Origin of the sequence: Microvirga arabica (assembly GCF_016811235.1) — a bacterium.
GTDB lineage: Bacteria > Pseudomonadota > Alphaproteobacteria > Rhizobiales > Beijerinckiaceae > Microvirga > Microvirga arabica.
In genome coordinates this window covers 1-48,361 of the sequence record NZ_JAFBID010000044.1, presented here as the reverse complement: position 1 = coordinate 48,361, position 48,361 = coordinate 1, and the positions used below count along the sequence as shown (strand labels likewise).

Sequence of the window (48,361 nt, the reverse complement as noted above, 5' to 3'; positions counted from 1 at the left end):
ATCGAGCCGGGCTGCCCTAAACGCCTCCCTCGACACCTTCAGGCTCGCAGCACCCGCTGCGGGCCCACAGGTGCTGGATCTTTGACAAGCCAACCAACAGCGTCATCCCGGACGGCAAAGCCGATCCGGGATCGCACAAACCAGCCCAGCACTGTCATCCGGGGCGGCTTCAGCCGAGCTCGGGATTCATGACCGCCGACGGTGCCGGACAAGGCGCAACGCTGATCGCCGTCCATGAGATGCGGCGGTTCTGGATCCCCGCCTGCGCGGGGATGACAGCCGTGGGGATTAAGTGCCCCATTCTGCACGCGATCCCGGACCTCCGCTGCGCTCCGTCCGGGATGACCCTCTATTTGCCGCCCTGCTTCAGCCTAGCCCTAGGATGCGCCGCATTGAATGCATCCATCAGCCGGGCCGCATCCACCTTCGTGTAGAGCTGCGTGGTCGAGAGCGAGGCGTGGCCCAGAAGCTCCTGAATGCCGCGCAGGTCGCCGCCCTTGGCGAGCAGATGCGTGGCAAAGGAATGGCGCAGAGCATGCGGCGTGGCACTGTCCGGAAGGCCGAGCGCGCCGCGCAGCTCTTCCACGGCGAGCTGGATAATCCGGGGTGAGAGCCGCCCGCCGCGGGCGCCGACGAAGAGCGGTCCCTCCGGCGGGATCGCATAGGGGCAGAGCGCGAGGTACTCCTCGACTGCCCGCTGGATCGGAGGGATCACCGGCACGCTGCGCATCTTAGCCCCCTTGCCGGTGACCGTGATGGCATCGAGCCCGTTCACGGGCGCATCCCGCCGCTGCAGGCCCAGCGCTTCGGAAATGCGCAGGCCTGCCCCGTAGAGCAGGGACAACACCGCCGCATCCCTGGCCAGGATCCAGGGCTTGCGGTTCTCGGACGCCCGGGTCTCCGCGTCCGTGACAGCGACGGCCGAGGAGGCGGAGAGCGGGCGCGGCAGGTTCTTCTCCACCTTCGGGGTGCGAATCGCCGCAAAGGCCGAGGCGGTGCCATGGCCCTCTCGCTCCAGGTGCCGGGCGAAGGAGCGAAGCGCCGCGAGCTGGCGCATGAGCGAGCGGCTACCCACCGAATCCATGCGCCGGGCAGCGAGGAATGCCCGGATGTCGAGGGGCTTCAGGCCCAAGATTCCTTCGACGGAAGGCGGCTCTCCGAGATGGTTTGTCAAAAAGCTAAGGAATTGGCGCAGATCCCGGGCATAGGCCTCGACGGTCTTTGCCGAAAGCCGCCGCTCCTTGGCCAGCGAGGCGAGCCACACCATCGCTTCGCGCCGGGTGTCGTCCGCGCCGGGCAGGACCAGATCGAGAACATTTTGTGTGGCGCTGCTTGACATGAGTCCCATTTATGCAAGGGCAGTACCCTAAACAGGCACAGGTTAACCTCTCCCGAATGACAAGCCGCATCGCCGATGTCCTTATCCCGCTGGCGCTGGACACGGCCTATTCCTATGCCGTGCCGGACGGCCTCGGCCTCGAGGAGGGCGACGTGGTGCAGGTGCCGCTTGCCAACCGCGAGGTGGCGGGCGTCGTCTGGTCCATGCGCGAAGGGCAGGGCGGCAACCTGAAGAAGGTGACGGGCGTCATCGACGCGCCGAACCTCTCGCCCAAGATGCGCAAGTTCCTGGACTGGATCGCCTGGTACACGCTCGCGCCCAAGGGCTCGGCGCTTGCCATGGGGCTCAAGATCCCGGACGCCGACCGGCAGGAGGTGGCGCGCGTCGGCGTGAGGCTGGCCGACGCCCTGCCCAAGCGCATGACCCCGGCGCGGCAGAAGGTGATCGAGATCGCCCAGGACGGGGCCGTGCGGCTCAAAAGCGAGCTCGCCCAAGCGGCGGGTGTCAGCGCCGGGGTCGTCAACGGATTGATCGACGAAGGGGCCCTGGAGACGGTGGTGCTTCTCGCCGAGCCCGTGGCCGAGATGCCCGATTCCGCCTTCGGCAGCACCGCTCTCTCGGACGGCCAGGACGAGGCGGCGCAACAGCTCGTCGCCGCCATGGGCGAGGAGCATCCGCCTGTGATCCTGCTGGAGGGCGTCACGGGCTCCGGCAAAACGGAAGTCTATTTCGAGGCGGTGGCCGAGGCCGTGCGCCAAGGTCGGCAGGCCCTGATCCTCATGCCGGAAATCGCGCTCACCGCCCAATTCCTCGATCGGTTCGCCGCCCGCTTCGGCGTGAAGCCCGCCACCTGGCATTCCGGCGTTACAGGCCGCAAACGCGAGCGGCTTTATACAGCCATTGCCTCGGGCGAGGTGAAGGTGGTGGCCGGGGCCCGCTCGGCCCTGTTCCTGCCTTATGCCGATCTCGGGCTCATCGTGGTCGATGAGGAGCACGAGACTGCCTACAAGCAGGACGACGGGGTGCATTACCATGCCCGCGACATGGCGGTGGTGCGCGGCAAGATTGAGAATGCCTCCGTGATCCTGGCCTCGGCCACGCCGTCCATCGAGAGCCGGGTCAATGTGGAGCGCGGGCGCTACCGCCATGTGCGCCTGCCCGAGCGCTTCGGCGGCCGCTCGATGCCGCAGATCCGGGCCGTGGACCTGCGCAAGGAGGCGATTCCGAAGGGCCGCTGGCTCTCGCCGACCCTCGTCGCCGCCGTGGAGGACACGGTGGCCAAAGGCGAGCAGGCGCTGCTCTTCCTCAACCGGCGCGGCTATGCTCCGCTGACCCTCTGCCGCAATTGCGCTCACCGCTATGAATGCCCGAACTGCTCCTCCTGGCTGGTGGAGCACCGGTTCCGGCGCTCCCTCGTGTGCCACCATTGCGGCCATGTGGAGCGGACGCCCCAGGCCTGCGTCGAATGCGGCAGCGTCGATTCGCTGGTGCCCTGCGGCCCCGGCGTCGAGCGGATCGCGGAAGAGGCGGCGGCGCTGTTTCCGGACAAGCGATGCATCGTGCTCTCCAGCGATTTTCCCGGCGGCACGGAGCGGCTGCGGATGGAGCTGGCCGGGATTGCTGCGGGCGAGTTCGACATCGTCATCGGCACGCAGCTCGTGGCCAAGGGGCACAACTTCCCGCTGATGACCCTGGTGGGCGTGCTCGATGCCGATATTGGTCTCACCTCGGGTGATCCCCGCGCCGCCGAGCGCACCTTCCAGATGCTGCAGCAGGTCACCGGCCGCGCCGGGCGCGGCGAGAAGCCGGGGCGCGCCCTGGTCCAGACCTGGCAGCCGGACCATCCGGTGATCGCAGCCCTGATTTCGGGCGATGCCGAGCGGTTCTACGAGGAGGAAACGCGTGTGCGCGAAATGGCCGGGCTGCCGCCCTTCGGGCGCCTGGCCTCCCTCATCGTCTCGGCCGCCGAGCGCGAGGCGGCGGAGGCCCATGCCCGGGCCATGGCCCTGGTGGCGGAGCCGCCGCCCGGCGTCACCGTGCTCGGGCCCGCCGAAGCCCCGCTCGCCCTGATCCGCGGCCGCTATCGCTTCCGCCTGCTGGTCAAAACCGAACGGGAGGTGGACCTCCAGGGTTACCTCCGCGGCTGGATGGCCCGCTGCCCCAAGATACGCGGCAACACGCGGGTCTCCATCGACGTGGATCCGCAGAGCTTTCTGTGACCAACCCGAGATCTTTACTAAGACAGGTACCATGCCCAAGATCGTCCATTGCATCCGCCACGGCCAATCCACCTTCAACGCCCATTGGGCCGAGCACGGCGAGGATCCTGGGCATGTCGATGCCCCTCTCACGGAACTCGGCCGGCAGCAGGTCGCCGAGCGGGCGCCGGAGCTGCGCCAGCATCCTTATGAACTTGTCGTGACCTCGCCCCTGACGCGTGCGATCCAGACCACCCTGGGCCTGTTCGGGACCCATCCCGCGTCCCCGACGATCCTGGTGGAGTGCCTGCACCGGGAGCACCTGGAGAGCAGCTGCGATGTGGGCCGGGCGGTCTCCCATCTGGCCCAGGACTTCCCCCACCTGCATTTCGGGCACCTGGACGAGGTCTGGTGGCACAACGAGGGCGAGGTGAACGAGCGCGGCTTCGTCTACGAGCCGGCGCATGTGTTCGAGGAGCGGGTCGAGCGGTTCCGGGGCTGGCTGGCGGAGCGGCCGGAGACGATGATCGCCGTGGTGGGGCACGGTACCTTCTTCAGCAGGCTCGTCGGGCGGTTCCTCACCAATTGCGAAGTCGCCACCCTGGAACTTTAGACCCTGCCTCGGCAGGCACCCGGTTTTTACCTGACGAACAGGGCTCAGCTCGCCTTGCGCCTCGGAAAAACCCATGCTAGTGCACCCTCGCCTGACGGGCGGAGAAGGCTCCCGTCCCGGGCTCATTTCCACACCTGACGGGTCTCCCGGATGCCGCGTTCGCAGGCTTTCCCGGTCCGAGGCCCGTTATGACAAGAGAGACGGTTACGTGGCGCAAAGCGGTTCCCAAGAAGGACCCCTCCTGTCGGGCGTAGCGTTGCGCTATGCTTCGGCGCTGTTCGAACTCGCCCGCGAAGCGAATGCGATGGACGCTGTCGCCGGCGATCTCGCCCGCTTCGACCAGCTGATCCGCGGCAGCAGCGACTTGCAGCGCCTGATCTCCAACCCCATTTTCACGGCTGAAGAGCAGTCGAACGCGATCGGTGCCATTCTTGACAAGGCCGGCCTCTCGGGCCTTGCGGGAAATTTCATCCGTCTCGTGGCGTCCAAGCGCCGGCTCTTCGCCCTGCCGGACATGATCCGCGCCTTCCAGAACCTGGTGTCCGATGCCAAGGGCATCGTCCGGGCGCAGGTCACCCTGGCGGAGGCGCCGTCCGACACGGTCCTGAACGAAATCAAGGCGGCGCTGCGCGACGTCGCCAAGGCTGACGTTGCTGTCGACGTCAAAATCGACCCGAGCCTCATCGGCGGTCTCATCGTGAAGATGGGCTCCCGCATGGTGGATGCCTCGGTGCGCACCAAACTCAATTCCATTCGTCTAGCGATGAAAGAGGTCCGCTGATGGACATTCGAGCCGCTGAGATCTCCGCGATCCTCAAAGAGCAGATCAAGAACTTCGGTACCGAAGCTGAAGTCACCGAAGTCGGGCAGGTTCTGTCCGTCGGTGACGGTATCGCCCGTTGCTACGGCCTCGACAAGGTTCAGGCCGGCGAGATGGTCGAATTCGAGAGCGGCGTGCGCGGCATGGCCCTCAACCTCGAGACCGACAATGTCGGCGTCGTGGTGTTCGGCTCCGACCGTGAAATCGCCGAAGGCCAAACCGTGAAGCGCACGGGCGCCATCGTGGACGTGCCGGTCGGCAAGGGCCTGCTCGGCCGCGTCGTCGACGCGCTCGGCAACCCGATCGACGGCAAGGGCCCGATCCAGTCCACCGAGCGCCGCCGCGTGGACGTGAAGGCTCCCGGCATCATTCCGCGCAAGTCGGTGCACGAGCCGATGGCCACGGGCCTCAAGGCCATCGACGCCCTGATCCCGGTCGGCCGCGGCCAGCGCGAGCTGATCATCGGCGACCGCCAGACCGGCAAGACCGCCGTCGTGCTCGACACGATCCTGAACCAGAAGCCGCTGAACCAGGGCAACGACGAGTCGCAGAAGCTCTACTGCGTCTACGTCGCGGTCGGTCAGAAGCGTTCCACGGTTGCCCAGTTCGTGAAGGTTCTCGAAGAGCAGGGCGCTCTTGAGTACTCGATCATCATCGCGGCCACCGCGTCGGACCCGGCTCCGATGCAGTTCCTGGCGCCGTTCTCGGGCTGCGCCATGGGCGAGTTCTTCCGCGACAACGGCATGCATGCCGTGATCGTGTACGACGACCTGTCCAAGCAGGCCGTCGCCTACCGTCAGATGTCGCTCCTTCTGCGCCGTCCGCCGGGCCGCGAGGCTTATCCGGGCGACGTGTTCTACCTGCACTCCCGCCTGCTCGAGCGTGCTGCGAAGCTCAATGACAGCCAGGGCGCGGGCTCGCTCACCGCTCTGCCGGTCATTGAGACGCAGGCCAACGACGTGTCGGCCTACATCCCGACCAACGTGATCTCGATCACCGACGGCCAGATCTTCCTTGAGACGGACCTGTTCTACCAGGGCATCCGCCCGGCGGTGAACGTCGGCCTCTCGGTGTCGCGCGTGGGCTCCTCGGCCCAGACGAAGGCGATGAAGAAGGTTGCGGGCAAGATCAAGGGCGAGCTGGCGCAGTACCGCGAGATGGCGGCCTTCGCTCAGTTCGGCTCCGACCTCGACGCCACCACCCAGCGCCTGCTGAACCGTGGTTCGCGCCTGACCGAGCTCCTGAAGCAGCCGCAGTTCTCGCCGCTGAAGATGGAAGAGCAGGTCGCCGTGATCTACGCCGGCGTGAACGGCTACCTCGACAACCTGCCCCTCAACCGGGTGCGGGCGTTCGAGGACGGGCTGCTCTCGCTCCTGCGCAGCAAGCACGCCGATATCCTCGATGCCATCCGCACGTCGAAGGACCTGTCGAGCGACTCCGAGGCGAAGCTGAAGGACGTCGTCCAGAACTTCGCCAAGTCGTTCTCGTAAGCGTCTTTCTCGTAAGATCCAGCCGGTTTTCCGGAGAGGGTAGGGCCGCTCGATGCCGAGCTTAAAAGACCTTCGTAACCGCATCGCCTCGGTCAAGGCGACGCAGAAGATCACCAAGGCCATGCAGATGGTGGCCGCCGCGAAGCTGCGCCGCGCGCAGACCGCGGCGGAGGCCGCGCGTCCCTATGCGGAGCGCATGTCCTCGGTGCTCGGCAATCTCGCGTCCGGCATCACGGTCGGACCCGAGACGCCGCGGCTTCTCGCCGGGACCGGTTCCGACCGCGTTCACCTGCTGATCGTCTGCACCGCCGAGCGTGGTCTCTGCGGTGCATTCAACTCCTCGATCGCGCGTCTGGCCCGCGACCATGCCACCCGGCTCATGGCCGAGGGCAAGACGGTCAAGATCATCTGCGTGGGCAAGAAGGGCTACGACATTCTGCGTCGCCAGTTCGCCCAGCAGATCATCGAGCTCATCGACCTGCGGTCCGTGCGCCAGCTCGGCTTCGAGCAGGGCGATATGATCGCCCAGAAGGTTCTCGCCCGCTTCGAGGCCGGCGAGTTCGATGTGGCGACCCTGTTCTACTCGCGCTTCCGCTCGGTGATCGCCCAGATCCCGACCGCGCAGCAGATCATCCCGGCTCAGATCGAGGCCACGGGCACGTCGTCCGACGCGGTCTACGACTACGAGCCTGAGGAAGGCGAGATTCTCACGACGCTCCTGCCGCGGAATCTCACCGTGCAGATCTTCCGCGCGCTGCTCGAGAACGCCGCTTCCGAACAGGGCGCCCGCATGAGCGCCATGGACAATGCAACCCGCAACGCGGGCGAGATGATCAAGAAGCAGACGATGACCTACAACCGGTCGCGTCAGGCGATGATCACCAAGGAACTGATCGAAATCATTTCGGGCGCCGAGGCGCTCTGACGAATCCGAGAGGAGCCAATCATGGCCAACACCGCTACCACCGGTAAAGCAACCGGTCACATCACGCAGGTCATCGGCGCCGTCGTCGACGTGCAGTTCGAAGGCCACCTGCCTGAGATCCTGAACGCGCTTGAGACCACGAACGGCGACACCCGCCTGGTGCTCGAAGTGGCCCAGCAGCTCGGCGAGAGCACCGTGCGCTGCATCGCCATGGACACCTCCGAGGGTCTGGTTCGCGGCCAGCCGGTCACTGACACTGGCGCCCCGATCTCGGTGCCGGTCGGCACCGCCACCCTCGGCCGCATCATGAACGTCATCGGCGAGCCGGTGGACGAGGCTGGCCCCATTGTCGGTGAAGGCACCCGCGCCATTCACCAGCCGGCTCCTTCCTATGCCGAGCAGTCCACCGAGGGTCAGATCCTCGTGACGGGCATCAAGGTCGTCGACCTGCTCGCTCCCTACGCCAAGGGCGGTAAGATCGGCCTCTTCGGCGGCGCCGGCGTCGGCAAGACCGTGCTGATCATGGAGCTCATCAACAACGTCGCGAAGGCCCACGGCGGCTACTCCGTGTTCGCCGGCGTCGGCGAGCGCACCCGTGAGGGCAACGACCTCTATCACGAGATGATCGAGTCCAAGGTGAACGTCGACCCGCGTGAGAGCGGCTCGGCTGCCGGCTCCAAGTGCGCCCTCGTCTACGGCCAGATGAACGAGCCCCCGGGCGCGCGCGCCCGCGTCGCGCTCACCGGCCTCACGGTCGCCGAGAACTTCCGCGATCAGGGCCAGGACGTGCTGTTCTTCGTGGACAACATCTTCCGCTTCACCCAGGCAGGCTCCGAGGTGTCGGCGCTTCTCGGCCGTATTCCTTCGGCCGTGGGCTATCAGCCGACCCTGTCCACCGACATGGGCGCCCTGCAGGAGCGCATCACCACCACCACCAAGGGCTCGATCACCTCGGTGCAGGCCATCTACGTGCCCGCCGACGACCTGACCGACCCGGCCCCGGCCACGTCCTTCGCCCACCTCGACGCCACGACCGTGCTGTCGCGCTCGATCGCCGAGAAGGGCATCTACCCGGCCGTGGACCCGCTCGACTCGACCTCGCGCATGCTGTCCGCCGCCATCGTGGGCGACGAGCACTACAACACTGCCCGTCAGGTCCAGCAGGTGCTGCAGCGCTACAAGGCGCTTCAGGACATCATCGCGATCCTGGGCATGGACGAGCTCTCCGAAGAGGACAAGCTCACCGTGGCCCGCGCCCGCAAGATTGAGCGCTTCCTGTCGCAGCCCTTCCACGTGGCCGAAGTGTTCACCGGCTCGCCCGGCAAGCTCGTCGCGCTTGAAGACACCATCAAAGGCTTCAAGGGTCTGGTCGAGGGCCAGTACGACCACCTCCCCGAGGCTGCCTTCTACATGGTCGGCACCATCGAGGAAGCCGTCGAAAAGGCCCAGCGCCTCGCGGCCGAAGCGGCTTAATTCAAGTCTCGTGTCATCCCGGAGCCGTGCCCGCACGCTCCGGGATGATCGTGTCTAAGCGTATCTCCCAAACGATGCCCGATCATGGATCGGGATGACGCGGAGCTCAGATGGCTACCTTCAATTTCGAACTCGTCTCTCCTGAGCGCGTGCTGTTCTCCGGCGACGTGGACGCCGTCGTGCTGCCGGCCACCGAGGGCGACATGACGGTTCTCGCCGGCCATGCGCCGACGATGACGGCTCTCAAGACCGGGTTCCTCGTCATCACCAACACGCCCGGCAACGGCCGTCGGATCCTGGTGCGCGGCGGCTTCGCCGACATCAACCAGAACGGCCTCACGGTGCTGGCCGAGCGCGCGCTTCCGGCCGAGGAGCTGACGCAGGAGATCCTCGACCACGAGATCCTCCAGGCGGAAATGGCCTACGACGCCACCAACGAACCGGCCGCCAAGCACGCGGCGGAATCGGCCGTCGCGCAGCTGCGCGAAGCCAAGGCGGCGCTGAACTTCTAAAGCGATTGTCAGCTTCAGATCTGAAACAACCCGGCCCCGAGCCGGGTTTTTCTTTTCATGGACACAGCAGCGCCTCTCATCCTCACGCTCCAATTCGACGAGCGCTCCTTCGCCTTCTTCGACGAGCAGAGACGGCGCTACTTTCCCGCTGAGCGGAACTTCATTCCGGCGCATCTGACCCTGTTTCACGCATTGCCGGGCGAGCACCTTCAGACAATCCAGCAGGACATCGAGGAATGTGCATCGAACCAAGAAGTTTTCGGTCTCGATGTAATCGGGGTGCGCTCTCTCGGGCGCGGAGTCGCGTACGCGCTTGCGTCTCCTGAACTGGCAGCGATGCGCCGTCAGCTCGCAAAAAAATGGAACGACTGGCTCAAGCCCCAGGACCGGCAGAACCACAACCCACACGTGACGGTGCAGAACAAGGTCGATCCGACACAGGCAAGAGCTCTTCTGGAGGACCTGAGTGAAGGATTTCAGCCATTCCAGGTTACAGGGATGGCGCTAGACCTGTGGTGGTATCGCGGCGGCCCCTGGGAGAAGGTTCACAGTTTCCCGTTCGCTTTGTGATTCCCGACGAAACGTCATGGCCGTGCTCGTCACGGCCATCCACGTCTTGAGCCGTGTTGAAGACGTGGATCCCCGGAACAAGTCCGGGGATGACGAATGAGGAAGACGATAGCGAACGGTCGGGCTTGTTGCCCTACTCCCCCATCGCAATCAGGTTCGCATTGCCGCCGGCGGCCGCCGTGTTGATCGTCACCGTCTGCTCAGCGGCGAAGCGCAGGAGGTAGTGCGGGCCGCCGGCCTTCGGGCCTGTGCCGGAGAGGCCATGCCCGCCGAAGGGCTGCACGCCGACCACCGCGCCGATCATATTGCGGTTCACATAGACGTTGCCCACCGCCAGCGCCTCCACCACACGCTCCACGGTGGAGTCGATGCGGGAATGGACGCCGAGCGTGAGACCGTAGCCGGTGCCCTCGATCGCCCGCAGCACATCCTCCAGCCGATCCGCCTTGTAGCGGACCACATGCAGCACCGGGCCGAACACCTCCTGGGCGAGATCGTGCGGCTTGTTGAGCTCAAAAATATGCGGCGCCACATAGGTGCCGCTCGCAGGCGCTTCGCCGGCGTAACGCACCTTCGCCTGACGCTTCATATCGGCGATATGAGCATCGAGCTTGTCCTTCGCCTCGCGGTCGATCACCGGACCCACCTGGGTCGAGATCTCGCGCGGATCGGCGATCTTCAGCTCCTGGGCATTGCCGGCGATCATCTCGATCATACGGTCGGCCACGTCCTCCTGCACGCAGAGCAGACGCAGAGCCGAGCAGCGCTGGCCGGCCGAGCGGAATGCCGAGGTCACCACATCGTCCGCCACCTGCTCCGGCAGAGCCGTGGCATCGACAATCATGGCATTGATGCCGCCCGTCTCGGCGATCAGCGGCACGATGGCCGCGTCCTTGTTCGCGAGCGTGCGGTTGATGATGCGCGCCACCTCCGTCGAGCCGGTGAAGACGACGCCGGCCACATCCCTGTGCTCGACGAGGCGAGCGCCGACGCGCCCATCACCCAGCACGCAATGAAGAGCGGTCTTCGGCACGCCGGCCTCATGCAGGATGCGCACGGCGAGATCCGCGATCAGCGGCGTCTGCTCGGCGGGCTTTGCCACAACCGCATTGCCCGCCATGAGCGCGGCGCTGACCTGGCCGAGGAAGATGGCGAGCGGGAAGTTCCAGGGCGAGATCGCCACGAACACGCCGCGCCCACGCAGGCGCAGCATGTTGCTCTCGCCGGTCGGCCCCGGCATGAGATCGCCTGCGCCGAGGAGAACACGGCCCTGAACGGCGTAGTAGCGCAGGAAGTCGACCGCCTCGCGCACCTCGGAGAGCGCATCGTCCAGGGTCTTGCCGGCTTCCACTTGCAGCAGGTGGAGCAACGCCCCGCGCCGCTCCTCCAGCAGATCGGCCGCACGCTGCAGCGCCTTGGCGCGGGTGTCCGCATCCATGCGGCTCCAGCTTGCGAAACCTTTGTGAGCCGCAGCCATGGCGCGATCCGCCACTTCAGGCGAGGCTTCCGTCACATGGCCCGCAACCGTGCTGCCGTCGATGGGACTCACGACCGGGCGGGATGTGCCAGACGCCGCCTTGCCATCAATCAGCGGCTCAGCCTTAAAACTCTGCTGCCCGCTCTTTTCGATCTCCACTAGTAGCGCATCGAGGGAAGCTTGATGGCCGAACTCCACGCCGCGTGAATTCGCGCGCTCGGAGCCATAGAGATCGCGCGGCAGCGGGAGCTTGGGATGACGCGCCTTGTCTGCGGACACGATGATGTCAGCTGGGCGCTTCAGAAGGTCTTGCACAGGTACGTTGGGATCCGCCGCGACGGATACGAAGGAGGAATTCGCGCCGTTCTCCAGAAGGCGGCGCACGAGATAGGCCAGAAGATCGCGGTGGCCCCCCACCGGCGCATAGGCGCGGCAGGCGAGGCCCGGCTTGTCTTCGAGCAAGCGCGCATAGAGCGCCTCGCCCATGCCGTGCAGGCGCTGGAACTCGTAGCCGTCCGTGCCGCCGGCGCGTTCGATGATGGACGCGACGGTGAGCGCGTTGTGGGTGGCGAATTGCGGGTAGATACGCGGGCGAAGCGACAGCATCTTCTCGGCGCAGGCCATGTAGTGCAGGTCCGTCATCGCCTTGCGGGTGAAGACCGGGTAATCGTCGAGCCCGCGCTCCTGAGCGCGCTTCACCTCCGTGTCCCAATAGGCGCCCTTCACGAGGCGCACCATGAGCTGGCGGTCGTATTTCTCGGCCATGGCCGCGATGGCATCGATCACCGAGCCGGCGCGCTTCTGGTAGGATTGAATGGCAAGGCCGAAACCCTTCCAGTCCGCGAGCGAGGGATCGGCCAGCACGGCCTCGATCACCTCGAGCGACAGTTCCAGCCGGTCGGCCTCCTCCGCGTCGACCGTGAAGTTGAGGTCATAGGACTTGGCCTTTTGCGCCAGCTCGATCACGAGCGGCACGAGCTCGCGCATGACGCGTTCCCGGCTCGTGGCCTCGTAGCGCGGGTGAAGCGCCGAGAGCTTCACCGAGATGCCGGGGCGGTTCGGCAGGGGCTCGTTGCCAGCCGAGCGCCCAATGGCATCGATGGCCGACTCATAGGAATCGAAATAGCGGCGGGCGTCGTCGGCGGTGCGGGCGCCTTCGCCCAACATGTCGAAGGAGTAGCGGTAGACGCGGCCCTTGGAGGATCCGGCCCGCTTCAGGGCCTCCTCGATGGTCTGGCCGAGGACGAAGTGATTGCCCATCACCCGCATGGCCTGGCGGGTCGCGGTGCGCACGGCCGGAAGGCCGAGGCGCTTGGTGAGCTGGCCCAGAATGCTCTCCGGGGTCTCCCCGGGCTGGATCACCCGCGCGGTGATGCCGAGCGCCCAGGCCGAGGCCGAGACGAGGAAGGCGTCGGACTTCGACTCATGGCCGGCGAAATCGGCCTGTCCAAGCTTGTCCTCGATCAGCCGGTCGGCGGTGGCGGCATCGGGCACCCGCAGCAGCGCCTCGGCCAGCACCATGAGGGCCAGCCCCTCCTTGGTGGAGAGCGCATATTCCCGCAGCATCTCCTCGACGCCGCCGAGCCCGCCGCCCTTGGCGCGGATCGCCTCGATCAGGCGGGTCGCCTGCTCGTCCACCCTCTTTTCCCGTTCCGGAGAACGCCGGGAGCTGGCGAGAAGGCGGGCCGCGAGGGCCTTGTCGTCCTCCGCATAAGGCGGGTTGAAGGGCAGGGCGGCGGCAGGGGCAGAACTCATGGCAGTTTCCTCTGGATGTTCCCCGGAATATATGAGGCCTGCGACCGCGTTTCGATGGCAAAATAGCCGATATCGCCTTATGAATTTCGGAGAAAGGCGCACGAAGCCGTGACAATGACGGATTTGGACAGAGCGGATCGCAAGATCCTCACAGCTCTTCAGGCCGATGGCCGCATCGCTAATGTGGACCTGGCCGAGAAGGTCGGGCTGTCGCCCACCTCCACGGGCGACCGGGTGAAGCGCCTGCAGCGGGAGGGCTTCATCGCTGGCTACGGGGCGAGGCTCGACCCGCACCGGCTCGGGTTGGGTCTCCTGGTCTTCGTGGAGGTATCCCTCGACAAGACGACGCCGGACGTCTTCGAGAAATTTGCCGACGCGGTGAAGCGAGCCCCCGAGGTGCTGGAATGCCACATGGTGGCGGGCGGCTTCGATTATTTGGTCAAGACCCGCGTGGCCGACATGGCCGCCTACCGCCGCTTCCTCGGCGAGATCCTGCTGGCCCTGCCGGGCGTGAAGGAGACCCGCACCTATGCGGTGATGGAGGAGGTCAAGAGCGACGGGATGCTGCCGGTTTAGACATGAAAAAGGCGGCTCGAAGCCGCCTTTTCCTTTTCAGGATCCCTTTGAGCCTCAGCCGGAGATGGCCGCCTGCTCGTTCTTCGTCTTCCAGAGAGAGAAGACGATGCCACCCACGATCAGCGCGAGGGTCACGCCCAGCGAGATGGTGGGATCGAGCTTGCCCACGATCTGGTTCCAGAAGATCTTGCCGCCGATGAACACAAGCACCAGAGCCAGGGCATACTTCAGGTAGTGGAACCTGTGCACCATGGCGGCGAGCGCGAAGTAGAGGGCGCGCAGGCCGAGGATCGCCATGATGTTGGCCGTGTAGACCACGAAGGTGTCCGTGGTGATGGCGAAGATCGCCGGCACCGAGTCCACCGCGAAGATCAGGTCGGCGACGTTGATCACCACGAGGGCCAGGAAGAGCGGCGTCGCCCAGGTGACGAGCTTGCCCGTTTTGGGATCAGGCTCGCGCACGAAGAAGTGCTGGTCGTGAAGCCGGTTCGTCACCCGCATGTGGTTGCGCAGGAAGCGCACGAGCGGGTTCTTCTCGATGTCGGGATCGCTCTCGGGCACGATCAGCATCTTGATGCCCGTCGCGATGAGGAAGGCACCGAAGATGTAGAGCATCCAGGCATATTCCTGCACCAGAGCGGCACCCAGAGCGATCATGATGCCGCGCAGGACGATGACGCCGATGATGCCCCAGACGAGAGCACGGTACTGGTAGGCTCTGGGAATCGTGAAGTAGCTGAAGATCAGCGAGATCACGAAGACATTGTCAATAGACAGAGACTTCTCGATGAAGAAGCCGGTGAAGTAGGAGATGCCCGCATGAGTACCGTCCTGGGTCACCAGGAGGCCAGTCTCATACGACCACCAGATATAGGCACCGAAGAGGATCGCGATGCCGATATAGAAGGCAGAGAGGAAAAGACTCTCCTTCACGCCGAGCTCCTTGTCCTTCCTGTTGAGGACGCCGAGATCGAAAGCGAGGAGAAAGACGACAAGGCTCAAGAAAGCCGTCCACATCCAGACGGGCTTTCCCAGCCATTCCATGAGCAGGAATTCTGGCATAACCGGACCTATGATTGCTTCTGTTCAAGCATCGGCTCCGACATCGCAGGCGTTTGCACACGTCCTGCCAGAGGGGCCCGGTCACCGATGGGACCAAGGTGGGGAGAGCTCTAAACGGCGTCAAGAGCCTTGGCCGCGAGAATTTCTGCTCAATTTTCTGTCAAATGCCTATCCCGGCGGCAGGGATGCTCTGGCAAGAGACTTGACCCGAAGCACCGATCTGATTGCATGGTCAAGAACAAGGCAGCTGGCGTAGAAGAGCGCCAGGAGGCCCAAGGCCATAAAGCAGAGGTGACGGTGATGTTTGCGGATCGTTCGACAAAGGCAGGGTGGATCAGGGGGCTGCTGGCGGGTGCCGCCGTGCTTCTCGGGGCTGGGGCAGCTCAGGCCCAGACACCGGTGCGGTTCTCCCTCGATTGGCGCTGGGAAGGCCCGGCGGCCCCCTTCGCGGTCGCCCTCGACAAAGGCTACTTCAAGGCCGAGGGCCTCGACGTCACGATCGATCCGGCAGCCGGATCCCGCGAGCCGATTTCCCGCGTGGCGTCGGGCACCTACGACGTGGGCTTCGGCGACGTGAACTCCCTCGTGCGCTTCCGTGACGAGAATCCCGGCACCGACATCAAGGCCGTGATGGTGATCTACGACCGGCCGCCTTTCGCCCTCATCGGCCGCAAGAGCCGGGGCATCAGCAAGGAGGTGTCGAGCCTCCAGGGCAAGAAGTTCGGCGCGCCGGCTGCCGACGGCGCTTACGCCCAATGGCCGATCTTCAAGGCCGTGAACAAGGTCGACGATTCCACCATGAAGTTCGAGAATGTGGGCTTTCCGGTCCGCGAGCCCATGCTGGCGCAAGGCGAGGTCGATGCGGTGTTCGGCTTCTCCATGTCGTCCTACATCAACCTGAAGTCCCGCGGCGTGCCGGCGGACGACATCGTCGTCCTGCAGATGAGTGATTACGGCGTGGATCTTTATGGCAATACCATCATCGTCTCGCAGAAATTCGCCCAGGAAAAGCCTGAGGCCGTGAAGGGACTGCTGCGCGCCATCATGAAGGGCGTACAGGACACGGTGAAGGATCCGTCGAGCGCCGTTGACGCGGTGATCAAGCGCAACGACGTGGCCAAGAAGGACGTCGAGCTCGAGCGCCTCAAGATGGTGCTGGAGCAGAACATGATCACCCCTTGGGTGAAGGAGAACGGCTTCGGGGGCATCGACAAGGCCCGTTTCGCCAAGGCTCTCGACCAGATCGGCCTGACCTTCACCTATAAGAACAAGCCCAGCGTGGAAGACGTGTTCACGGACCAGTTCCTCCCGGCCGCCGATCAGCGCAAGGTGAACTGATCATACGAGCCCGGCTGTCGACCAGCCGGGCTTTTTCTTTTCGCTCAACGGCTTCGTTTCATGAAACCCTTTGTCGATATCCACGACGTGACCCACGTCTATGCGCGGGCCGAGGACGGCCTGCCCGCCGTCCAGAACCTGAATCTCAAGGTGCACGAGGGTGAATTCGCCGCCATCGTCGGGCCCTCGGGCTGCGGCAAGTCCACCCTGATGAAGCTCGCCACCGGATTGCAGTTTCCCGTCGAGGGAACCGTGATCGTCGACGGCAAGCAGGTTGGCGCGCCGGTGAAGCTCGCCGGCATGGCGTTCCAGAACCCAACCATGCTGCCTTGGCGTACCACCCTCGACAACATCCTCCTGCCGCTCGAAATCGTGGAGCCGCACCGCTCGCGGCTGCGCCGGCACAAGGCGGAGTATGTGGCGAAGGCCGAGAGCCTGCTCGCCCAGGTGGGCCTGAAAGGGCAGGGTCACAAGTTTCCCTGGCAATTGTCCGGCGGCATGCAGCAGCGCGCCTCGCTGTGCCGTGCGCTCATCCACGAGCCCAAGCTCCTGATGCTCGACGAGCCCTTCGGGGCGCTGGACAGCTTCACCCGCGAGGAATTGTGGTGCGTGATGCGCGACCTGCATGCAGCCCAGAAGGTCACAATTATTCTCGTCACCCACGACCTGCGCGAGGCGGCCTTCCTGGCAGACCGCATCTTCTGCATGAGCGCACGGCCCGGCCGCATCGTCGCCGAGCGCGAGGTGGAGTTTCCGCGGCCGCGCGATCTCGAGATCACCTACACGCCGGAATTCTCCGCCCTCGTTCACGAGCTGCGCGGCCACATCGCGCAGGCGCGCCAGGCGGCGTGAGGAACCCATGAAAACCAAGAATAAGCTTGCCCTCGCGCCTTGGGTCTTCACCGTCGGTTTCTTCGCCCTGTGGGAGATCCTCTGCCACGTGCTGAAGATCTCGAGCTTCATCCTGCCGGCCCCCTCCACGATTCTCTGGGCCGTGTGGGAATACCGCAACCAGCTCACCTACCACGCCATGCACACCCTCTGGATGACGCTGGCGGGCTTTGGTCTCGCGGTCGGCTTCGGCCTCCTGCTCGGGATGGTGCTCGGCTCCTCGCGGCTCATCAATGCGGGCACCTATCCGCTGCTTGTGGGCTTCAACTCGATCCCCAAGGTGGCCGTGGTGCCGATCCTGGTGTTCTGGTTCGGCGTCGGCTGGGTGCCGCCGGTGATGACCGCCTTCCTGATCTCGTTCTTTCCCATCGTGGTGAATGTCGCGACCGGCATCGCCACGGTGGAGCCCGAGATGGAAGACGTGCTGCGGGCGCTCGGCGCCTCGAAGCGGGACATCGTGTTCAAGGTCGGCGTGCCGCGCGCCATGCCGTATTTCTTCGGCTCGTTGAAGGTTGCGATCACGCTCGCCTATGTGGGCTCCGTCATCGGCGAGCAGAACGCGTCGAATGTTGGCATCGGCAACCTGCTCACGCGCGCGTCCGCCGCCTTCGAGGTGCCCCTCGTCTGGGCCGCCCTCGTGGTGCTCGCGGTGCTCGGCGTCATCATGTACGCGATCACCGCCTATGCGGAGCGCTCCATGACCGGCTGGGCGCAGCGCTCGCAGATGGCGGCGTGATGTAAACACCTCACACCACTCAACCCTCATCCTGAGGAGCCGCTGAAAGCGGCGTCTCGAAGGAGCCTCCAGACTTCACTGGAAACGCCTCGTCCTTCGAGACGCGAGCAAGCTCGCTCCTCAGGATGAGGCTCTGGTTGGAGATCCGCGAGAGGCGCTCACCGCCTCAGCGACAGCGGATTATCCGACAGCGCCGTCGCGTCGGGCTGATCGACGGCGGGGCGGCCGAGGAAGGCGTCCCAGAGCTTCTCGACGGTCTCGCGTTCGAGATCGTCCACGATGAACACGATGCGGCTGCGCCGGTCCTCGCTCGGCCAGCGCGGCAGCACGGCCGGCACGTGGATCACGTGCTGCACCCCGTGGATGACGACCGGATGCTCCGGATCTTCGGCCAACGCCACGAGACCCTTCACGCGCAGCAGCTTCGCGCCCTGCGACGAGCGCAGAAGGTCGAGGAACATGTCGAGCGTGCCCTGACGGATCGGCTGCTCGCTCGTGAGGCAGAAGGCACGGATGCGCTCGTCGTGCCGGTTCACGTCATGATGATGGTGGGAATGGTCATGACCGTGATGGTGATGATGCCCATGCTGGTGTGCGTGGCTTTCGCGTTCGGCCGCTTCGACCGCTTCCGTCTTCAGCCACTCGGCCACATCGGCGATCTTGCCTTCGAGGTCGAACAGGCCGCCGGCGATGACGGCCTCGGCCGGTGCATCCGCGCTTAGGAGCGATGCTCCGGGATTGAGCTGATGCAGTCTCTGCCGCAGGTCCGTGAGCTTCGACTCATCGCTCATGAGATCGGTTTTCGAGAGGACGATGCGCTCGGCCACGGCGGCTTGCTTTAACGCCTCGCGGTGGGTGTCGAGGGTCGAAGCCCCGTTCACCGCATCCACCACCGTCACCACGCCCTCCACGGCATAGCGCATCGACAGGTATGGATGATACAGCACCGCATGCAGGATCGGGGCCGGATCGGCGAGGCCCGTGGTCTCGATGATTACGCGCTTGAATGGCATGATGCGGCCGTTGTCGCGCTTGCGCAGGAGATCCTCCAGGGTCGCGATGAGATCGCCACGCACGGTGCAGCAGAGGCAGCCGGCCGAGAGGAGCACCATGCCCTCATCAACCGTCTCCACCAGCAGGTGGTCGAGGCCGATCTCGCCGAACTCGTTGATGATCACCACGCTGTCCTGCAACGCGGGATCTTTCAGGAGCCGGTTGAGCAGGGTGGTTTTGCCCGAGCCGAGAAAGCCCGTGAGGATGGTGAGCGGAAGAGGAGCGGGTGGGGTCATCGGGCTGTTCGTCATCGGGTTCAATCCGCAATCGGCACCAGGGGCGCATCCTTCGAGCGGCGCTGCTCCAGCACTACGTTGGCCATGATGGCTCCCAGCACAAGGGTGCCGCCTGCAATCTGCAGGGGAGACAGAACCTCATCGAGGATGAGAGCCGACGAGACGGCGGCCACCACGGGCTCGGTGCAGTAGATGATGCCGGCGGCCACCGCGGTGATGCGCCCCAGCGCTAGGAACTGCAGCACGAAGCCGAAGATGTAGCCGCCGATCGTCATGGCCACTGCGAAGGGAGCGGCGGCCAGGGACGAGGGCGGTGCCAGCTGCCCGGCCGCCAGGCTGATGAGCGCTGCGGTCGGCAGGACGAGCACATGGATCCAGAAGGTCTTGGCCATGACGCCGGTCCTGCGGCAGCGCGCGGCGGCGAAGAACTGGATCGCCGTGGCGATGCTCGCCCCGAAGGCGAGCGCCAGGCCCCGCCAGTCGAGATCGCCGAAGGCCGGGCCGACCACCAGGGCCACGCCGAGGGTTGCCACCGCCACCACGCTCAACAAGGACGGCGTGAGCCTCGTGCCCTCCACGAAAGGGCTCGCCAGCACGATCAGGATCGGGAAGGTGTAGAACACCACGGCCGCCACGGTGACCGGGATATACGCCACGGACGAGAGATAGCAGATGCCCACGAAGGCCGTGGCGACGCCGAGCAGGAGCAGGGTGCTGCGCTCCTCTCTCGCCGCCTTCAGCGAACTCCGGGCCACGGCGGCAACGATGCCCACCAGCACCAGCATCAGGAACACCCGATACACCACGATGGCCGAGCCACTCGCGCCGGCGAAGGAGGCCATGCGGGCATAGACGATGTTGAAGCCGTAGAGGCTCGCCGAGACGAGGGCGAAGAGCAGGCCGCTGGTGGGGGAGGGGCGATTCATGTCGGTACTTGCATGGCAGGGCCGAAGGGTTCGCCCGGATGCACCGGAATTGCAAGGCTTAAGAAAAACGCCCGGTCGATGACCGGGCGCTGCAATAATGGGGCTTTTTGTTCCCGTCGGCTCAATTGGCGACGGATTTGGGCTTTCCGGCCGCATCGGCCTTCTGAGGCGCCTTGGTTTTGGTGTCCGTCTTGGTCTTGCTTTCCGCAGCGGGCTTGGAATCCGGCTTGGCACCCGTCACCGGCTTGACGGTGACGCTGACGCGCGGCTGGGCCTTGCCTTTGTCCGTGCTCTTGGCCGTAGCCTTTGCGGGCTCCTTCTCGGCAGCCTTGGCATCGTCCTGCGAAGTGTCGTCTTCCTGCTTGGCGGCCGCCTTGCCCTTCTTGGGAGCCGCCGCCTTCTTGGTCTTAGCCCGGCGAGCCTGCTCGGCTGCAGCTTCGGCTGCCGCCTGGGCAGCAATCTCGGCTTCGCTGGGCGGATTCAGTCCGACCCAGACCCGCTCCGGCTGCACGGCGGTGCGCGGCCCGAGCACGGTACGCACCGGCTTGTCCGCCGCAGTGCCGGCAAAGGCCATGACCTCCGAGGAGAACAGGTTCGGAATGTTGCTGTCCGTCTCGGCAACGGCCGGGGTGTCCTCTTCCTGCGGCATCGGCCCGCGGCGGTCGCAGATGACCGGGCGCATGTCCGGCGGGGTCGTGTTGGTCGAAGCCGGAAGGGCCGCCAGTTCCGGATTGGTGAAGTTCACCTTGCTGTTGAAGCCGCGGTCGAACAGCTCGGCCGCCTTGATGGTGCGCTCGTTGGACGAAGGGGCGCCGAGCACGACCGTGATCAGGTGGCGGCCGTCCCGATGGGCGCTGGCCACCACGTTGAAGCCGGACGAGCAGATGAAGCCGGTCTTCATGCCGTCCGCGCCGGGATAGCGGCCGATGAGACCGTTGGTGTTGCGCATGATGCGGCGGCCGAACTGGACGGCCCCGATGTCGAACAGGTCCCTGTGGTCCGGGAACTCCGTCAGCAGCGCGCGGGCGAGCAGCGCCATGTCGCGGGCGGTGGTCTGGTTGCGCTCGTCGGGCAGGCCATGGGGATTGGCGAAGCGGCTCGACACCATCCCGAGGCGCCGGGCGTGGGCGTTCATCAGCTCCGAGAAGCCGTCGATGGAGCCGCCGATATTCTCCGCAATGGTGGCGGCGACGTCGTTTGCCGACTTCACCATCATGATCTTGAGGGCGTTGTCGAGCCGGATCTCCGTGCCGGGCTTGAAGCCCATCTTCGACGGGGGCAGGGCGGCGGCGCCCTCGGACACGATCAGAAGCGTGTCCATGCTCATCTGGCCGGAGCGGATCTTGTCGAGGGCCACATAGGCCGTCATCAGCTTGGTGATCGAAGCCGGGAACCAGGGATCGGTTGCCCGCTCGGCGTGGAGTACGCGGCCGGATTCGAGTTCAACGACAAGCGCAGGGCCGCCGGCGGCCAGAGCCGAACCGCTCGTGAGGGCGGCAAGGGCAAAGGCTGTCACGCGGAGGACACGGCTAACGTTCATGCGGAACGACTCCTTGGCTTCGTTCGACGATAGGTGAGGATGGATCGGCCCCGCCTGTCAGCTGGGCTATTTCTAGTGCCAAACCTTGGCCTTGGCTAGGTTGGGCCGCTTGTTGATTGCTTAAACTCCCCTTCTTAACAAATTCCATGGCAAGAGAGTGGCAAGAGCCGCGCGGATTAAAGGTCGATATGAGCGCATCCCTTCTCTGGATCCCCGTGACCTTGGCGGCTGCGGCTGCCCAGACCGGTCGCAACGCCACCCAGCGCCGCCTCACCGAGACCATTGGGACCGTGGGGGCCACCCAGGTGCGGTTCCTGTACGGTTTTCCCTTTGCGCTCCTCGCCCTGACCGCCATGAGTCTTGCCACCCATGAGACGCCGCCTGCGCCCAATGCAGCCTTCCTGGCCTATGCGCTCATGGGGGCCCTGACGCAGATCCTCGCCACTGCGCTCATGCTCTCGGCCATGCGGGAGCGCGCCTTTTCCGTGGTCACCGCCTATACCAAGACCGAGCCGGTGCAGGTGGCGCTGTTCGGTCTGGTGCTCCTCGGGGACCCGCTCACCCCGGCCATGGCGCTCGCCATCGCGGTTGCCACGGGCGGCGTGCTGCTCATGTCGGTGAAGCCTGGCACGAGCCTGACCTCGTTCGGCCTGAGGCCCATTCTCTTCGGCCTCGCCTCGGGGGCCTTCTTCGCCCTGGCGGCCATCGGCTTTCGCGGCGCGATTCTGTCCCTCGACGGGGGCTCCCCGCTTATCCGGGCCTCCACGACACTGGTCTGGGGCCTTGGCCTGCAGACTGCTGTTCTGCTTGTCTGGCTCGTTCTCTTCGACCGCAGGGCGCTGGTGGCGAGTTTCGCCGCTTGGCGCCCCTCCCTGGGAGCAGGCTTCCTTGGAGCGCTGGCCTCCCAGTTCTGGTTCATCGGCTTTGCGCTCACCACGGCGGCCAATGTGCGCACCCTCGCCCTGGTGGAGGTGCTGATGGCCCAGGCCGTGTCCCACCACTTCCTGGGGCAGGCGACCACGAGGCGCGAGCTGTCCGGAATGCTGCTGATCCTCGGAGGGGTCGCCCTGCTGCTCATATCTCAAGGTTAGCTTGTCGCTGCGGCAGTCGCGTGATAACGAACAACGTTACAAAAAATGTGAACGTATTGCGGATCACCAATGACTGACGCTGCTGCTCCTGAATCCCTCCAACCCGCCTATCGCGTGCTCCAGGTGGGCGATCCGGTTCCGTGGTTCAAACAGAACTCCACCAGCAACCCGAACTTCAGCTTCGACACGGTGGCCGGCCGCTACATCGTCCTGTGCTTCTACGGCATGGGCTCGGACGAGGTCGGCCGTGCGACCCTGGCGTCGTTTCAGGAGGAGCACCGCTCCCTCTTCGACGACGACAAGATCGCCCTCTTCGGCGTGAGCGTCGATCCGTCGGATCAGTCGGAGGGCCGCGCGAAGCAGATCCTGCCCGGCATCCGCCACTTCTGGGATTTCGACGGCGTGGTCGGTCGCCTCTACGGCGCGCTGCCGCGCAACGTCCAGCCGGGGCAGGGTTCCGTTCCGATCCGCCGCTTCTGGATGGTGTTGAACCCGTCCCTGCGCGTGCGCGCGATCTTCCCGTTCGAGGAGAATGGCGGCGATCGCGCGAAGGTGATGGCCTATCTGCGCGACCTGCCGCCCGTCAGCCATTATGCCGGCTTTGAGCTGCCGGCCCCCGTCCTGGTCATCCCGGACGTGTTCGAGCCCGAGTTCTGCCGTCACCTGATCGGTCTTTACGAGGAGCATGGCGGTGAGGAATCGGGCTTCATGCGAGAGGTCAACGGCAAGACCGTGGCGGCGCACGATCCCAACCACAAGCGGCGCAAGGATTACACCATCGACGATCCCAACCTGATCCGGCAGGTGCAGCACCGCATCATCCGCCGCATCAATCCCGAGATCGAGCGGGTGCATTTCTTCAAGCCCTCCCGCATGGAGCGCTACATCGTCTCATGCTATGCGGCGGAGGACGGCGGGCATTTCCGGGCCCACCGCCGCTTCGCGGTCTCGATCAACCTCAACGGCGATTTCGAGGGCGGCGAGGTGAGCTTCCCGGAATACGGCCCGCGCAGCTACAAGGCGCCGCCCGGCGGCGCCGTGGTGTTCTCGTGCCCGCTTCTCCACGCGGTCTCCAAAGTCACGAGAGGCCGCCGCTTTGCCTTCCTGCCGTTCCTTTATGACGAGGCGGCTGCGAAGATCCGGGAAGCCAACAACGCCAATCTCGGCGAGTGCGTGGGCGCCTACAAGGCGTGATTCCGCGTTAGCGCTCGCCCGCCTTGATCCACTTGTCGACCTTCGGCGGTTCGTAAGCACGAATGGCCTCGATCAGGGCAGCCGGGTTACTCTCCACGAGCAGCATGGCGCGGTGGATCGGCTTCACGAAGCCGCGGTCCACCACGTCGTCCAGAAAGTCGGTGAGCTTGTCGTAGAAGCCGCCCGAATTCAGGAGCGCACAGGGCTTGCGGTGATAGCCGAGCTGCGCCCAGGTCCAGACCTCGAACAGCTCTTCGAAGGTGCCGAGGCCACCGGGCAGGGCGATGAAGCCGTCGGCGAGTTCCGCCATCAGGGCCTTGCGCTCATGCATGGAGCCGACCACCCGAAGATCGCTCAGGCCTTTGTGGGCGATCTCCTTGTCCACCAGCGCCTGCGGCATCACCCCGATCACGGTGCCGCCCTTGGCGAGAACGGCATCGGCAACCGCACCCATGAGGCCCACCGAGGCGCCGCCATAGACCAGGCCGATCCCACCTGCGGCCAAGGCCTCCCCGAGGACGCGGGCGGTGTCGAGGTAGACAGGATCCTGCCCGGCATTGGAGCCGCAGAAGACGCACAGGCGCATGGGCTGTCCTTCGTGATTCGCTTCCCGCCATGATGAACGACAGCTTGGCGCCAATCTCAAGTCGGTATTCGACTTGCTGAATGCTCCAAAGAAGCCCACTTTGTGCTTCAACCGCACAATCCTCGAGGAGACCTCCATGACCGCCTGCATCGTCGGCTGGGCTCATACCCCCTTCGGCAAGCTCGACGCCGAGACCGTCGAGAGCCTGATCGTCCGTGTTGCCAGCGAGGCGCTGGAGCATGCAGGTCTTGAGGCCGAAGATGTGGACGAGGTGGTGCTCGGCCATTTCAACGGTGGCTTCTCGGCTCAGGATTTCACCGCCTCCCTGGTGTTCCAGGCCAACGACCGCTTCCGGTTCAAGCCGGCAACCCGCGTCGAGAACGCCTGCGCCACGGGCTCTGCCGCCGTGCATCAGGCGATCAAGACCATCGAGGCCAAGCGCGCCAAGACCGTGCTCGTGGTGGGCGTCGAGCAGATGACCCGCACGCCCGGTCCTGAGATCGGCAACATCCTGCTGCGCTGCTCCTACGTGCCTGAGGACGGCGAGACGCCGGGCGGCTTCGCCGGCGTGTTCGGCAAGATCGCCGGCACTTACTTTCAGCGCTACGGCGACCAGTCCGATGCGCTCGCCATGATCGCCGCCAAGAACCACAAGAACGGCGTCGACAATCCCTATGCCCAGATGCGCAAGGATCTGGGGTTCGACTTCTGCCGGGCCGAGAGCGACAAGAACCCGTTCGTGGCCGGTCCCTTAAAGCGCACCGACTGCTCGCTGGTCTCGGACGGCGCCGCCGCCCTGGTGCTGGCCGATACGGAAACGGCGCTGCGGATGAAGCGAGCGGTCGCCTTCCGGGCCACGGCCCACGCGCAGGATTTCCTGCCCATGTCGAAGCGCGACATCGTCCAGTTCGAGGGCTGCACCGAAGCCTGGCGCCGGGCGCTTGTCCAGGCCGGCATCCAGCTCTCCGACCTTTCCTTCGTCGAGACCCACGACTGCTTCACCATCGCCGAACTCATCGAGTACGAGGCCATGGGCCTGACCCCTCGCGGCCAGGGCGCGATCGCCGTCAAGGAAGGCTGGACGAACCGCGACGGCAAGCTGCCGGTGAACCCCTCCGGCGGCCTCAAGGCCAAGGGCCATCCCATCGGCGCCACCGGCGTCTCCATGCACGCGCTGTCCGCCATGCAACTCTGCGAGGAGGCCGGCGGCATCCAGGTGAAGAACCCGGTGCTCGGCGGCATCTTCAACATGGGCGGCGCCGCCGTGGCGAATTATGTGAGCGTGCTCGAGCGGATCAAGTAACGCGACCTCTTCCGTCATCATCGGCCTTGTGCCGGTGATCTCGATCAGGTGAAACGCCACGTTCTTCCAATCGGGATGGCCGGGACAAGCCCGGCCATGACGGCTGAGAGAACTGTCGCCCCCTCACTCCCCCGGCGCCTTGGCCTGGATCGCCAGGGCGTGCAGTCCCCTGTCGAAGGCACCTTTGAGTGTGTCGTTCACCAGGCGGTGACGCTCCACCCGGCTCTTGCCGGAGAAGGCGTCGGACACGATATAAACGTGGAAGTGAGTTTCACCGCCCTCCCGCCATCCCGCATGGCCGTGATGCTTCTCTGATTCGTCGGTGACGGTCAGTTCGATCGGCTGCAGGCTCTCCTGCAAAGTCTGTGTGATCCAGTGGGCGAGGGTCATGCTGAAAGATCAATCCTTTTTGAACGGGTCTGCGGCCAAAAGCGCTCAGGCCTTGGCTCAAAGCCTCAAGACACTCATAATCGCTGAATCATGGATCTCAACTCGCCTCTTTTCGACCGCATCCGCATCAAGTCCTCCTGCGACGAGCCGCAGGAGACCAAGGGGCCTGTCTGCGAGCATCCTGCCTGCAAGGCCGCGGGCGAATACCGCGCGCCCAAGGGGCGTGATCGGGAAGGCCAGTACTGGCGCTTCTGCCTCCAGCACGTGCGCGAGTACAACGCGTCGTACAACTATTTCGCCGGCATGTCCGACACGGCCGTGGCGGCCTTCCAGAAGGATTCCATCATCGGCCACCGGCCGACCTGGGCCATGGGGGTGAACACCTCGGGCCAAGGCGATGGGCAAGGCGCCAAGGCCGAGCCCCGCGAGTGGGAATATGTCGATCCGCTCGGGGTTCTGCGCGGGGAGGACTTTACCCGGGCCCGCACCCGCCGGGCCTCGCCCGAGCCGAAGCGTCCGCGCTACACGGGGGCGGTGCGCCGGGCGCTCGACATCCTGGGCCTGGACGAGGCCGCCGACGGGCCGGCCATCAAGGCCCAGTACAAGTCCCTGGTGAAGCGGTTCCACCCGGATGCCAATGGCGGCGACCGCTCCTTCGAGGAGCGCCTGCGCGACATCATCAAGGCGCACGACACCCTCAAAAGCGCCGGTCTCTGCTGAAACCCTATCCTTTCAGGCAGAGCCAATAGGCCGATTAGGAAATTGCACCATTCGGTCATGGGGTTTAAGAAGCCCATGACACCTTCACGACATCGATCCGAACAAGAGGCCCCTTATGACGGCACATACCGAGACAGCGACCTTGACGCCTGACATGAAGGTGTCCGTGCGACAGGTCTTCGGCATCGACTCGGATCTGGAGGTTCCCGCCTTCTCGCAGGCCGAACAGCATGTGCCCGATCTCGATCCCGACTACCTCTTCGACCGGGATACGACGCTGGCCATCCTGGCGGGGTTTGCCCGCAACCGCCGCGTGATGATCACCGGCTATCACGGCACCGGCAAGTCGACCCATATCGAGCAGGTGGCCGCCCGCCTCAACTGGCCCTGCGTGCGCGTGAACCTGGACAGCCACGTCTCCCGTATCGACCTCGTGGGCAAGGACGCCATCGTGCTCCAGGATGGCAAGCAGGTCACGGCCTTCCAGGACGGCATCCTGCCCTGGGCTCTGCAGAACAACGTGGCCCTCGTTTTCGACGAATACGATGCCGGCCGTCCCGACGTGATGTTCGTTATCCAGCGCGTGCTGGAGCAGTCGGGTAAGCTCACGCTCCTCGACCAGAAGCGCGTGATCCGGCCTCACCCGGCCTTCCGGCTGTTTGCCACCGCCAATACGGTGGGCCTCGGCGACACCTCGGGCCTGTATCATGGCACCCAGCAGATCAACCAGGGCCAGATGGACCGCTGGTCCATCGTCACCACCCTCAACTACCTGCCGCACGATAAGGAGGTGGACATCGTCCTCTCCAAGGCGAAGCACTACCAGGAGGATCCGGCCGGCCGGGACATCGTCAACAAGATGGTGCGCGTGGCCGATCTCACCCGCTCTGCCTTCATGAACGGCGACCTCTCGACCGTCATGAGCCCGCGCACGGTGATCACCTGGGCCGAGAACGCCGAGATTTTCGGCGACACGGGCTTTGCCTTCCGCGTCACCTTCCTGAACAAGTGCGACGAGCTGGAGCGCACCCTGGTGGCCGAGTTCTATCAGCGCTCCTTCGGCAAGGAACTGCCGGAGAGCGCCGTGAACATGGTGCTTTCATAAGGCGTCATCCCGGACGCGCTATGGGCGCGATCCGGGATCGTTTGGGAGTTTCGCTGGTTTTGGCGATCCCGGCTCTCCGCTACGCTCCGGCCGGGATGACGGATGAAGGAATTCGATGTCCATCTCGAACCGCAAGCCAGGTGAGAAGAAGGAAGCGCCGGCGGAGCCGCTGAAGCGCTCCATTGCCGGCACCATGAAGGCGATTGCCCGCAAGCCCGACCTTGAGGTGGCCTTCGCGTCCGACCGGCCGGTGCTCATGGGCCAGGACAAGGCCCGCCTGCCGGAGCCACCGCGGCGACTGACCTCGCAGGACGTGGCGATCCTGCGCGGCAATGCCGATGCCATGGCGCTCAGGCTCGCCTGCCACGACACCACCCTTCACCGGAAGCTCGCCCCTGACGGTCAGGCGGCGCGGGCTGTGTTCGATGCGGTCGAGCAGGCGCGGGTGGAATCCATCGGCTCCCGGCGCATGGCCGGCATTTCGTCCAACATCTCGGCCATGCTCGAGGACCGCTATCATCGCGGCGGCAAGTACGAGGAGATCACCGACCGGGCCGATGCCCCGCTCGAGGATGCGCTCGCCCTCATGGTGCGCGAGCGTCTGACCGGACAAAAACCGCCCGCTTCGGCCGCCAAGATCGTCGATTTGTGGCGCGACTTCATTGAGGACCGGGCCGGTCGCGACCTCGACGGCCTGCTCAAGAACATCGAAAACCAGCGCAGCTTCGCCCGTAACATCCGCGACCTGCTCTCCTCCCTCGACATCGCCGACGAGGCGTCCATGGATTCCGAGGACGAGGAGAACGAGGACGAGAACGAGTCCGAGCAGCAGGAGCAGCAGGGCGAGGGCGAGTCCGAGCAGGAAAGCCAGGGCGACCGCGCCGAGACGGAGGTCAGCGAGGATTCCAGCGACGAGCTGGAGGATGGCGCCACCGAAGAGGCCGATGGTCCTTCCGGCGAGCTGCCCGAAGAATCCGAAGAGGCCGAGTCGGAGGATGCCGGAGAGTCCTGGCGCCCGCCATCGCGGTCCAACGAGGCGCGCGGCCCCGACTACAAAGCCTATAGCCAGAAATTCGACGAGATCATCCATGCCGAGGATCTCTGCGATGCAGACGAGCTGACGCGCCTGCGCGCCTATCTCGACAAGCAGCTCGCCCATCTCCAGGGCGTGGTCGGGCGCTTGGCGAACCGCCTGCAGCGCCGTCTTATGGCGCAGCAGAACCGGTCCTGGGAGTTCGACCTCGAGGAGGGAACCCTCGATCCCGTGCGCCTGCCGCGCATCATCATGGATCCGTACCAGCCGCTCTCCTTCAAGCAGGAGCAGGACACGAACTTCCGCGACACGGTGGTGACCCTGCTCCTCGACAATTCCGGTTCCATGCGCGGACGCCCGATCACCGTGGCGGCCACCTGCGCCGACATCCTGGCGCGCACGCTGGAGCGCTGCGGCGTAAAGGTCGAGATCCTCGGCTTCACCACCCGCGCTTGGAAGGGCGGGCAGGCCCGCGAGAACTGGCTGCAGGCCGGCAAGCCGGCCAATCCCGGCCGCCTCAACGATCTGCGCCACATCATCTACAAGTCGGCGGACGCACCCTGGCGTCGCGCGCGCAAGAACTTGGGCCTCATGATGCGCGAGGGTCTCCTGAAGGAGAACATCGACGGCGAGGCCCTCGACTGGGCGCACAAGCGCCTGCTCGGCCGGCCCGAGCAGCGGCGCATCCTGATGGTGATCTCGGACGGTGCGCCGGTGGACGATTCGACCCTGTCGGTCAATCCCGGCAACTACCTCGAGCGGCACCTGCGCTACGTCATCGAGGAGATCGAGACCCGCTCGCCCGTGGAGCTCATCGCCATCGGCATCGGCCACGACGTGACGCGCTATTACCGCCGCGCCGTGACCATCGTCGATGCCGAGGAACTCGGCGGCGTCATGACCGAGAAGCTCGCGGAGCTGTTCGAGGAGAATGCCGCGCCGCCAGCCCGTGGCGCGGCTCCCCGGCGCAGAGCACACGCTTGAGGCTCACCCGGCGCAATTTCCTGATCGGCGGCGGTGCCGCCGCCGCAACGCTCGCCTGTACGGGCGTCGCCGTGGCGCAGCGCCCGCAGGCCTTCAAGGGCGCAACGGCCATCCGGGTCGAGGCGCAGCCGATCAGCCGCCTCTCGACCACCGATCCCGATCGCAGCCGCTTCGGCGCGCTGATGTTCCGCTCCGGGGCCATCCTGCGCTCCGATGTGTCGGCCTTCGGGGGTTTTTCCGGCCTGTGGCGCTCAGGCGATGGGCAGGAGATCATCGCCCTTGCGGACAATGCGCAGATCCTGAAGGCCCGGATCGAGACCGCGGACGGTCGCCTCTCGGGCCTGTCGGCGCCGGTCTTGTCGCCCTTGATCCTCGGCAACGGCGTGCCGATGCGGCGCTCGCGCTACTACGATACGGAGAGCTTCGCGCTGTCTGGCAATGCCGTCTTCATCGGAACCGAGCGCAACCATGCCGTCATCCGGTTCGAGCGCAATGCGGCGGGCAGCATTATCCGGGGCGTCCCAATTCCCGTTCCTCCGGCTTTGCGGGACTTGCCGAGCAATGGCGGCCTGGAGGCGCTCGCAGTCGCGCCGCAGCGCTCGCCCTTGGGTGGGGCCCTCATCGGCATCGCCGAGGGCGGCAGCGGCTTCATTCTCACGGGAGCCCGGCAGGGCGCCTTTCAGGTGGCTCTCTCCGGCGGCTTCGACGTCACCGATCTGGCTTTCCTGCCCGATGGCGATGCCGTGATCCTGGAACGCCGCTTCTCGCTGTTCGGCGGGTTCGTGTGCCGCCTGCGCCGCATCGAGGCGGCGGCGATCCGAGCCGGCGCGCGTGTCGACGGGGAGGTGCTCTACGAGAGCGAGCCCTCGCATCAGGTCGACAACATGGAAGGGCTGGCAGTTCACCGCGAGGGCGGCGAGACGGTTCTCTCGCTAATCTCCGACGACAATTTCAGCTCGCTGCAGAAAACCGTCCTGCTCGAATTTGCTCTGGCCGCCTAAATCAGGCGTGTCGCTGCAGCCGCGGGCGCATGAGCGCCAGGATGGCTCCGTAGGGAGCAATCGCGATGGCGGCCAGCGCGAGCTTCACCCCGTAATCTGCAACCGCAAGGTTGATCCACGGGAGGGCGATGCACGCGTCCACGATCCCCGCCTGGCCCAGCGTCTCGCTGATCGTGAGGCCGAAGCCCGGCACCACGCCGCAATAGAAGGCGAACGAGAAGAAGATCGCCGTGTCGAGGCCTGACGAGATCACCGAGGAGATGAAGGGCGGCATCCACCAGGCCTTGTCGCGCAGGCGGGCGAAGATGCTGATGTCGAGAAGCTGAGCCACGAGGAAGGCTGCACCGGACGCGATGGCGATGCGCGGCGTCGCCAGGACGATGGACAGCATCACGGCCAGCACGAAGCCCACATAGACCACGCGACGGGCGCCTTTCGTCCCGAAGCGGCGGTTCGACAGGTCGGTGACCAGGAACGAGAACGGATAGCTGAACGCGCCCCAGGTCAGGTAATCGCCCATGCCCCAATGGGTGAAGGGATGCTGGACCAGGACATTCGACGAGAGAACGACCAGGGTCATCGCGGTGAGCGCAATGAGGAAGTCGCGGCGGTCGATCCGGGTCATAGGTCAGCCTCGTCCAGACAAATGCTTAAGCCTTAAGCTAACGCAAAACGGGCGGCACTGAGGCCGCCCGCGAAGCAGATTTTACGGCAATCCGAGATCAGCTCGCAGCGGCGAGCTTCTTCTCGAGCTCGCGCTTCACCGCCAGGGCGGTGGTGGAGAGCTCTTCAGCCTTGGCCTTGGCCAGGAAGGCATCGAGGCCGCCGCGGTGCTCGACCGAGCGGAGCGCATTGGCGGTGACGCGCAGGCGGAAGGAGCGCTGCAGGGCGTCAGATTGGAGCGTGACGTTGCAGAGGTTCGGCAGGAACTTCCGCTTCGTCTTGCGGTTCGAGTGGCTCACCAGATGGCCACTCAGCACGGCCTTGCCGGTCAGTTCGCAACGGCGCGACATGGGTTCAATCCTATTCGTCGTGTGAGGGTCGCGACCACAATTCGCGGGTTTGCAAGATCGCAGATCCCACGCGGCCGGACACCAGAAGTCCTTGGAAGGTGCGAGCCTATAAGCTGAAACAGGGGTGTGGGTCAAGAATAGCGCGACGTCGCACCCTCTTTTTTTCGGCCGCGTGGTCACGATTTATTCCGAATCTCGTGCGATGCAACAGAATAGACTATCGGAACAGCCCCATGCGCCTCATCGCCTCAGCTCTCGTCACCTTGGCCTTTGCCGGAACGGCTTCGTTCGCTCAAGGACAAACCCTCAAGGTGACGTACGACCTCTCCCTGGCCGGTCTGCCCTTAGGGAAAGCAGACCTCGTCTCGTCCTTCAAGGGCAAGAAGTACGAGATGCAGGGCAACGCGAAGCTGACCGGGCTGGCCATGATCCTGACGGGTGGCAAGGGCGAAGCCTCCGCGTCGGGCACGCTCGCCGGAGCCGGCCCGCGCTCGAGGAGCTTCGCCGTGGTGTCGAAGACCTCCGACAACCAGCGCAGCGTCCGCATGGGATTGAAGAGCGGCCAAGTGGCCGACGTGGAGATCGACCCGCCCCTTGAGCCCAAGGAGGACCGGATCCCGGTCAAGCCCGCGGACAAGAAGGGGGTCGTCGATCCCATGAGCGCGCTGCTCATGCCGGCCCTGGCATCGAAAAGCCTGACCGATCCGGACAACTGCAACCGGACCCTTCCCGTCTTCGACGGGGCCACCCGCATGGACGTGGTTCTCACCTATGCGGAGACCAGGACCGTCGAGGTCGGGGGCTATTCGGGTCCGGTTCTCGTGTGCAACGCCCGCTATGTGCCGGTCTCCGGCCATCGCCCCGAGCGCCCGGCCACCAAGTTCATGCAGGAGAACCGGGACATGTCCGTGTGGCTTGCGCCCGTCGAGGGGCCGCGCCTGCTTTTTCCCCTCAAGGTCTCCGTGCGCACGATGATTGGCGTCGGCGAGATGCAGGCATCAGCCTGGTCGCTGGAGCAGGGCGGCAGGGCGTCATCGCCCACCCGCCGGGCCGCGCGGGCGGATGAGGCCGTCCAGGCCGGTGCCGTGCAGTAAGCCCTGAGAATTAGGCCCAGAGAATCCTTGGCGGAAGCCTCCGCGGCGGCTGGCGAAAGCGGCGCCCGCCCCCATATAAGGGCATAGCCCGCAGCCGGCCGCGAGGGCCGGGCTGCCTTTGAGAAGGCGTCCGGCTCACGTAGCCGGCCCGTACAGCCTCTCGTTACTCCGGGACATTCAAGATTACCCGACATCCAGGCATGGCCCGTCGTTCCCTTCCCCCGCAGGTGCGCTCGCGCGGCGTCACGGCCGTGCTCGGCCCCACCAACACCGGCAAGACCCATCTGGCCATCGAGCGCATGCTCGGCCACGACAGCGGCATGATCGGCCTGCCCCTGCGCCTGCTTGCGCGCGAGGTCTACAACCGCGTGGTGGAGAAGGCCGGCCCCCACAACGTCGCCCTGGTCACCGGCGAGGAGAAGATCAAGCCGGACCGGCCGCGCTACTGGATCTCCACCGTCGAGGCGATGCCGCGGGATCTCGATGTTGCCTTCGTGGCCGTGGACGAGGTCCAGCTCGCCAGCGACCTCGACCGGGGTCACGTCTTCACCGACCGCCTGCTCAACCAGCGTGGCCGCGAGGAGACGCTGCTCATCGGCTCGGCCACCATGCGGCCGCTGATCGAGGCGCTGATCCCGGGTGTCCACGTGGTCACCCGGCCGCGCCTGTCGCAGCTCTCGTTCGCGGGCGAGAAGAAGGTGTCGCGCCTGCCCCGGCGCTCGGCCATCGTGGCTTTCTCGGCTGAGGAGGTCTACGGGATCGCAGAGCTCATCCGCCGCCAGAGCGGCGGCGCGGCCGTGGTGCTCGGGGCGCTTTCGCCCCGCACCCGCAATGCGCAGGTCGAGCTCTTCCAGAACGGCGACGTGGATTATCTCATCGCCACCGACGCCATCGGCATGGGGCTCAACCTCGACGTGAACCATGTGGCCTTCGCGTCCGACAAGAAGTTCGACGGCTTCCAGTTCCGCAAGCTGAACAATCCCGAACTGGCCCAGATCGCCGGCCGTGCCGGCCGCTACATGCGGGATGGGACCTTCGGCACCTCTGGCCGCTGCCCGCCCTTCGACGCGGAGACCGTCCAGGCGCTCGAAAACCACACCTTCGACCCGGTGCGCATCCTGCAATGGCGCAACCCGGATCTCGACTTCTCCTCGCTCGCCCGCCTGCGCGATTCGCTCGGGAGCCAGCCGCGGGAGCATGGCCTCGTGCGCGCGCCAACGGGCGAGGACGTCCTCGCCCTCGAGGTTCTGGCCCGAGAGGACGACATTCAGTCTATGGCCCGCTCCCAGTACGCCGTGGAGCGGCTCTGGCAGATCTGCCAGGTGCCGGACTACCGGAAGGTCTCGCCGCAGACCCATGCTGATCTCGTCGGCCAGCTCTACCGTTTCCTGATGAAGGACGGGGCCATCCCGGCCGACTGGTTTGCCCGCCATCTGTCCGCTATGGATCGGACCGATGGGGATATCGATACCCTCTCCAACCGCATCGCCCAGGTCCGGACCTGGTCCTTCGTCGCCAATCGTCCCGACTGGTTGAAGGATCCGGAGCATTGGCAGGATGTTGCGCGTCAGGTAGAGGACAAGCTATCGGATGCGCTCCATGAACGCCTCGCCCAAAGGTTCATCGACCGGCGGACGAGCGTTCTCATGCGGCGCTTGAGAGAGAACAAGATGCTCGAAGCGGAAATTACGACCACCGGCGACGTCACCGTCGAGGGTCAGCACATCGGTCACCTGCACGGCTTCCATTTCGTGCCTGATCCCCAGGCCGACACCACGGAGGTCAAGACCCTGCGCAACGCCGCCAGCAAGGCGCTGGCGGGCGAGATCGAGGCGCGGGCGGACCGATTCGCCGAAACCCCCGACACGATGCTCGTGCTGTCCAACGACGGCACCATCCGCTGGATGGGCGATCCAGTGGCCAAGCTGGAACCCGGCGACAAGCTGTTCGACCCCAAGCTTCGCATCCTCTCGGACGAGCATCTCACGGGTCCGGCCCGGGACAAGGTGGACAACCGCCTGCGCGCCTGGCTCAAGGCCTATGTGGTGCGCCTGCTCGGCCCCTTGCTGCAACTCGAGGACAGCCAGGAGCTGCAGGGCCTGGCCCGCGGCATCGGCTTCCAGATCGGCGAGGCGCTCGGCGTGCTGGAGCGCGCCAAGGTCCTCAACGATGTCCGCAGCCTCGACCAGGAGGCCCGCGCGGCGCTCCGCAAGGCGGGCGTGCGCTTCGGCGCCTATCATCTTTACCTGCCGGCCCTGCTGAAGCCGGCGCCCCGTGTGCTCGCAACCCAGCTTTGGGCCCTGCAGAACGGCGGCCTCGACCAGAAGGGCATCGACGAGATCGCTCATCTGGCCCAGTCCGGCCGCACCTCGATCCCGGTCGATCCGGACATCGCCCATGGACTCTACCGCGCCGCGGGCTTCCGGGTGCTCGGCGGCCGCGCCGTGCGCGTCGACATCCTGGAGCGCCTGGCCGACCTCATCCGCCCGGCGATCGCCTACCGCCCCGGCGTCACCCCCGGCGAGCCGCCGGCAGGCGCCGCCGACGGCGAAGGCTTCGTGCCGACGGTTGCCATGACGTCCCTCGTGGGCTGCGCCGGCGAGGATTTCGCCACGATCCTGAAGTCGCTCGGCTACGTGATGGATCGCCGTCCCGGCCCTGCCATCACGGTGCCGCTCGTGGAAGCCCCGCGGGCTCTCGAGCCCCAGGCGGCCGCTCCCGAGGGCGAGGCTGCCGCTGCGGCCGAGGAAGCCCCATCCGAGGCAGCTCCCGCCGAGGCGCCTGAGGCTGCAATCGGTACCGAGGAGATCGGCGCGGTCGCCGTCGAGGCTCCCGAAGCGGCCGTCTCCGAACAGGAGGTCGAGGCCAGCGCCGCTGAAGCCGTGGCTTCGCCCGAGGGCAACGCAATGGCTCCCGCGGATGCTCCGGCCGAGGCTGCTCCCGCGGAAGTTTCTTCCGGTGAGACCGCCCCTGCCGAGCCCGAGATGATCGAGGTCTGGCGCCAGGGTCGCCGCCATCACGAAGGCGCGCAGGCTCGTCATGGTCGCGATGCCCGCGGCGGCCGTCATGAGCGCGGGGAGCGCTCCGACCGCACGGACCAGCGCCAGGATCGCGGCGACCGTCGCCCACGCCATGGAGCAGGCCAGGACGATCAGGCCGGCGAGCGCCGGCCGCGTCCCGAGCGCCGCGAAGCGCAGGGGGAGGGAGGTCGTCCGCAGAGCCGTCCGCCGCGTGGACCGGGTCATGGAGAGGGCCGCCGCGGGGAGGACCGTCGTGGTCCTCGGCCCGACAAGCGCGCCGACAACCGCCAGGACGGCGGCCGCGACCGGCGCGAGAAGCAGCCGGATCCGAATTCGCCCTTCGCCAAGCTGATGGCCCTCAAAGCCCAGCTCGAGGACAGCAAGAAGTGAGGTTTTGAGTGAATGCGTGAGGACCGTCAGCGGCTCGACAAGTGGCTGTGGTTCGCGCGCTTCGCGAAAAGCCGGACGCTGGCCGCCAAGATGGTGACCGGCGGCCATGTCCGCCTCAATGGACAGCGCACCGACAACGCCGCCAAGGCGGTGGCTGTCGGGGACGTGGTGACCCTCGCGCTGCCCCGGGCTACCCTGGTGGTCCGGATCGAGGATCTCGGCCAGCGCCGGGGCCCTGCACCGGAAGCAAGGCTGCTCTACCTGGATCTCAGCCAGGACAACGGCGCGCTTGTCAGCGACCCCGACAAGGGCTAGAGCGGCAGCAACCCTTTCTCTCGAATGGAACAGACCCCGAAGGACCGTGCATGACCTACGTCGTCACTGAAAATTGCATCAAGTGCAAATACATGGACTGCGTCGAGGTGTGCCCGGTCGACTGTTTCTACGAGGGCGAGAACATGCTCGTCATCCACCCGGACGAGTGCATCGATTGCGGCGTCTGCGAGCCGGAATGCCCGGCCGAGGCGATCAAGCCCGATGCGGAGCCGGGCCTTGAGCAATGGCTGAAGCTCAACGCCGACATGGCCAAGAGCTGGCCCAACATCACCGTCAAGAAGGATGCGCCTGCCGACGCGAAGGAATTCGATGGCGTAGCAGGCAAGTTCGAGGCGTATTTCACGTCCAATCCCGGCGAAGGCGACTGAGTTCAGGCTTAGCCTGAGCGGGCACTCTTAACGCTGTGCTTTGAAATATTTTTGCTTTTTCGGCCGGACTGTGATAGGGTCCGTGAATGCCGTCGCTTGCGCTCAAGCCGTGCACCGTCTCTGCAGACCGGCGGTTCACATAATGAAGCAAAGATTCGCGTCCTTTGACTTAAGGGAGCGTTGCTGCCTTGGTCAAGGGCATGAGCGTTTGTAGCCGCTGGCTGACATCAGGGAGACGCGCGGAATCTTCAAGTTCCGCGACACTCACATCCCATCCTCGTTCCACCGGGACCCTGTCCGGTGGGGCAACAGCTCCCTCGCCGTTCAGGCAAGGGCCATGCAAGGAGGCCTCTCTCGCATGACAACCGCCAAGAAGTCCGCCCAGCGCCTTGGGTTCAAGTCCGGTGAAGCCATTGTTTATCCCGCTCACGGCGTCGGCCGCATCACGGCCATCGAAGAGCAGGAAATCGCAGGCTTCAAACTGGAGCTGTACGTCGTTTCCTTCGACAAGGACAAAATGGTCCTCCGTGTCCCCACGGGTAAAGCCTCCAGCGTCGGCATGCGCAAGCTCGCCGAACCGGCTCTGGTCCAAAAGGCCCTGGACGTTCTGACGGGTCGTGCCCGCGTGAAGCGCACCATGTGGTCGCGCCGCGCCCAGGAATATGAGGCCAAGATCAATTCCGGCGACCTGATCGCCGTCACCGAGGTCGTGCGCGACCTCTACCGCTCCGAGGCCCAGCCCGAGCAGTCCTACAGCGAGCGCCAGCTTTACGAATCCGCCCTCGACCGGATCGTGCGCGAGATCGCGGCCGTGAACAAGATCACGGACACGGAAGCGCTCAAGCTCATCGAGCAGAGCCTCGCCAAGTCCCCGCGCCGGGTGAAGGGTGCTGAGGACGGCGATGCGGAAGGCGACGATATGCAGGAAGAGGCCGCCTGATCGCGCACCTCACAAGGTTTCGAAAAGCCCGGCCTCAGGCCGGGCTTTTTTGTGCTCGGAGCCTTGTTTTTCAAAGGGCGGAATCTATTTTGCCAAACTCGGCTGTTGGAAGTGAACTTTTTGCGGCCTCGCTCGTTGTGTCTCTGCCAAGGGAGAGCACACAATGGGAGAAATCTCAGGGGTTCGCCGCCGGTTCGTCCGCGCTGCCATGAATGCACCTTTTCTCGAAAGAGAAGAGGAGCACCTTCTTGCCGTGCGCTGGAAAGAGAACCGCGATGAGGCGGCGCTTCATCAACTGACTGCTGCCCACATGCGCCTCGTCATCGCGCTGGCAGCCCGTTTCCGTCACTACGGCCTGCCGATGGCCGATCTGGTTCAGGAAGGCCATGTGGGTCTCCTCGAGGCCGCGGCCCGGTTCGAGCCTGAACGGGAAGTCCGTTTCTCGACCTATGCGACCTGGTGGATCCGTGCCTCCGTGCAAGATTACATCCTTCGTAACTGGTCAATCGTCCGTGGCGGAACGAGTTCCGCCCAAAAAGCCCTTTTCTTCAATCTGCGCCGCCTGCGCGCCCGTCTCACCCGCGGCGGTGAAGAGCGCATCTCCTCCGACGTGCACGCCAAGATCGCCGAGGCGATCGGCGTCTCGAAGGCCGACGTGGCGCTGATGGACGCCCGCTTGTCCGCACCGGACACCTCGCTCAATGCACCGGTTCTGGATGCCGATTCATCGAACTCCGCCGAACGGGTCGAGTTTCTCGTCGACAACAGCCCGCTGCCGGACGAGACCGTCACCGACTCGATCGACACCGAGCGCCGCGTACGCTGGCTGCAGCAGGCGCTTGAAGTTCTCAACGAGCGTGAACTGCGCATCCTGCGCGCCCGTCGTCTCGACGACGAGCAGGTGACCCTGGAGTTCTTGGGGGATCGCCTCGGGATCTCGAAGGAGCGCGTCCGCCAGATCGAGAACCGTGCGCTTGAGAAGCTCAAGCGCGCGCTCGTCGAGCGCTACCCTCAGGCCTCAGGCGCCTTCGTGTAAGACGCACGAGCTTTTCTGGAATTGGATCGGCGAGGCGGGCAACTGCCTCGCCGATGCCGTTTCAAAGTCTGGGAGCGCGGCCCTATTCCACCACGATCTTGTAGCGCTCGCCTACCTTCAGGGGAGCGTTCCTGTCGAGGCCGTTGAGCAGCAGGAAGCGTTCGAGCGGCCGGTCGATTGGCATGCGGGCGGCGAGAGTCTGTGCCGTGTCGCCCCGCTGAGCGGTCACGATCTGCAGCTTGAGAGGCCTGATCCGCCGAGCCTCCTCGGGCTGCACCTGCCGGACGCTGTTGAGGGTCTGCTGGAAGATCGCTTCCAGGTCGCCCCTGTTGCCCCGGGTCGCCATGATGAGCCGGTAGGTGGTGCTGCCGATCCGGACAGCCGAGAGGCGAAAGGTCCACTCCTTGCCGTTGGACAGGGCCGTCACCACGGGAAGGCCGTTCACCGTGCCGGGCGTGAGGGTGCCGGGCTCGATGGTGTCCGTCCAGGTGGAGCGCAGCACGTCTTCCAGGCTCTGGCCCTCCGGCGTATCGGCGGCATCGAAGAGCAGGCGACGCTCCCCGTCGGCAGAAGACCCGAGCACGGCCTGGGAGGTGTTCTCGAGGCTGAAGCCCTCGGGCGCTTCGAAGGCGACGCCGAGCCGGGAATGGATGAAGCGGCGGCCCTTCACGACGCCGTCGGCCGGATCGTCGCCATAGGCAAGCCCCTCGAGAGCCGTCAGATAGGCCAACCGCCCGGTTTCGCCGCCACCCGGCAGTTCCGTCCGCCGCGCGGCCTGCAAGGCGCGCGACACGCGGTCGGTGGTGCTCGGATGCGAAGCCAGCCGGTCTCCCGTCTGGCTGTCGGAACTCGTACCCGAGCGCCCGAGTGACGTCAGGAATCGCGGTGCGCCGAAAGGATCGAAGCCGGCGCGGGCCAGAACCTTGACGCCGGTCTGGTCCGCCTCGAGCTCCTGCGCCCGCGAGAAGCTGGCAAGGGTCGAGCGGGACTGGTTCTGCGCCGTGGCCGCTTCCTCGGCATCGTTCAGCACGTTCTCGGCCACGCGCTCGATCAGGGCCGAGCGGGCCTGCAGCTCGCTGCGCTGGGAGGCGTGGCGCAGGGTGACGTGGGCGATCTCGTGGGACAGGACGGCGGCCACCTCGGAGGTGTCGTTGGCGAGCGCCAGGAGGCCGCGCGTCACGTAGAGGCGCCCGTTCGGCAACGCGAAGGCATTGACCGCGGGCGAGTTCAGGATCGTGATCTGAAAAGCCTCGTCCGGCCGGTCGGTGGCCATGACGAGCCGGTTCGTCACATCGGTCAGGAGCTGCTGGAGCTGCGGTGCGCGGCCCTCTCCGCCGAAAGCCCTGACGAGGCGCACATGGTCCCGGTCGCGATCCGGGCCGATCACCCGCGGGGCGTTCGCCGGGAGCGACACGTCCCCGCCAAAGCCCGAGCAGCCCGCGAGCAGGGCTGCGAGCATGAGGCTGCCGAAGATGGAACTACCTGTCCGACGTGTTCTGATCATGCTCGTTCATCGTGGCAGACGATCGCCTTCGAGACGTTCGATCATGTCCGGTATGACAATCGAAAAAGCGGTGCCTTGCCAAGGCTGCAAAATGCCTCGGGCCCGGATCTGCCGGCCCTTGAGCGCCTCGGCGCCCACACCGCGATCCAGCATCTGCTTCCACGTTGTCCTGGGGACGATGATCGTGAAGTCTTCTGCCCAGAGCCCCCCGAAGTTCAAATAGGTGCGCTGCTTGCGCTCGCCGATGCTCCTGACGCGGCCTTCGACCAGCACGAAGCTGCCGATCCGCTCGCGCAGGCGCTCGGATTGATTTGCATCGAGAGGCTTATAGCGTTCATCGGCCCAAACACCAAGGCGGCGTTCGCGGGCTGTGGCCTCGAGGGCGAGGAACTCGGGCTGGCAGAAGACCCCGTCCAGTCCCGCATCGACCAGTGCGAGGCCGGCCTCGACCAATCCATGGGCCCAGTCGAGCGCCGGGGCCTCCCCGGCCGAGCGGATGCGCACGGAAACCCGGTTCCAGCGGTCGCGGCTGTCAGATCCCTGGATGAGAGCCGATTGGCCGATTCGCGCTCCCAGCCAGGACAGCGCGTTTTCGCGATGGGGCGAAGCGTCGGGAAGACGGATGCCCGACAGGCGGGCCTGTTGCCCCGATGCCAGGACAAGGTCGCCCTCCGGCGAGAGCCCCTGCAGACGGTCGGGCCGGGTCTCGCCCATGCACGAGGCAGGCCGCTGGTTAGGCCGCGTCTGCGCGAAGGCCTCCCAGACCCCGCCGTCCAGGGCCGGTCCGAGGCACAGGGCCAGCAGCATCCGCAGGGTTGATCCCGTCATGGGACGGGATCATATCCTTTCAGGATGAAACGGCTACGCTTAGGATGTCCGGATCAGTGCTTTTCCTGCGCTGGGCTGTGCTGCTGCGGCTTGTGCCCGCTCTGCCCCGCGTTGTTGTGCTTGTTGTGATCGCGGCTTTCCTGATGGGTTGCGCCGCCCTGCTGGCCGATCTCGGGCTTGCCGCTCGCGTTGACGTTCGGCTCGTCGTGCTCCTGATGGCCTGCGATGCGCGTCTGGTTCGGATTGCTGCGGTTGCCGGTGCTGCTCATGACTTCTTCTCCTGCTGCCGCTTCTGGGCACCGTTGCCGTCCTTGCCCTGCTGGTGTTGCGTGCCGCGCGTGTTCGAGCCGCCATGGCCTTCCTGCGGAATGCCTTCAGGGTTCGTGCGGGAGCCTGGGATGTTCTTCGTCATGGTGAGATCCTGACCGGTTTTCATTGCAAGATGGAGCGGCATTCCGGGGCCCGGAATGCCGCCGCCATGGCAAGTCAATCGAAGAGCCCGCAGAATGTTGCGGCCAAGATCGGCGGGTTTTTTGCCAGCAAAACTGCTTCTTTCAGGCTACCAGCGGATCACCACAACCCGCTCTTTGCCGTTCCCGAGTTCCACCGCCTCGATGCCTTCCGCTTTGCGGTTCTGAGACTTCGCATCCTCGATGACCTCGATTTCCGCCACATGGGCGGCGAAAGCCTCGTCCACCTCGGCGACGCAGAGCAGGGTGTCGGGGGGAAGGTTTTCGACCTGTTTCAGGAAATCGCGAAGCGTCTGCGCCATGATGTACCTCCAGTTGCCTTCACCAACTGGCTTGGCCGTAGGGAGTTCCTTCACGCCACACAGCAGAGCACCGGATCCTGATTTCCCGATCCGCAACCCACTGGAATGCCCCTGCCACCCGTGCTAAATCCCGTCACGTCAGCGGTCCCGTAGCTCAGCAGGACAGAGCAGCGGTTTCCTAAACCGAAGGTCGGAAGTTCGAGTCTTCCCGGGATCGCCAGACTTTCCGCAACAGCCTGCTTATCGTCCGACGCGCGCAACGGCGGATTTGGCGTCGTCGAGATCCGGCGCGTCGATATGGCGGTAGCGGGCCTGGATGAGGCCGAAGAGGCCGAAGGCGAAGAGGCCGAGCGCCGTCAGCGCGAGAAGGATCCAGCCGTAGGGCTGCTGCTGCAGGGACTCCAGGGCTCCGCCGAGGCCGCGCACCTCGGAGGAGGAGGCGTGCCAGGCCGCAAGGCCCAGAAAGCCGCCGATCATCAGGAACACGATGCCGCGGGCGGCAAAGCCCATGCGGCCGATGGTGCAGATCCAATCCTTTTTGTCGGCCGGCAGGGAGAGGCGGTCCGCCACCCGCCCGCGCCAGGCTTTCGCGATGAAGGCGAGGCCCACGCCGATCACGATGAGCCCGACGAGGCCCACCAGCCACCGGCCGAAGGGCTGGCTCATGAGCCATGCTGTCCAGTCCCGGGCGCCCTGATCCTCAGCCCCGCCTCCCTGGCTACGCCCGAGGGCAAGGTTCAGAGCGAAGAGGGCCAAACCCGCATAGATGAAGCCGCTGATCAGATGCGCCCCCCGGATACCCAAGCCCTTCATGTCCGAGCCGCGGTTGTCGGCATCCGTGAGCGCCTCCAGGATCCGCCAGGCGCAGAAGCCGAACAGGCCGATAGCGATCAAAACGAGCCAGACCTTGCCGAAGGGCTGGGAGAGAAGCGTCTGCAGGGCGGAGCGGCTGCCGCCGGTCTGTCCTCCGGACCCGATGGCAGCGAGAAGCGCAAGGGCGCCGACGAGGCCATAGACCACGCCCCTTGCGCCATAGCCTGCCCGGGCCAGGGTCTCGACAGGGTTGCGGCTGAGGTTTGACATGGCGACGGCTCCACTCTGTCATGAGTGAACTGCCAAGCCTTCATCGATGTTCCGTTCGCTGGGGAGCGCCCGGTGCAAGTGTTTCAGTGCTTTCTCAGTTGCCGGGCCAGGGACGAGGCATCCTCGGCCAGGGGAGGCCCGGCGAGCAGCAACAGCAGCAGCGCGAAGGGCAATGCGAACAGGAATCCTGCTTGGCTGAACCCGATGGCGCCGATCACGCCGCCGATGAAGAAGGAGGCGAGCAGCAGGGCGAGCAGGCGCAGCTTCGGTCGGTCCGCGAGAACCCGGTCCGGATTGTCCGGGTTCCGGTTCCAGTAGAGGAGCTTGCCGAGTTCGATCCCTATGTCGGTGACGATCCCGGTTACGTGGGTGGTGCGCATGCGGGCCCCGGAGATCTTGGTGACGGTCGCGTTCTGCAGACCCATGATGAAGCACAGGAGAGGCACGGCGAGCGTCACGAAAGCCGGCGAAGGATGGGCGAACCACCCCAGGAGACCGAAGCCGAGCAGAAGCCAAGCTTCCAGCATCAGCGGCATGGCATAGCGGCTGCCGAGATGATGGCGGCGGCCCCAGTTGATCAGCATGGCCGAGAAGGCGGCGCCCGCGATGAAGGGCAGGAAGGCCGCAAGCCCGAGCCCCGCCAGGGCGAACAAGCCCAGCGCCGTGTGGTCGGCCATGGCGGAGAGAATGCCCGACATGTGCGAGGTGTACTGGCCGACCGCCAGGAAGCCCCCGGCATTGATCGCGCCCGCCACGAAGGTGAGAGCCATCCCGAGCAGGGTGTCGGCCGCCTCGGTCCGCTCATGAGCCACGACGGCCTTTATCGAACGGATGGTGAAATCGCGGGGCTCCGGCTTGGTCGACTGAGCGCTCATAGGCGTGAGCGTAGCGCTGATCGACCAAGAGATCCAATGGGTCGAAAGGCTGCCCGAGAGCGATGCTCGGGCAGCCTTGTCTCCAGTTACTGCGCGACGCTGGTCGACGCGGAGGCGCGCCGCTCCATGGGCGGCAGGCGGAAGGTCTTCACGATCTCGGCCTCTCCGACCCTTTCGGCGAGCGAGGAGCCGCCCACGAAGGCCTCGATGGTGCCGGCCTCGACCAGATAGGTGCCGTTATCGAGGTGGAAGCCGAGCGACTCCACGGGCACGCGCAAGGTCACGCGCTTCGTCTCGCCGGGATTGAGCGCAATCTTCTCGAAGGCTTTCAGCTCGCGCAAGGGGCGGCTGCGGCTTGCCACCGGGTCGCGGGTGTAGAGCTGCACGACCTCCTGGCCTTCCCGCGCGCCCGTGTTCTTCACGTTCACCGCAACTTCCAGCCCCCCGCCCTGGTCGAGCTGCTTTTGCGTCATCGCTGCATCCGAGTAGGAAAACTGCGTGTAGCTCAGGCCCCAGCCGAACGGGTAGAGCGGCGCGATCTTCTCGTCGATGTATTGCAGGGTGAAGCGGTTGTTCTCAAGCGTCGGCCGCCCGGTGGGCAGGCGGTTGTAGTAGAGCGGCAGCTGCCCGGTGGCGCGGGGCCAGGTGAGAGGGAGCTTGCCGCTCGGGCTCACGTCGCCGAACAGCACGTCGGCAACCGCAGGCCCGGCTTCGGTGCCCGGATACCAGGCCATGAGGATCGCCGGGATGCGCTCGGCCACCGGTCCCAGAACCTGCGGGCGCCCTCCTAGGAGCACCAGCGCAACTGGCTTGCCTGTTTTCGCAAGCTCTTCCAGTACCTCGATCTGCTTTCCGTTGAGTTCCATGTGAGCACGGGAGGCTGCCTCGCCGGAGAGCTCCTGCGGCTCGCCGAAGACCGCAATCACGAAATCCGATTGTCTTGCGGCATCGAGAGCGGCCTGGAGCCCGCTGGTGTCGCGGCAGAACAGGTCGCATGCGGGAGCATGGCGAACCGTGATGCCGGTGCCCTGCGCCCGGCGGCGGATGCCTTCCAGGATCGTGACGCTGTCCTCCTTGTGCCCGCGGGCGGCATGCGGCCCCATCTGGTCGTGCGGCGCATCGGCCAGCGGGCCGATCACCGCGATGGAACGGGCGCTCGTCGGCACCGGAAGCACGCTGCCGCGGTTCTGCAACAGCACGAAGGTTTCGCGCGCGACCTCGCGCGCCGCCTGGCGTGACTCCGCATTCGGGAAGGCTGAGTCGGAGCGGGACGGATCGATATCCGGACGGTCGAACAGGCCCATGCGGAACTTGGTGCGCAGCACCCGGCGCACCGACTCGTCGATGACGCTCTCCGGCACGCGCCCGGCGCGCACCTCGTCGGGCAGGTGCTTGATGTAGAGCAGCCCCATCATGTCCATGTCGACGCCGGCGAGGATCGCCTTGCGGGCGGCCTCCGCGCCGTCGGACGCGATGCCGTGGTTGATCAGCTCGCCGATGCCGACCCAGTCGGACGTGACGAAGCCGTCAAAGCCCCATTGCCGGCGCAGCACGTCCGTCAGCAGCCAGGGATTGGCCGTCGAGGGCTCGCCGTTCAGCGCGTTGAAGGCCGCCATGAAGCTCGCCGAGCCCGCCTCCACGGCAGCCCGGAACGGCGGCAGATAGGTGTCGTACATCTCCGCGCGCGGGATGTAGGTGGTGTCGTAGTCGCGCCCGCCCTGCGGCGCGCCATAACCGGCGAAATGCTTCGTGGAGGCGGCAAGGCCTCCGTTTCGGAAGCCTTCCACGCGGGCAGCCGTCAGCACGGAGCCGAGATACGGATCTTCTCCGAATCCTTCGACGATGCGGCCCCAGCGGCTGTCGCGGGAGAGATCGGCCATGGGGGCGAAGGTCCAGTTCACGCCCACATAGGCCGCTTCCCTCGCGCCCCATTCGGACGCCATGCGCGAGATGCGCGGGCTGAAGGCCGCGGCTTCCCCTAGCGGAAGCGGGAACTGGGTGCGGAAGCCGTGCAGCACGTCGAGGCCGAAGAGCGGCGGGATCTTGAGGCGGCTCTGGCGCGCAAGCGCCTGGGCGCGGGCGACGTCCTGGGCGCTGTTGAAGTTGAGCAGGGCGCCGGCCTTGCCCTCGGAAATATCCTCCCAGCGCAGGGGCGGACCGTGCGAGACGAGGTTCAGCTGGCCGACCTTCTCCTCCAGGGTCATCTGCCTGAGAAGCTCGTTGACGCGGCGCTCGATGGACTGCTCGGCGGTCTCCTGCGCTTTGGCCTGTGGGGCGAGAGAGGTCGTCAAAACCACCGCGAGCGCCAGCTTGGCCAGTCCTTGGACATCAGAAAGCCGCACAATCATCTCCTTTGTCGGACAGTAACACTTTATCGCGAGGCAGCCGCGCTTGCCCTCGGTTCGTGCTACACAAGATAGCGGTTGGAAGTGGCGTCTGAGCGGCGCCGGGTCAATCCATATTTTCGGGAAGCTTGAGTGCCTGTGCTGCCTGCCCTGTTGAAGCTGACTCTGCTGGCCCTGTCCTGCGCCCTGATCCTGTCGGGTTTCGCGCTGGCCGGCGCTGCCTTCTTCAGGGAATCCACGCTGATCGCGGCAGCGGCCGGGTTCTTCCTGCTGCTGGCGGCTGGTGCCCCCCTGCTGATCGGGCGGCAGATCCGGGAGGCTCTCCGGGACAAGCATGGGGACGCAGCCGATGAGTTCGCCGTTTTCGAGGATGTCACGGCCGGCCCGATGGAAGAGCCTTCCGTTCCGTTCGCATTCGTCGAGGATGCATTTCCCGACACGAGCTCCGCATCGGATGAGGACGAGGCCTTGCGCCGCCTCCAGAAGGCAGAAGCCGTCGACCGGCTGCGTGACGGCATCACCCATGACCTCAACAACCGCCTCATGGTCATCAGCGCCAATATCGACGCTGCGGCCCGCCAGCTGAAGGATCAGCCGATCCTGCAGCGCAAGCTGCTGTCGGCCCTCGTGGCCGCCGACCAGGCCGCCAAGCTCATCGCCCGCTCGACGGCCTTTGCCCGCCAGGGCGAGGCCAAGGTCCAGTATGTGAACATCGCCGAGCAGGTGAGCTCGGTGGCCGACCTGATGAGCCGATCCCTGCTGCGCGACACCGTCGACATGCGGCTGTTCCTGGCGGACGATCTCTGGTCCGTGGAAGCCGATCCGGACGACATCCAGACGGCGATCGTGATGCTCAGCGGGCATGTGCGGGATGCCCTGCCTCAGGGCGGTACCATCACGCTCGATGCCTGCAACGTGACGGTCGAGAAGGGGGCGCTGCCGGACCTGACGCGCGAGGGCGATTTCGTGCAGCTGACGATCCGCAGCACAGGGCCCGATGACGGGCGCCACGCCCCGGAGGCGGATCTTGAGCAGGCCTTCGTCCTGCGCAACCTCGATCTTTCGTCCTGGCTGTCCCTTCGGCAGAGCCTGCACTTCCTGGAGGGCCTTGGCGGCGCCTCGGAGGTGCGCCGGGACGAAAACGGCACCGCGATCGTCCTCTATCTGCCACGAGCCGATTCCGCGACCCTGCTGCCGCAGGGCCTGCCGAGCGAGGACGAAGCCCCCGAGGAGCCGGTGCCCACCCACACCGAGGTTCTCGTGGTGGACGACGAACTCGAAGTGGCGCTCGCTCTCCAGTCGAGCCTGGAGGAGTTCGGATACGTGACCAGCATCGCCACCGATGCCGCGCAGGCGATGAGGTCCCTGAACGCCCGCAGGCCCGCGCTGGTGCTGGCGGATATCGCGATGCCGGGCACGATGAACGGCGTCATGCTCGCCCGTGAGATCCGGCAGATCGCGCCGGCTCTGCCCGTTCTGCTGATCACGGGCAATCCCGGAGCAGCCGGCGAGGAGAGCGAATTCCCGCTGCTGCAGAAGCCCATCGTCAGCCGCGACCTGCACGCGGCGATCCAGCGGCACCTGAACCCGCTGCGCGACAGCAAGGTGATCCCGCTCTTCCCGCGTGCCTCGAAGCGAGCCCGCTGATCGAGAGCTGTTTCCACTTGCGTGGAATCATCTCTCTTCTTTGGTTTGCCGCATTTTTGGCGGCGAACCGGAGCCACTTCGCCGAAAATGCTCTAGTACTACAGCCGGGCCTTGCGTCGGCGTCGGGTGCGTTTGCGCCAGTGGCATTCGCGCGCCCGCTGCTGATGGCGCCG

General features: G+C 65.6%; 44 protein-coding genes and 1 tRNA gene. 27 read left to right on the top strand and 18 right to left on the bottom strand.

Annotated features, from left to right (window positions below; all coding sequences use genetic code 11):
* Positions 1–349 precede the first annotated feature (349 nt).
* Complete coding sequence (locus tag JQC81_RS19855) at positions 350–1,348, bottom strand: tyrosine recombinase XerC (RefSeq protein ID WP_203273513.1); 999 nt, start codon at positions 1,346–1,348, stop codon at positions 350–352.
* Between the two features lie 47 nt (positions 1,349–1,395).
* On the opposite strand from JQC81_RS19855, the gene JQC81_RS19850 reads away from it, so the two are divergent.
* The 8 genes from JQC81_RS19850 to JQC81_RS19815 all read left to right on the top strand — a co-directional run bounded on the left by JQC81_RS19850 (position 1,396) and on the right by JQC81_RS19815 (position 9,940).
* A complete protein-coding gene (locus JQC81_RS19850) occupies positions 1,396–3,558 on the top strand; it encodes a primosomal protein N' (RefSeq protein ID WP_203273512.1) in 2,163 nt (720 codons plus the stop codon).
* Positions 3,559–3,589: 31 nt separating this feature from the next.
* Positions 3,590–4,150, top strand: coding sequence for a histidine phosphatase family protein (locus JQC81_RS19845; protein WP_203273511.1), 561 nt, complete (start codon positions 3,590–3,592; stop codon positions 4,148–4,150).
* Positions 4,151–4,358: 208 nt separating this feature from the next.
* On the top strand, positions 4,359–4,931 hold the full coding sequence (locus JQC81_RS19840; RefSeq protein WP_203273510.1) for a F0F1 ATP synthase subunit delta: 573 nt from the start codon (positions 4,359–4,361) through the stop codon (positions 4,929–4,931).
* Complete coding sequence (atpA, locus tag JQC81_RS19835) at positions 4,931–6,460, top strand: F0F1 ATP synthase subunit alpha (protein ID WP_203273509.1); 1,530 nt, start codon at positions 4,931–4,933, stop codon at positions 6,458–6,460. Before JQC81_RS19840 ends, atpA begins: the two co-directional genes overlap by 1 nt.
* A 52-nt stretch (positions 6,461–6,512) precedes the next feature.
* Positions 6,513–7,385 (top strand): F0F1 ATP synthase subunit gamma, encoded by an 873-nt coding sequence (locus JQC81_RS19830; RefSeq protein ID WP_203273508.1) that lies wholly within the window; start codon positions 6,513–6,515, stop codon positions 7,383–7,385.
* Positions 7,386–7,406: 21 nt separating this feature from the next.
* The gene (gene atpD, locus JQC81_RS19825; protein WP_203273507.1) at positions 7,407–8,858 is read left to right on the top strand and encodes a F0F1 ATP synthase subunit beta; all 1,452 of its coding nucleotides are present in this window, start codon (positions 7,407–7,409) and stop codon (positions 8,856–8,858) included.
* Between the two features lie 110 nt (positions 8,859–8,968).
* Complete coding sequence (locus JQC81_RS19820; protein WP_203273506.1) at positions 8,969–9,370, top strand: F0F1 ATP synthase subunit epsilon; 402 nt, start codon at positions 8,969–8,971, stop codon at positions 9,368–9,370.
* A gap of 57 nt (positions 9,371–9,427) precedes the next feature.
* Positions 9,428–9,940 carry a 2'-5' RNA ligase family protein gene (locus JQC81_RS19815; protein WP_203273505.1) on the top strand — a complete coding sequence of 171 codons (513 nt, stop codon included), beginning with the start codon at positions 9,428–9,430 and terminating at the stop codon, positions 9,938–9,940.
* 133 nt (positions 9,941–10,073) lie between these two features.
* Here the strand turns inward: JQC81_RS19815 and putA are convergent, their stop codons facing one another.
* Positions 10,074–13,172, bottom strand: a complete 3,099-nt coding sequence (gene putA, locus JQC81_RS19810) for a bifunctional proline dehydrogenase/L-glutamate gamma-semialdehyde dehydrogenase PutA (RefSeq protein WP_203273504.1) — start codon at positions 13,170–13,172, stop codon at positions 10,074–10,076.
* A gap of 114 nt (positions 13,173–13,286) precedes the next feature.
* Between putA and JQC81_RS19805 the strand changes: the two genes are divergently transcribed.
* Positions 13,287–13,748, top strand: a complete 462-nt coding sequence (locus JQC81_RS19805) for an Lrp/AsnC ligand binding domain-containing protein (protein WP_203273503.1) — start codon at positions 13,287–13,289, stop codon at positions 13,746–13,748.
* 54 nt (positions 13,749–13,802) lie between these two features.
* On the opposite strand, the gene JQC81_RS19800 is transcribed toward JQC81_RS19805, so the two are convergent.
* Positions 13,803–14,810 carry a TerC family protein gene (locus JQC81_RS19800; RefSeq protein ID WP_203273502.1) on the bottom strand — a complete coding sequence of 336 codons (1,008 nt, stop codon included), beginning with the start codon at positions 14,808–14,810 and terminating at the stop codon, positions 13,803–13,805.
* A gap of 228 nt (positions 14,811–15,038) precedes the next feature.
* Here JQC81_RS19800 and JQC81_RS19795 point away from each other — a divergent pair, with 228 nt between their 5' ends.
* The 3 genes from JQC81_RS19795 to JQC81_RS19785 are packed head-to-tail and all read left to right on the top strand — an operon-like array spanning position 15,039 to position 17,775.
* The gene (locus tag JQC81_RS19795) at positions 15,039–16,148 is read left to right on the top strand and encodes an ABC transporter substrate-binding protein (RefSeq protein ID WP_203273501.1); all 1,110 of its coding nucleotides are present in this window, start codon (positions 15,039–15,041) and stop codon (positions 16,146–16,148) included.
* Positions 16,149–16,208: 60 nt separating this feature from the next.
* Positions 16,209–17,000 (top strand): ABC transporter ATP-binding protein, encoded by a 792-nt coding sequence (locus JQC81_RS19790; RefSeq protein ID WP_203273500.1) that lies wholly within the window; start codon positions 16,209–16,211, stop codon positions 16,998–17,000.
* A gap of 7 nt (positions 17,001–17,007) precedes the next feature.
* Positions 17,008–17,775, top strand: coding sequence for an ABC transporter permease (locus JQC81_RS19785; RefSeq protein WP_203273499.1), 768 nt, complete (start codon positions 17,008–17,010; stop codon positions 17,773–17,775).
* A gap of 158 nt (positions 17,776–17,933) precedes the next feature.
* Here the strand turns inward: JQC81_RS19785 and JQC81_RS19780 are convergent, their stop codons facing one another.
* From JQC81_RS19780 to JQC81_RS19770, 3 genes are all read right to left on the bottom strand, one after another.
* Positions 17,934–19,079 (bottom strand): CobW family GTP-binding protein, encoded by a 1,146-nt coding sequence (locus JQC81_RS19780; protein WP_203273498.1) that lies wholly within the window; start codon positions 19,077–19,079, stop codon positions 17,934–17,936.
* A 5-nt stretch (positions 19,080–19,084) separates the two neighbouring features.
* Positions 19,085–19,990 carry a DMT family transporter gene (locus JQC81_RS19775; RefSeq protein ID WP_203273497.1) on the bottom strand — a complete coding sequence of 302 codons (906 nt, stop codon included), beginning with the start codon at positions 19,988–19,990 and terminating at the stop codon, positions 19,085–19,087.
* Positions 19,991–20,111: 121 nt separating this feature from the next.
* On the bottom strand, positions 20,112–21,530 hold the full coding sequence (locus JQC81_RS19770; protein WP_203273496.1) for a D-alanyl-D-alanine carboxypeptidase family protein: 1,419 nt from the start codon (positions 21,528–21,530) through the stop codon (positions 20,112–20,114).
* A 188-nt stretch (positions 21,531–21,718) separates the two neighbouring features.
* Here JQC81_RS19770 and JQC81_RS19765 point away from each other — a divergent pair, with 188 nt between their 5' ends.
* Positions 21,719–22,621: an EamA family transporter gene (locus tag JQC81_RS19765; RefSeq protein ID WP_203273495.1), complete on the top strand. Its 903-nt coding sequence runs from the start codon at positions 21,719–21,721 to the stop codon at positions 22,619–22,621.
* A 69-nt stretch (positions 22,622–22,690) separates the two neighbouring features.
* Positions 22,691–23,815, top strand: a complete 1,125-nt coding sequence (locus tag JQC81_RS19760) for a redoxin domain-containing protein (protein WP_203273494.1) — start codon at positions 22,691–22,693, stop codon at positions 23,813–23,815.
* A 7-nt stretch (positions 23,816–23,822) separates the two neighbouring features.
* Here JQC81_RS19760 and JQC81_RS19755 read toward each other — a convergent pair whose 3' ends face one another.
* Positions 23,823–24,401 (bottom strand): LOG family protein, encoded by a 579-nt coding sequence (locus JQC81_RS19755; protein WP_203273493.1) that lies wholly within the window; start codon positions 24,399–24,401, stop codon positions 23,823–23,825.
* A gap of 136 nt (positions 24,402–24,537) precedes the next feature.
* Between JQC81_RS19755 and JQC81_RS19750 the strand changes: the two genes are divergently transcribed.
* Positions 24,538–25,704, top strand: a complete 1,167-nt coding sequence (locus JQC81_RS19750) for an acetyl-CoA acetyltransferase (RefSeq protein WP_203273492.1) — start codon at positions 24,538–24,540, stop codon at positions 25,702–25,704.
* 123 nt (positions 25,705–25,827) lie between these two features.
* On the opposite strand, the gene JQC81_RS19745 is transcribed toward JQC81_RS19750, so the two are convergent.
* Positions 25,828–26,094: a BolA family protein gene (locus JQC81_RS19745; RefSeq protein ID WP_203273491.1), complete on the bottom strand. Its 267-nt coding sequence runs from the start codon at positions 26,092–26,094 to the stop codon at positions 25,828–25,830.
* 90 nt (positions 26,095–26,184) lie between these two features.
* On the opposite strand from JQC81_RS19745, the gene JQC81_RS19740 reads away from it, so the two are divergent.
* The 4 genes from JQC81_RS19740 to JQC81_RS19725 all read left to right on the top strand — a co-directional run bounded on the left by JQC81_RS19740 (position 26,185) and on the right by JQC81_RS19725 (position 30,937).
* Positions 26,185–26,814: a J domain-containing protein gene (locus tag JQC81_RS19740; RefSeq protein WP_203273490.1), complete on the top strand. Its 630-nt coding sequence runs from the start codon at positions 26,185–26,187 to the stop codon at positions 26,812–26,814.
* 115 nt (positions 26,815–26,929) lie between these two features.
* A complete protein-coding gene (cobS, locus tag JQC81_RS19735) occupies positions 26,930–27,919 on the top strand; it encodes a cobaltochelatase subunit CobS (RefSeq protein WP_203273489.1) in 990 nt (329 codons plus the stop codon).
* Between the two features lie 115 nt (positions 27,920–28,034).
* Positions 28,035–29,936 (top strand): cobaltochelatase subunit CobT, encoded by a 1,902-nt coding sequence (cobT, locus tag JQC81_RS19730; protein WP_203273488.1) that lies wholly within the window; start codon positions 28,035–28,037, stop codon positions 29,934–29,936.
* Positions 29,933–30,937 (top strand): esterase-like activity of phytase family protein, encoded by a 1,005-nt coding sequence (locus JQC81_RS19725; RefSeq protein WP_203273487.1) that lies wholly within the window; start codon positions 29,933–29,935, stop codon positions 30,935–30,937. The genes cobT and JQC81_RS19725 overlap by 4 nt, the downstream gene beginning before the upstream one ends.
* 1 nt (position 30,938) lies before the next feature.
* Here JQC81_RS19725 and JQC81_RS19720 read toward each other — a convergent pair whose 3' ends face one another.
* Both JQC81_RS19720 and rpmB read right to left on the bottom strand, forming a co-directional pair.
* Positions 30,939–31,562 carry a queuosine precursor transporter gene (locus tag JQC81_RS19720; protein ID WP_203273486.1) on the bottom strand — a complete coding sequence of 208 codons (624 nt, stop codon included), beginning with the start codon at positions 31,560–31,562 and terminating at the stop codon, positions 30,939–30,941.
* 97 nt (positions 31,563–31,659) lie between these two features.
* A complete protein-coding gene (gene rpmB, locus JQC81_RS19715) occupies positions 31,660–31,950 on the bottom strand; it encodes a 50S ribosomal protein L28 (protein ID WP_036358230.1) in 291 nt (96 codons plus the stop codon).
* 233 nt (positions 31,951–32,183) lie between these two features.
* On the opposite strand from rpmB, the gene JQC81_RS19710 reads away from it, so the two are divergent.
* From JQC81_RS19710 to JQC81_RS19685, 6 genes are all read left to right on the top strand, one after another.
* On the top strand, positions 32,184–33,044 hold the full coding sequence (locus JQC81_RS19710) for a DUF3108 domain-containing protein (RefSeq protein WP_203273485.1): 861 nt from the start codon (positions 32,184–32,186) through the stop codon (positions 33,042–33,044).
* A gap of 200 nt (positions 33,045–33,244) precedes the next feature.
* Positions 33,245–36,454, top strand: a complete 3,210-nt coding sequence (locus JQC81_RS19705) for a helicase-related protein (RefSeq protein ID WP_203273484.1) — start codon at positions 33,245–33,247, stop codon at positions 36,452–36,454.
* A 12-nt stretch (positions 36,455–36,466) separates the two neighbouring features.
* Positions 36,467–36,769, top strand: a complete 303-nt coding sequence (locus JQC81_RS19700; RefSeq protein WP_203273483.1) for an RNA-binding S4 domain-containing protein — start codon at positions 36,467–36,469, stop codon at positions 36,767–36,769.
* Positions 36,770–36,819: 50 nt separating this feature from the next.
* Positions 36,820–37,158, top strand: a complete 339-nt coding sequence (fdxA, locus tag JQC81_RS19695; protein ID WP_203273482.1) for a ferredoxin FdxA — start codon at positions 36,820–36,822, stop codon at positions 37,156–37,158.
* A gap of 358 nt (positions 37,159–37,516) precedes the next feature.
* Positions 37,517–38,098 carry a CarD family transcriptional regulator gene (locus JQC81_RS19690; RefSeq protein WP_203273481.1) on the top strand — a complete coding sequence of 194 codons (582 nt, stop codon included), beginning with the start codon at positions 37,517–37,519 and terminating at the stop codon, positions 38,096–38,098.
* 163 nt (positions 38,099–38,261) lie between these two features.
* Complete coding sequence (locus tag JQC81_RS19685; RefSeq protein ID WP_203273480.1) at positions 38,262–39,134, top strand: RNA polymerase factor sigma-32; 873 nt, start codon at positions 38,262–38,264, stop codon at positions 39,132–39,134.
* A gap of 82 nt (positions 39,135–39,216) precedes the next feature.
* Here the strand turns inward: JQC81_RS19685 and JQC81_RS19680 are convergent, their stop codons facing one another.
* From JQC81_RS19680 to JQC81_RS19660, 5 genes are all read right to left on the bottom strand, one after another.
* Complete coding sequence (locus JQC81_RS19680; RefSeq protein WP_203273479.1) at positions 39,217–40,638, bottom strand: M48 family metalloprotease; 1,422 nt, start codon at positions 40,636–40,638, stop codon at positions 39,217–39,219.
* 6 nt (positions 40,639–40,644) lie between these two features.
* Complete coding sequence (locus tag JQC81_RS19675; RefSeq protein ID WP_203273478.1) at positions 40,645–41,466, bottom strand: thermonuclease family protein; 822 nt, start codon at positions 41,464–41,466, stop codon at positions 40,645–40,647.
* 53 nt (positions 41,467–41,519) lie between these two features.
* Complete coding sequence (locus JQC81_RS19670; protein WP_203273477.1) at positions 41,520–41,735, bottom strand: hypothetical protein; 216 nt, start codon at positions 41,733–41,735, stop codon at positions 41,520–41,522.
* Positions 41,732–41,878 carry a hypothetical protein gene (locus tag JQC81_RS19665; RefSeq protein ID WP_160883845.1) on the bottom strand — a complete coding sequence of 49 codons (147 nt, stop codon included), beginning with the start codon at positions 41,876–41,878 and terminating at the stop codon, positions 41,732–41,734. Before JQC81_RS19665 ends, JQC81_RS19670 begins: the two co-directional genes overlap by 4 nt.
* Positions 41,879–42,025: 147 nt before the next feature.
* On the bottom strand, positions 42,026–42,238 hold the full coding sequence (locus JQC81_RS19660; protein ID WP_203273476.1) for a sugar phosphorylase: 213 nt from the start codon (positions 42,236–42,238) through the stop codon (positions 42,026–42,028).
* Between the two features lie 143 nt (positions 42,239–42,381).
* Between JQC81_RS19660 and JQC81_RS19655 the strand changes: the two genes are divergently transcribed.
* Positions 42,382–42,458 (top strand) — tRNA-Arg (locus JQC81_RS19655).
* 20 nt (positions 42,459–42,478) lie between these two features.
* Here JQC81_RS19655 and JQC81_RS19650 read toward each other — a convergent pair.
* From JQC81_RS19650 to JQC81_RS19640, 3 genes are all read right to left on the bottom strand, one after another.
* Complete coding sequence (locus tag JQC81_RS19650) at positions 42,479–43,321, bottom strand: DUF1206 domain-containing protein (RefSeq protein WP_203273475.1); 843 nt, start codon at positions 43,319–43,321, stop codon at positions 42,479–42,481.
* A gap of 83 nt (positions 43,322–43,404) precedes the next feature.
* A complete protein-coding gene (locus JQC81_RS19645; RefSeq protein ID WP_203273474.1) occupies positions 43,405–44,196 on the bottom strand; it encodes a YoaK family protein in 792 nt (263 codons plus the stop codon).
* Positions 44,197–44,282: 86 nt separating this feature from the next.
* Positions 44,283–46,544 (bottom strand): glycoside hydrolase family 3 N-terminal domain-containing protein, encoded by a 2,262-nt coding sequence (locus JQC81_RS19640; protein ID WP_210347223.1) that lies wholly within the window; start codon positions 46,542–46,544, stop codon positions 44,283–44,285.
* Between the two features lie 129 nt (positions 46,545–46,673).
* Between JQC81_RS19640 and JQC81_RS19635 the strand changes: the two genes are divergently transcribed.
* The gene (locus JQC81_RS19635; protein WP_203273472.1) at positions 46,674–48,188 is read left to right on the top strand and encodes a response regulator; all 1,515 of its coding nucleotides are present in this window, start codon (positions 46,674–46,676) and stop codon (positions 48,186–48,188) included.
* Positions 48,189–48,361: the final 173 nt, after the last annotated feature.

What these genes read in the sequence shown, in the direction of transcription:
- JQC81_RS19855 (WP_203273513.1), bottom strand. Translation starts at nt 1,348, where the DNA reads ATGGGACTCATGTCAAGCAGCGCCACACAAAATGTTCTCGATCTGGTC.
- JQC81_RS19850 (WP_203273512.1), top strand. Translation starts at nt 1,396, where the DNA reads ATGACAAGCCGCATCGCCGATGTCCTTATCCCGCTGGCGCTGGACACG.
- JQC81_RS19845 (WP_203273511.1), top strand. Translation starts at nt 3,590, where the DNA reads ATGCCCAAGATCGTCCATTGCATCCGCCACGGCCAATCCACCTTCAAC.
- atpA (WP_203273509.1), top strand. Translation starts at nt 4,931, where the DNA reads ATGGACATTCGAGCCGCTGAGATCTCCGCGATCCTCAAAGAGCAGATC.
- JQC81_RS19830 (WP_203273508.1), top strand. Translation starts at nt 6,513, where the DNA reads ATGCCGAGCTTAAAAGACCTTCGTAACCGCATCGCCTCGGTCAAGGCG.
- atpD (WP_203273507.1), top strand. Translation starts at nt 7,407, where the DNA reads ATGGCCAACACCGCTACCACCGGTAAAGCAACCGGTCACATCACGCAG.
- JQC81_RS19820 (WP_203273506.1), top strand. Translation starts at nt 8,969, where the DNA reads ATGGCTACCTTCAATTTCGAACTCGTCTCTCCTGAGCGCGTGCTGTTC.
- JQC81_RS19815 (WP_203273505.1), top strand. Translation starts at nt 9,428, where the DNA reads ATGGACACAGCAGCGCCTCTCATCCTCACGCTCCAATTCGACGAGCGC.
- putA (WP_203273504.1), bottom strand. Translation starts at nt 13,172, where the DNA reads ATGAGTTCTGCCCCTGCCGCCGCCCTGCCCTTCAACCCGCCTTATGCG.
- JQC81_RS19805 (WP_203273503.1), top strand. Translation starts at nt 13,287, where the DNA reads ATGACGGATTTGGACAGAGCGGATCGCAAGATCCTCACAGCTCTTCAG.
- JQC81_RS19800 (WP_203273502.1), bottom strand. Translation starts at nt 14,810, where the DNA reads ATGCCAGAATTCCTGCTCATGGAATGGCTGGGAAAGCCCGTCTGGATG.
- JQC81_RS19795 (WP_203273501.1), top strand. Translation starts at nt 15,039, where the DNA reads ATGGTCAAGAACAAGGCAGCTGGCGTAGAAGAGCGCCAGGAGGCCCAA.
- JQC81_RS19790 (WP_203273500.1), top strand. Translation starts at nt 16,209, where the DNA reads ATGAAACCCTTTGTCGATATCCACGACGTGACCCACGTCTATGCGCGG.
- JQC81_RS19785 (WP_203273499.1), top strand. Translation starts at nt 17,008, where the DNA reads ATGAAAACCAAGAATAAGCTTGCCCTCGCGCCTTGGGTCTTCACCGTC.
- JQC81_RS19780 (WP_203273498.1), bottom strand. Translation starts at nt 19,079, where the DNA reads ATGACGAACAGCCCGATGACCCCACCCGCTCCTCTTCCGCTCACCATC.
- JQC81_RS19775 (WP_203273497.1), bottom strand. Translation starts at nt 19,990, where the DNA reads ATGAATCGCCCCTCCCCCACCAGCGGCCTGCTCTTCGCCCTCGTCTCG.
- JQC81_RS19770 (WP_203273496.1), bottom strand. Translation starts at nt 21,530, where the DNA reads ATGAACGTTAGCCGTGTCCTCCGCGTGACAGCCTTTGCCCTTGCCGCC.
- JQC81_RS19765 (WP_203273495.1), top strand. Translation starts at nt 21,719, where the DNA reads ATGAGCGCATCCCTTCTCTGGATCCCCGTGACCTTGGCGGCTGCGGCT.
- JQC81_RS19760 (WP_203273494.1), top strand. Translation starts at nt 22,691, where the DNA reads ATGACTGACGCTGCTGCTCCTGAATCCCTCCAACCCGCCTATCGCGTG.
- JQC81_RS19755 (WP_203273493.1), bottom strand. Translation starts at nt 24,401, where the DNA reads ATGCGCCTGTGCGTCTTCTGCGGCTCCAATGCCGGGCAGGATCCTGTC.
- JQC81_RS19750 (WP_203273492.1), top strand. Translation starts at nt 24,538, where the DNA reads ATGACCGCCTGCATCGTCGGCTGGGCTCATACCCCCTTCGGCAAGCTC.
- JQC81_RS19745 (WP_203273491.1), bottom strand. Translation starts at nt 26,094, where the DNA reads ATGACCCTCGCCCACTGGATCACACAGACTTTGCAGGAGAGCCTGCAG.
- JQC81_RS19740 (WP_203273490.1), top strand. Translation starts at nt 26,185, where the DNA reads ATGGATCTCAACTCGCCTCTTTTCGACCGCATCCGCATCAAGTCCTCC.
- cobS (WP_203273489.1), top strand. Translation starts at nt 26,930, where the DNA reads ATGACGGCACATACCGAGACAGCGACCTTGACGCCTGACATGAAGGTG.
- cobT (WP_203273488.1), top strand. Translation starts at nt 28,035, where the DNA reads ATGTCCATCTCGAACCGCAAGCCAGGTGAGAAGAAGGAAGCGCCGGCG.
- JQC81_RS19720 (WP_203273486.1), bottom strand. Translation starts at nt 31,562, where the DNA reads ATGACCCGGATCGACCGCCGCGACTTCCTCATTGCGCTCACCGCGATG.
- rpmB (WP_036358230.1), bottom strand. Translation starts at nt 31,950, where the DNA reads ATGTCGCGCCGTTGCGAACTGACCGGCAAGGCCGTGCTGAGTGGCCAT.
- JQC81_RS19710 (WP_203273485.1), top strand. Translation starts at nt 32,184, where the DNA reads ATGCGCCTCATCGCCTCAGCTCTCGTCACCTTGGCCTTTGCCGGAACG.
- JQC81_RS19705 (WP_203273484.1), top strand. Translation starts at nt 33,245, where the DNA reads ATGGCCCGTCGTTCCCTTCCCCCGCAGGTGCGCTCGCGCGGCGTCACG.
- JQC81_RS19700 (WP_203273483.1), top strand. Translation starts at nt 36,467, where the DNA reads ATGCGTGAGGACCGTCAGCGGCTCGACAAGTGGCTGTGGTTCGCGCGC.
- fdxA (WP_203273482.1), top strand. Translation starts at nt 36,820, where the DNA reads ATGACCTACGTCGTCACTGAAAATTGCATCAAGTGCAAATACATGGAC.
- JQC81_RS19690 (WP_203273481.1), top strand. Translation starts at nt 37,517, where the DNA reads ATGACAACCGCCAAGAAGTCCGCCCAGCGCCTTGGGTTCAAGTCCGGT.
- JQC81_RS19685 (WP_203273480.1), top strand. Translation starts at nt 38,262, where the DNA reads ATGGGAGAAATCTCAGGGGTTCGCCGCCGGTTCGTCCGCGCTGCCATG.
- JQC81_RS19680 (WP_203273479.1), bottom strand. Translation starts at nt 40,638, where the DNA reads ATGATCAGAACACGTCGGACAGGTAGTTCCATCTTCGGCAGCCTCATG.
- JQC81_RS19675 (WP_203273478.1), bottom strand. Translation starts at nt 41,466, where the DNA reads ATGACGGGATCAACCCTGCGGATGCTGCTGGCCCTGTGCCTCGGACCG.
- JQC81_RS19670 (WP_203273477.1), bottom strand. Translation starts at nt 41,735, where the DNA reads ATGAGCAGCACCGGCAACCGCAGCAATCCGAACCAGACGCGCATCGCA.
- JQC81_RS19665 (WP_160883845.1), bottom strand. Translation starts at nt 41,878, where the DNA reads ATGACGAAGAACATCCCAGGCTCCCGCACGAACCCTGAAGGCATTCCG.
- JQC81_RS19660 (WP_203273476.1), bottom strand. Translation starts at nt 42,238, where the DNA reads ATGGCGCAGACGCTTCGCGATTTCCTGAAACAGGTCGAAAACCTTCCC.
- JQC81_RS19650 (WP_203273475.1), bottom strand. Translation starts at nt 43,321, where the DNA reads ATGTCAAACCTCAGCCGCAACCCTGTCGAGACCCTGGCCCGGGCAGGC.
- JQC81_RS19645 (WP_203273474.1), bottom strand. Translation starts at nt 44,196, where the DNA reads ATGAGCGCTCAGTCGACCAAGCCGGAGCCCCGCGATTTCACCATCCGT.
- JQC81_RS19640 (WP_210347223.1), bottom strand. Translation starts at nt 46,544, where the DNA reads ATGATTGTGCGGCTTTCTGATGTCCAAGGACTGGCCAAGCTGGCGCTC.